The organism is Sphingobium jiangsuense, assembly GCF_014196495.1.
Lineage (GTDB): Bacteria > Pseudomonadota > Alphaproteobacteria > Sphingomonadales > Sphingomonadaceae > Sphingobium > Sphingobium jiangsuense.
Map to the genome: position 1 here is coordinate 1 of NZ_JACIDT010000012.1, position 56,610 is coordinate 56,610.

The 56,610-nt window shown below is 66.0% G+C and carries 51 protein-coding genes, 1 tRNA gene and 1 pseudogene (1 of these 53 only partly in view); 34 read left to right on the forward strand and 19 right to left on the reverse strand.

Translation table 11 applies throughout. The annotated features are described in order from the left end of the window. A pseudogene (locus GGR43_RS15640) lies at positions 1-418 on the reverse strand (hypothetical protein); the annotation flags it as partial. Positions 419-443: 25 nt separating this feature from the next. Continuing rightward, on the reverse strand, positions 444-1,199 hold the full coding sequence (locus GGR43_RS15645; RefSeq protein WP_188072932.1) for a TrmH family RNA methyltransferase: 756 nt from the start codon (positions 1,197-1,199) through the stop codon (positions 444-446). 99 nt (positions 1,200-1,298) lie between these two features. Here GGR43_RS15645 and GGR43_RS15650 point away from each other — a divergent pair. From GGR43_RS15650 to GGR43_RS15660, 3 genes are all read left to right on the forward strand, one after another. Beyond that, positions 1,299-1,385: transfer RNA gene (locus GGR43_RS15650), tRNA-Tyr, on the forward strand. Between the two features lie 129 nt (positions 1,386-1,514). Continuing rightward, positions 1,515-1,835 (forward strand): DMT family transporter, encoded by a 321-nt coding sequence (locus GGR43_RS15655; RefSeq protein ID WP_188072933.1) that lies wholly within the window; start codon positions 1,515-1,517, stop codon positions 1,833-1,835. A 172-nt stretch (positions 1,836-2,007) separates the two neighbouring features. After that, the gene (locus tag GGR43_RS15660) at positions 2,008-3,540 is read left to right on the forward strand and encodes a methyl-accepting chemotaxis protein (protein ID WP_246343823.1); all 1,533 of its coding nucleotides are present in this window, start codon (positions 2,008-2,010) and stop codon (positions 3,538-3,540) included. A gap of 17 nt (positions 3,541-3,557) precedes the next feature. On the opposite strand, the gene GGR43_RS15665 is transcribed toward GGR43_RS15660, so the two are convergent. Together GGR43_RS15665 and GGR43_RS15670 are read right to left on the reverse strand one after the other, a co-directional pair. Further along, positions 3,558-4,148 carry a GNAT family N-acetyltransferase gene (locus tag GGR43_RS15665; RefSeq protein WP_188072934.1) on the reverse strand — a complete coding sequence of 197 codons (591 nt, stop codon included), beginning with the start codon at positions 4,146-4,148 and terminating at the stop codon, positions 3,558-3,560. A gap of 11 nt (positions 4,149-4,159) precedes the next feature. Next, positions 4,160-4,573 (reverse strand): ketosteroid isomerase-related protein, encoded by a 414-nt coding sequence (locus GGR43_RS15670; RefSeq protein WP_188072935.1) that lies wholly within the window; start codon positions 4,571-4,573, stop codon positions 4,160-4,162. Between the two features lie 181 nt (positions 4,574-4,754). Here GGR43_RS15670 and GGR43_RS15675 point away from each other — a divergent pair, with 181 nt between their 5' ends. From GGR43_RS15675 to GGR43_RS15715, 9 genes are all read left to right on the forward strand, one after another. Then, positions 4,755-6,191, forward strand: a complete 1,437-nt coding sequence (locus tag GGR43_RS15675) for a circularly permuted type 2 ATP-grasp protein (protein ID WP_425502245.1) — start codon at positions 4,755-4,757, stop codon at positions 6,189-6,191. Next, positions 6,191-7,138, forward strand: coding sequence for an alpha-E domain-containing protein (locus GGR43_RS15680; RefSeq protein ID WP_188072937.1), 948 nt, complete (start codon positions 6,191-6,193; stop codon positions 7,136-7,138). Before GGR43_RS15675 ends, GGR43_RS15680 begins: the two co-directional genes overlap by 1 nt. Positions 7,139-7,195: 57 nt before the next feature. Further along, complete coding sequence (locus tag GGR43_RS15685; RefSeq protein ID WP_188072938.1) at positions 7,196-8,005, forward strand: transglutaminase family protein; 810 nt, start codon at positions 7,196-7,198, stop codon at positions 8,003-8,005. Between the two features lie 42 nt (positions 8,006-8,047). After that, complete coding sequence (locus GGR43_RS15690; RefSeq protein WP_188072939.1) at positions 8,048-8,785, forward strand: proteasome-type protease; 738 nt, start codon at positions 8,048-8,050, stop codon at positions 8,783-8,785. 130 nt (positions 8,786-8,915) lie between these two features. Then, entirely contained in the window at positions 8,916-9,527 is a 612-nt protein-coding gene (plsY, locus tag GGR43_RS15695; protein WP_246343824.1) for a glycerol-3-phosphate 1-O-acyltransferase PlsY, read from the forward strand. 15 nt (positions 9,528-9,542) lie between these two features. Beyond that, positions 9,543-10,673 carry a DNA-processing protein DprA gene (gene dprA, locus GGR43_RS15700; RefSeq protein ID WP_188072940.1) on the forward strand — a complete coding sequence of 377 codons (1,131 nt, stop codon included), beginning with the start codon at positions 9,543-9,545 and terminating at the stop codon, positions 10,671-10,673. 109 nt (positions 10,674-10,782) lie between these two features. Further along, on the forward strand, positions 10,783-13,344 hold the full coding sequence (gene topA / locus GGR43_RS15705) for a type I DNA topoisomerase (RefSeq protein WP_188072941.1): 2,562 nt from the start codon (positions 10,783-10,785) through the stop codon (positions 13,342-13,344). Positions 13,345-13,517: 173 nt separating this feature from the next. After that, positions 13,518-14,816 (forward strand): cyclic di-GMP phosphodiesterase, encoded by a 1,299-nt coding sequence (locus tag GGR43_RS15710; RefSeq protein WP_223177481.1) that lies wholly within the window; start codon positions 13,518-13,520, stop codon positions 14,814-14,816. 266 nt (positions 14,817-15,082) lie between these two features. Further along, entirely contained in the window at positions 15,083-16,243 is a 1,161-nt protein-coding gene (locus GGR43_RS15715; RefSeq protein ID WP_188072943.1) for an acyltransferase family protein, read from the forward strand. On the opposite strand, the gene era is transcribed toward GGR43_RS15715, so the two are convergent. From era to lepB, 3 genes are read right to left on the reverse strand one after another with little or no spacing between them, the layout of a single operon-like run. Then, positions 16,179-17,096: a GTPase Era gene (era, locus tag GGR43_RS15720; RefSeq protein ID WP_188072944.1), complete on the reverse strand. Its 918-nt coding sequence runs from the start codon at positions 17,094-17,096 to the stop codon at positions 16,179-16,181. The two genes, GGR43_RS15715 and era, sit on opposite strands and share 65 nt — an antisense overlap. Then, the gene (gene rnc / locus GGR43_RS15725) at positions 17,093-17,803 is read right to left on the reverse strand and encodes a ribonuclease III (protein WP_188072945.1); all 711 of its coding nucleotides are present in this window, start codon (positions 17,801-17,803) and stop codon (positions 17,093-17,095) included. Before rnc ends, era begins: the two co-directional genes overlap by 4 nt. Then, positions 17,758-18,603 carry a signal peptidase I gene (lepB, locus tag GGR43_RS15730; RefSeq protein WP_188072946.1) on the reverse strand — a complete coding sequence of 282 codons (846 nt, stop codon included), beginning with the start codon at positions 18,601-18,603 and terminating at the stop codon, positions 17,758-17,760. Before lepB ends, rnc begins: the two co-directional genes overlap by 46 nt. A gap of 174 nt (positions 18,604-18,777) precedes the next feature. On the opposite strand from lepB, the gene pgi reads away from it, so the two are divergent. The 3 genes from pgi to GGR43_RS15745 are packed head-to-tail and all read left to right on the forward strand — an operon-like array spanning position 18,778 to position 21,941. Next, positions 18,778-20,283, forward strand: coding sequence for a glucose-6-phosphate isomerase (gene pgi, locus GGR43_RS15735; RefSeq protein ID WP_188072947.1), 1,506 nt, complete (start codon positions 18,778-18,780; stop codon positions 20,281-20,283). Between the two features lie 18 nt (positions 20,284-20,301). Continuing rightward, a complete protein-coding gene (gene gorA, locus GGR43_RS15740) occupies positions 20,302-21,648 on the forward strand; it encodes a glutathione-disulfide reductase (RefSeq protein ID WP_188072948.1) in 1,347 nt (448 codons plus the stop codon). After that, positions 21,645-21,941 (forward strand): helix-hairpin-helix domain-containing protein, encoded by a 297-nt coding sequence (locus GGR43_RS15745; RefSeq protein WP_188072949.1) that lies wholly within the window; start codon positions 21,645-21,647, stop codon positions 21,939-21,941. Before gorA ends, GGR43_RS15745 begins: the two co-directional genes overlap by 4 nt. On the opposite strand, the gene GGR43_RS15750 is transcribed toward GGR43_RS15745, so the two are convergent. Then, a complete protein-coding gene (locus GGR43_RS15750; RefSeq protein ID WP_188072950.1) occupies positions 21,938-22,720 on the reverse strand; it encodes a helix-turn-helix transcriptional regulator in 783 nt (260 codons plus the stop codon). The two genes, GGR43_RS15745 and GGR43_RS15750, sit on opposite strands and share 4 nt — an antisense overlap. A gap of 80 nt (positions 22,721-22,800) precedes the next feature. Between GGR43_RS15750 and GGR43_RS15755 the strand changes: the two genes are divergently transcribed. After that, the gene (locus GGR43_RS15755; RefSeq protein WP_188072951.1) at positions 22,801-23,559 is read left to right on the forward strand and encodes a class I SAM-dependent methyltransferase; all 759 of its coding nucleotides are present in this window, start codon (positions 22,801-22,803) and stop codon (positions 23,557-23,559) included. A gap of 3 nt (positions 23,560-23,562) precedes the next feature. Here the strand turns inward: GGR43_RS15755 and GGR43_RS15760 are convergent, their stop codons facing one another. Further along, positions 23,563-24,978 carry a helix-turn-helix domain-containing protein gene (locus GGR43_RS15760; protein WP_188072952.1) on the reverse strand — a complete coding sequence of 472 codons (1,416 nt, stop codon included), beginning with the start codon at positions 24,976-24,978 and terminating at the stop codon, positions 23,563-23,565. Positions 24,979-25,103: 125 nt separating this feature from the next. Between GGR43_RS15760 and GGR43_RS15765 the strand changes: the two genes are divergently transcribed. From GGR43_RS15765 to alr, 9 genes are all read left to right on the forward strand, one after another. Then, complete coding sequence (locus tag GGR43_RS15765; RefSeq protein WP_188072953.1) at positions 25,104-26,642, forward strand: acyl-CoA carboxylase subunit beta; 1,539 nt, start codon at positions 25,104-25,106, stop codon at positions 26,640-26,642. A gap of 10 nt (positions 26,643-26,652) precedes the next feature. After that, entirely contained in the window at positions 26,653-26,910 is a 258-nt protein-coding gene (locus GGR43_RS15770; RefSeq protein WP_188072954.1) for a hypothetical protein, read from the forward strand. Beyond that, positions 26,907-27,350, forward strand: coding sequence for a methylmalonyl-CoA epimerase (gene mce / locus GGR43_RS15775; RefSeq protein ID WP_188072955.1), 444 nt, complete (start codon positions 26,907-26,909; stop codon positions 27,348-27,350). The genes GGR43_RS15770 and mce overlap by 4 nt, the downstream gene beginning before the upstream one ends. After that, positions 27,347-28,144, forward strand: coding sequence for an enoyl-CoA hydratase-related protein (locus GGR43_RS15780; RefSeq protein WP_188072956.1), 798 nt, complete (start codon positions 27,347-27,349; stop codon positions 28,142-28,144). Before mce ends, GGR43_RS15780 begins: the two co-directional genes overlap by 4 nt. Positions 28,145-28,146: 2 nt before the next feature. Beyond that, positions 28,147-30,276 carry a methylmalonyl-CoA mutase gene (gene scpA, locus GGR43_RS15785; RefSeq protein ID WP_188073033.1) on the forward strand — a complete coding sequence of 710 codons (2,130 nt, stop codon included), beginning with the start codon at positions 28,147-28,149 and terminating at the stop codon, positions 30,274-30,276. Next, the gene (bioB, locus tag GGR43_RS15790) at positions 30,273-31,274 is read left to right on the forward strand and encodes a biotin synthase BioB (RefSeq protein WP_188072957.1); all 1,002 of its coding nucleotides are present in this window, start codon (positions 30,273-30,275) and stop codon (positions 31,272-31,274) included. The genes scpA and bioB overlap by 4 nt, the downstream gene beginning before the upstream one ends. A gap of 161 nt (positions 31,275-31,435) precedes the next feature. Then, positions 31,436-33,421, forward strand: a complete 1,986-nt coding sequence (locus tag GGR43_RS15795) for an acetyl-CoA carboxylase biotin carboxylase subunit (RefSeq protein WP_188072958.1) — start codon at positions 31,436-31,438, stop codon at positions 33,419-33,421. Positions 33,422-33,523: 102 nt separating this feature from the next. Next, positions 33,524-33,895 carry a tRNA-binding protein gene (locus GGR43_RS15800; protein ID WP_188072959.1) on the forward strand — a complete coding sequence of 124 codons (372 nt, stop codon included), beginning with the start codon at positions 33,524-33,526 and terminating at the stop codon, positions 33,893-33,895. A gap of 223 nt (positions 33,896-34,118) precedes the next feature. After that, positions 34,119-35,168: an alanine racemase gene (gene alr, locus GGR43_RS15805; RefSeq protein WP_188073034.1), complete on the forward strand. Its 1,050-nt coding sequence runs from the start codon at positions 34,119-34,121 to the stop codon at positions 35,166-35,168. A gap of 24 nt (positions 35,169-35,192) precedes the next feature. Here the strand turns inward: alr and GGR43_RS15810 are convergent, their stop codons facing one another. The 3 genes from GGR43_RS15810 to GGR43_RS15820 form a co-directional block, all read right to left on the reverse strand. Further along, positions 35,193-35,522 carry an SMR family transporter gene (locus GGR43_RS15810; RefSeq protein ID WP_188072960.1) on the reverse strand — a complete coding sequence of 110 codons (330 nt, stop codon included), beginning with the start codon at positions 35,520-35,522 and terminating at the stop codon, positions 35,193-35,195. Positions 35,523-35,786: 264 nt separating this feature from the next. Then, complete coding sequence (locus GGR43_RS15815; RefSeq protein WP_188072961.1) at positions 35,787-36,959, reverse strand: acetyl-CoA C-acetyltransferase; 1,173 nt, start codon at positions 36,957-36,959, stop codon at positions 35,787-35,789. A 53-nt stretch (positions 36,960-37,012) separates the two neighbouring features. Beyond that, complete coding sequence (locus GGR43_RS15820; RefSeq protein ID WP_246343825.1) at positions 37,013-37,981, reverse strand: alpha/beta fold hydrolase; 969 nt, start codon at positions 37,979-37,981, stop codon at positions 37,013-37,015. A 127-nt stretch (positions 37,982-38,108) separates the two neighbouring features. Between GGR43_RS15820 and phaR the strand changes: the two genes are divergently transcribed. Continuing rightward, positions 38,109-38,666 carry a polyhydroxyalkanoate synthesis repressor PhaR gene (phaR, locus tag GGR43_RS15825; protein WP_188072963.1) on the forward strand — a complete coding sequence of 186 codons (558 nt, stop codon included), beginning with the start codon at positions 38,109-38,111 and terminating at the stop codon, positions 38,664-38,666. 342 nt (positions 38,667-39,008) lie between these two features. On the opposite strand, the gene GGR43_RS15830 is transcribed toward phaR, so the two are convergent. Beyond that, positions 39,009-39,761: a class I SAM-dependent methyltransferase gene (locus GGR43_RS15830; RefSeq protein ID WP_188072964.1), complete on the reverse strand. Its 753-nt coding sequence runs from the start codon at positions 39,759-39,761 to the stop codon at positions 39,009-39,011. Between the two features lie 104 nt (positions 39,762-39,865). Here GGR43_RS15830 and GGR43_RS15835 point away from each other — a divergent pair, with 104 nt between their 5' ends. Genes GGR43_RS15835 through GGR43_RS15845 form a run of 3 tightly spaced genes read left to right on the forward strand, consistent with a single transcriptional unit; the run spans position 39,866 to position 45,118 of the window. Further along, the gene (locus tag GGR43_RS15835; protein WP_188072965.1) at positions 39,866-41,389 is read left to right on the forward strand and encodes an aminoacyl--tRNA ligase-related protein; all 1,524 of its coding nucleotides are present in this window, start codon (positions 39,866-39,868) and stop codon (positions 41,387-41,389) included. Continuing rightward, positions 41,386-42,654: an MgtC/SapB family protein gene (locus GGR43_RS15840; RefSeq protein ID WP_188072966.1), complete on the forward strand. Its 1,269-nt coding sequence runs from the start codon at positions 41,386-41,388 to the stop codon at positions 42,652-42,654. Before GGR43_RS15835 ends, GGR43_RS15840 begins: the two co-directional genes overlap by 4 nt. Positions 42,655-42,706: 52 nt before the next feature. Next, positions 42,707-45,118: a ribonuclease R family protein gene (locus tag GGR43_RS15845; protein ID WP_188072967.1), complete on the forward strand. Its 2,412-nt coding sequence runs from the start codon at positions 42,707-42,709 to the stop codon at positions 45,116-45,118. A 321-nt stretch (positions 45,119-45,439) separates the two neighbouring features. On the opposite strand, the gene GGR43_RS15850 is transcribed toward GGR43_RS15845, so the two are convergent. Further along, complete coding sequence (locus GGR43_RS15850; protein ID WP_188072968.1) at positions 45,440-45,895, reverse strand: universal stress protein; 456 nt, start codon at positions 45,893-45,895, stop codon at positions 45,440-45,442. A gap of 139 nt (positions 45,896-46,034) precedes the next feature. Between GGR43_RS15850 and GGR43_RS15855 the strand changes: the two genes are divergently transcribed. The 3 genes from GGR43_RS15855 to lpdA are packed head-to-tail and all read left to right on the forward strand — an operon-like array spanning position 46,035 to position 49,182. Continuing rightward, positions 46,035-47,339 (forward strand): pyruvate dehydrogenase complex dihydrolipoamide acetyltransferase, encoded by a 1,305-nt coding sequence (locus GGR43_RS15855; protein WP_188072969.1) that lies wholly within the window; start codon positions 46,035-46,037, stop codon positions 47,337-47,339. After that, positions 47,339-47,746, forward strand: a complete 408-nt coding sequence (locus GGR43_RS15860; protein ID WP_188072970.1) for an acyl-CoA thioesterase — start codon at positions 47,339-47,341, stop codon at positions 47,744-47,746. Before GGR43_RS15855 ends, GGR43_RS15860 begins: the two co-directional genes overlap by 1 nt. A gap of 23 nt (positions 47,747-47,769) precedes the next feature. Next, complete coding sequence (gene lpdA, locus GGR43_RS15865) at positions 47,770-49,182, forward strand: dihydrolipoyl dehydrogenase (protein ID WP_188072971.1); 1,413 nt, start codon at positions 47,770-47,772, stop codon at positions 49,180-49,182. Positions 49,183-49,857: 675 nt separating this feature from the next. Here the strand turns inward: lpdA and GGR43_RS15870 are convergent. Continuing rightward, a complete protein-coding gene (locus GGR43_RS15870; protein ID WP_188072972.1) occupies positions 49,858-50,064 on the reverse strand; it encodes a hypothetical protein in 207 nt (68 codons plus the stop codon). A 167-nt stretch (positions 50,065-50,231) separates the two neighbouring features. Continuing rightward, positions 50,232-51,599, reverse strand: a complete 1,368-nt coding sequence (locus tag GGR43_RS15875; RefSeq protein ID WP_188072973.1) for a M20/M25/M40 family metallo-hydrolase — start codon at positions 51,597-51,599, stop codon at positions 50,232-50,234. A gap of 103 nt (positions 51,600-51,702) precedes the next feature. On the opposite strand from GGR43_RS15875, the gene ettA reads away from it, so the two are divergent. Further along, positions 51,703-53,382, forward strand: coding sequence for an energy-dependent translational throttle protein EttA (gene ettA, locus GGR43_RS15880; protein ID WP_188072974.1), 1,680 nt, complete (start codon positions 51,703-51,705; stop codon positions 53,380-53,382). A gap of 116 nt (positions 53,383-53,498) precedes the next feature. Beyond that, entirely contained in the window at positions 53,499-54,617 is a 1,119-nt protein-coding gene (locus GGR43_RS15885) for a 5-methyltetrahydropteroyltriglutamate--homocysteine S-methyltransferase (RefSeq protein ID WP_188072975.1), read from the forward strand. Positions 54,618-54,876: 259 nt separating this feature from the next. On the opposite strand, the gene GGR43_RS15890 is transcribed toward GGR43_RS15885, so the two are convergent. The 3 genes from GGR43_RS15890 to purM form a co-directional block, all read right to left on the reverse strand. Next, the gene (locus GGR43_RS15890; RefSeq protein ID WP_188072976.1) at positions 54,877-55,542 is read right to left on the reverse strand and encodes an SDR family oxidoreductase; all 666 of its coding nucleotides are present in this window, start codon (positions 55,540-55,542) and stop codon (positions 54,877-54,879) included. 79 nt (positions 55,543-55,621) lie between these two features. Continuing rightward, positions 55,622-56,587, reverse strand: coding sequence for a phosphoribosylglycinamide formyltransferase (purN, locus tag GGR43_RS15895; protein WP_188072977.1), 966 nt, complete (start codon positions 56,585-56,587; stop codon positions 55,622-55,624). Next, positions 56,580-56,610, reverse strand: partial view of a phosphoribosylformylglycinamidine cyclo-ligase gene (gene purM / locus GGR43_RS15900; protein WP_188072978.1) — the end only. Its footprint extends 1,088 nt past the window's final position; 31 of the gene's 1,119 nt are visible here — the last part of the coding sequence; its start codon lies beyond the right edge, outside the window; its stop codon occupies positions 56,580-56,582. The genes purN and purM overlap by 8 nt, the downstream gene beginning before the upstream one ends.

Consider the following 56,610-nt stretch of genomic DNA (forward strand, 5'->3'; position numbering starts at 1 on the left):
AGCGGACGGAGCGATAGCCTTCCTCCTTCGACAGGGCGTCGGCTATTTCCCGCATTTTGGTCAGCTTTTCCGCGCTTTCCGGCTTGTCCTCTCCGGCGGGGGCCGCATCGGCGGGCGGCGCTTCCCCGTCGCTCAGGGCGATTGGCCGGTAATAGGCGCTGGTCTGCCCCTCGTCGGTGGCGTCGCCGCCTTCCTCGCCATCGCCGCCTTCCTTGCCGCCGCTTTCGCCCAGTCCCTTGGACATGTCGTCCATGTCGGTGACGATGACCTCGCCCTTATAGGCGAAGGTGAAACTGCGGTCCGCCCGGATGTCGAGGGTCGAGACGAACTTGCCCGGACTCATGAGACAGGCCCCCAGCGTCAGCAGGGCGAGCGCGGCAAAGACCGCCTTCTTCATCCGTCCGCTCATATCCTTCATGATGGCGCCCCCCTTGCCGTGATTTCTATCGACCGGATGCCGCGTACAGCGCGATGGCCGCCGCGTTCGATACGTTGAGGCTTTCCATGCGCGGGCTGATCGGCAGCTTCGCGATGATGTCGCAATGGGCGATGCTGTTGTGGCGCAGTCCGTCGCCCTCGGCGCCCAGCACCAGCGCGACCTTGCCCACGCCTTCCAATGCTTCGCCGAGCGTCGCCCGCGCCTCGCCGTCGAGGCCGATTCGCCAATAGCCTGCCTCGGCGATCTCATCGAGCGCGCGGGCGAGGTTGACGACGCGCACCCACGGCATGATCTCCAGCGCGCCGCTCGCCGCGCGGGCGAGCACGCCCGATTCGGGCGGGGCGTGCCGGTCCTGCGTCACGATCGCCAGCGCATCGAACGCGGCGGCGGAGCGGAAGATGGCGCCGACATTGTGCGGATCCGTCACCTGGTCGAGCACGAGAATCGGGCGCGTCCTGCCGGGCGCGTCGTCGGCCCCTTCCTCCAGCACGTCGCCCAGCCAGACATCGGCCAGCGGCTCCACCTCCGCGACGATGCCCTGGTGCGGGGCGTCGGAGGGCACCATGCGGCCAAGATCGGCCACATCGGCATAGACGATCGGCAGAACCGGCGGCAATTCCAGCGAATTCAACGTCTCGCGCGTGCCCCAGATCTTGCGGATCACCCGATCCGGGTTGGCGAGAGCGGCCGTGACCGCGTGCCTTCCGTAAAGCCTGGGGTAGCCGCCTTTGGGTTTGCCGGTGCGATGTCCTCTTTTCATGTGCGCCTCTTTTCAGAAGAAGCATTGACAGGCAAGCCTCCTTTCGCCAATAGGCCCCCTCCAGCCGGTTGGCGACGCAAAGTCATCCGGTAAGGCGCTGGACAGGTGGCCGAGTGGTTAAAGGCAGCAGACTGTAAATCTGCCCGGGTTTCCCGTACGCTGGTTCGAATCCAGCCCTGTCCACCACCGCCCTTTCGGGTGGTTTTCGAGAGGGCGCGGCCCTCCTCCGCCAGATCCTTCCGGCATGCCGCCTCTTTCGGGTTTCCGGCCCGCATGCCCCGTTTCCGAGCCCGGCACAGGAAGAAGGAGCGCTGCATGGCGTGGCTTATCCTTGGGATCGCCGTTTTCACCGAAATCTGCTGGGCGCTCAGCCTCAAATGGGCCGCCACCGTCGGCAGCTGGCAGGCGTCGGCCGTTCCGATCGCCCTCAGCTTCGTGAACATGGCGCTGCTGGCGCTGGCGATGCGCGGGCTGCCCGCCGGGACGGCCTATGCGATCTGGACGGGGCTGGGGGCTGTCGGCGTCATCATCGGCGGCGCCATTCTGTTCGGGGACAAGGTCTCGCCGGTCCAGACAGGGTTCATGGCGCTCATCATCGTCGGGGTCGTCGGAACGAAGCTGTTCGCATCGTCCTGACAGGGGCCATCGCCTTTTCGCGATGACTTTTCAGCGCGATAGCCAAAGGCGGTTAATGGATCCTTTAGCTTTACCTGCCATTTTCCGGGGAAAGGTCGAATTGGAAGTCAGGAAGGGACCGGTCGCCTGTCGCGTCCGGCCCTGCGTGACCGGCCATAGCAGGATGAACAACATGCAGTCCGTGGGCGGCGAAACCACCAATCAACGTAAAGACAAGCCTTTCATCACCCTTTCACAGGCCAATTACCGGGCATTTCCGGGGGTCAAGCAGCTGATCGGGAAATATGCCGACCAGGCGCTCGAAAAGCTGTACGCGCAGATCGCGGCGCATGAGGATACCTCGCGCATCCTTTCCAACGACGAGCAACGCGCCCATGCCCGCTCGGCGCAGAAGAAGCATTGGGTGGAGCTGTTCTCCGGCCCGTTCGACGCGGCCACGGCCGCGCGGTCGGAACGGGTGGGCGAGGTCCATGCGCGGATCGGCCTGCCGCCCCATCTCTATATCGGCGGCTATGCGATGGTGCTGGAAGACATCATCATGAAGACGATGAGCCGCAGCGTGGTCGCCCGATTGAGCGGGAAACAGGCGGGCGCGCTGATCGGCACGCTGGTCAAGACCGCGCTCCTGGACATGGCGTCCGCGCTGTCCGCCTATTTCGCGGCGGAGGAAAGGGCGCGGCGTGAAACGATCGACATGGTCGGCGAGGCGCTGGCCAAGGTGTCGACCGGCGATCTGCGTGCGCAGCTCAGCGGCCTGCCCGAAGGCTTCAGCCGCATGACGGCGGATTTCCACGACATGCGCCGGCAGTTCAGCGACCTCATCTCTCAGCTGTCCAACGCTGCCGACAATATCGACACCGGCGTCGGCGAAATCAGCGCGGCGGCGAGCGATCTTGCCTCCCGCACCGAGCGGCAGGCGGAAATGCTGGCGCGCACCTCGGAGGTGATGCGGCAGATCACGCAGGGCGTCCAGACGACCGCCGCCAACGCCAAGCAGGTCGACGAAAGCGTGTCGGAAGCGAACCAGCAGGCGAAGCAGGGCGGCGAGATCGTCGATCACGCGGTCGCGGCCATGCACAAGATCAAGACCTCTTCCGAGGAGATCGCCCAGATCACCGAGGTGATCGAGGCGATCGCATTCCAGACCAACCTGCTCGCGCTCAACGCGGGCGTGGAGGCCGCGCGCGCGGGCGAGGCGGGCAAGGGCTTCGCCGTCGTCGCCAGCGAGGTGCGGGCACTGGCGCACCGTACCACGGAATCGGCCAAGGACATCAAGAGCCTGATCGGCAAGTCGAGCGAGGATGTGAAGCAGGGGGTCGATCTGGTCGACCGCACCGGCCAGGCGCTGGAACAGATCATCCGCAAGGTCAGCCAGGCGACGTCGCAGGCGCGGGAAATCGCCACGCTGGCGGACGAGCAGGCCAATGGCCTCAAGGACATCAGCGCCGACATAGAGCAGATGGACGTCACCACCCAGCAGAATGCGGCGATGGTCGAGGAATCCAACGCGGCGGCGCGCGCCCTTTCCGGCGAGGCGAGGCTGCTGACCCGGATCGTCGGGCGCTTCTCGCTGGAGCGGCGCGGCCTGCACCGGGTGTTGCAGGACCAGCGGGATAAGGAAGCGGCCGACGCCGCCGCCGAGGAGACGAGGCGGCATCCGCAGCCCCAGTCGCAGCCGCTGCGCCGGGTCGCCAACGGGCGCTGAGTGTCCTGCGGGTCTCGTTAAAGCGCCCGCATCCAGAATTGCATCGGATGCGGGGTTTCCCGCCGCTGGTCGATATCCTTCCAGTCGAAGGTGGTGACCAGCCCCTCCACCGCGCCATAGCCGCGCGCGCGCCAGAAGGGATGCAGGTCGCGCGCGCCTGCGGGCCGCAGCGGATGATCGGCGGGGCGGACCACCGCGCAGAAGCAGGCATGGCTGGCGCCGCCCTGCCGCGCCGCTTCCTCCCGCGCGTCGAAGAAGCCGTGGCCGATGCCCAGCCCTCGCCAGCCGGGCAGCAGCACGGATTCGCCGAAATAGAAAAGCCGGTCGATATCGAAGCCCCTGGCGACGAACGGGGCCTTGAACGCCTCCTTCTGCCCCCGCATCGGCGAGGCCGTGGCCGCGCCGACGATCGCGCCGTTCACCTCGGCCGTCACCAGCACCGCGCCGGGCTCGGCGATGAACTCCTCCAGATATTCCGCCTCGTAGCTTTCCGTCCCTTCGTAGAGATAGGGCCATTCCCGGAACACCTCGATGCGCAGGCGCGCGAGGGCGGGGAGGGCGGCGCGGCGTTCCTCCGGGTCGGTCAGGCTGCGGATGGTCGCGTTCATCGCACCTCCTTTCAGGAAACCTGCGCGATCCAGTCGGCAAGATTGTAATAGGTGGAAACCCGCGCGATGCGGCCGTCCTTCACCTCCAGAAAGGCGCCGGCGGGCAGCACATAGCTCTGGCCATGGGCGGGCGGCAGGCCTTCGTCGGCGCGCTTGTAGACGCCATGGACGGTGAACTCCGCCGCGACGCGCGTGCCGTCCGGATTGGCCATCAACACGATGTCGCGCAGCTGCTCTGAATAGGCCTCGTCCATCCGCGCCATGAACGCGCGAAAGGCCGGCTTGCCGGTCTCGCGCCCGCCCTGGTTGATGTCGTGGGCGATATCCTCGCTCAGGCAGCCGAGCATGGTCTCGACATCGCCGGCGTTGAACGCCGCATAATAGCGATCCGCAAGGGCGAGCGAGTCTTCATAAGGGTTCGGCATGATGGTCCACGGGCCTCTTGTTGTTTCGCCCGCGATAAAGGCAGATCGCCGCCTTTGTCCAGCGTGAGGATCGAGGCGGACGCGGAAACCGTCCCTGAAATCAAGGGGCCGGAAATTTATATTCGCACTTGCAGCAAAAAATGCAGAATCCATATTGCACAAAAGCTGCATATTGGTGACTATGCCTGTCATGGCGGGTGACAAGAGCTTCTTCGATGAGATGTTTGACGAGGCCGGCGTCCCCCGACATCCTTTCCGCTCCTATCACCGCTGGTTCGCCGATCAGGAGCCTGCCAAGCTGCTGAAGAAGGCGGCGGAGGCGGAGGATCTTTTCCGCAAGACCGGCATCACCTTCGCCGTCTACGGACAGGAGGACGCCGAGGAACGGCTGATCCCGTTCGACATTGTGCCGCGCATCATTTCCGCTTCCGAATGGACCCGCCTGTCGCGGGGCATCGAACAGCGGGTGCGGGCGATCAACGCCTTTCTCCACGACATCTACCACCGGCAGGAAATCGTCCGCGCGGGCCGCCTGCCCGAACATATGGTCAGCCGCAACACGGCCTTTCTCGACAGGATGATCGGGTTCACGCCGCCCGGCGGGGTGTACAGCCATATCATCGGCGTCGATCTGGTGCGCACCGGCCCGGACGAGTTCTACGCGCTGGAGGACAATGCCCGTACGCCGTCCGGCGTTTCCTACATGCTGGAAAACCGGGAAACCATGATGAGCATGTTTCCGGAGCTGTTTTCCCAGATCAAGATACGGCAGGTTTCCGACTATCCCAAGCGGCTGCGCCGCTCGCTCTCGGCCAGCGCGCCGAGGAAATGCGAAGGCGATCCCGTGCTCGCGGTGCTGACGCCCGGCAGCTTCAACAGCGCTTATTTCGAGCATGCGTTCCTGGCCGACCAGATGGGCGCGGAACTGGTCGAAGGGCATGATCTCCAGATCGTCGACGGGCGCGTCGCGATGCGCACCACCCAGGGCTATCGTCCGGTCGACGTGATCTACCGGCGGCTGGACGACGATTATCTCGACCCGTTGACCTTCCGGCCGGATTCGGTGCTGGGCGTGCCGGGGATCATGGATATCTACATGGCCGGCGGCGTCACCATCGCCAATGCGCCGGGCAGCGGGATAGCCGACGACAAGGCGATCTACAGCTATATCCCCGATATCGTGCGCTTCTACATGGGGGAGGAGCCGCTGCTCAGGAACGTGCCGACATGGCGCTGTTCGGAGCCGGACTCGCTCGCCTATGTGCTCGACAATCTTTCCGAGCTGGTGGTGAAGGAAGTCCATGGCTCCGGCGGCTACGGCATGCTGGTCGGCCCGGCGGCGAGCAAGCGGGAACTGGCGGCGTTCGCGGCGAAGCTGAAGCAGCGGCCGGAAAACTATATCGCCCAGCCGACGCTGGCGCTGTCGACCGTCCCGATCCTGACGAAAAAGGGGCTGGCGCCGCGCCATGTGGACCTGCGCCCGTTCGTGCTCGTCTCGCCCGACAGGGTGGAGATAACCCCCGGCGGGCTGACCCGCGTCGCGTTGAAGAAGGGGTCGCTGGTCGTCAATTCCAGCCAGGGCGGCGGCACCAAGGACAGCTGGGTTCTGGAGGACTGATGACGACGCTCGGCAAGACCGCTGGCGGCCTGTTCTGGATGTTCCGCTATCTGGAACGGAGCGAAAACCTCGCCCGGCTGATCGAGGCGGGCCTGCGCATCTCGCTGACGCGCGGCGGCGCGGCGGGGGAGGAGTGGCGCTCCATCATCACCACGGCGGGGCTTGGCGCCGCCTATGAGGAAACCGGCGGGGACTATGCCGCCCCGCAGGTCGTCAACTTCCTGTTGCGCGACCGGAGCCACGGCTGCTCCGTGCTGTGCATGATCGAGAATGCGCGGGACAACGGCCGGGTGGTGCGCACCGCGATCACGCGCGAGGTGTGGGAAGCGACCAACGAATGCTGCATCATGGCGCGCAGGATGCTCGCCCGCCCGGTGCGCGAGGCGGACCTGCCGGACATATTGGCGGCGATCCGGCGGCACAGCGCACTGGTGCGCGGCGCGCTGCACGGGACGATGCTGCGCAACGACATCTATAATTTCGCGCGGCTCGGCACCTTTCTGGAACGGGCGGACAACAGCGCGCGCATATTGGACGTGAAATATTATCTGCTGCTGCCCAGCATCGCCCATGTCGGGTCGCTGATGGACAACAACCAGTGGGAAACGGTGCTGCGGTCGCTGTCGGCGCTGCACAGCTTCCGCTGGCTCAACCCCGGCGATCCCAAGCCGATCGACATTGCCCGCTTCCTGATCCTCGACGGGCGCTTCCCCCGCTCGATCATCTTCTGCATCCGCAAGATGCACGAAAATCTGCACTGGCTGGAACGGGAATATGGGGACAGGCTGGTCAGCCAGGACCTGGCGCGGCAGGTGCTCGACCAGATAGAGCAGGCGTCGATCGAGCGGATATTCGAAGGCGGCCTGCACGAATTCCTGCAAACCTTCATGATCGGGAACCGGCAGCTCGCCGAGCAGATCGAACGGGATTATCGTTTCACCGGCTAGGGAAGCGGCGTCGCTTTCCGGTCATTTCGTCCAGCTCCGCGCCGATGGAGGAAAGAAATGAAGATAGCGATCCGCCACAGCACGACCTATCATTTCGACCAGCCGGTGCCCTATGCGCTGCAACGGCTGCGGCTGATGCCGAAGCATTGGGCGGGCCAGCGGATACTGTACTGGGACATGCGGGTCGAGGGTGGAAGGTGCGAGGCGGAATATGAGGACCCCCATCTCAACCATGTCGCGCTGGTCCGGGTGGAAAGCGGCGTGGAGGAGGTGCATGTCGAATGCACCGGCGAGGTGGAGACGGACCCCGCTTTCCATGGCGTCGTCGGCCCCCATCGCGGCTATGCGCCGCTCTGGCTGTTCCGCCAGCAGACGGCGCTGACCAGAGCCGGGGCGGAGGTCGGCGCGCTCGCCCAGAAGGCGAGGGGCGCGGGCGGGGACAACGATATCGCCCGCCTGCACGAGCTTTCCGCGCTGGTCCTTTCGCAGGTGCGCTACGAGGTCGGGGCGACCGATGCCGCCACCACGGCGGAGGATGCGGCGCGCAGGCAGGCGGGCGTCTGTCAGGACCATGCGCATATCTTCATTTCCGCCGCGCGCCTGCTCGGCTATCCGGCGCGCTATGTCAGCGGCTATCTCTTCATGGAGGACCGGCCGGAACAGGAGGCGGGCCATGCCTGGGCGGAAGCCTATGTCGATGCGCTCGGCTGGGTGGGCTTCGACATCTCCAACGGCATCAGCCCGGACGAGCGCTATGTCCGCGTCGCGACCGGGCGCGACTATGCGGAGGCCGCGCCGATCCGGGCGCTGTCGTTCGGCGCGCGCGATCACGACATGGTCGTGAACTTGCGGGTCGACCAGCAATAGCGCATGAGGAGCGCGTCGCATAATTACAGAGGGTAGCAGCAGATGACCTATTGCGTTGGCATGCAGATCGACGCCGGGCTGATCTTCATGTCGGATACGCGGACCAACGCCGGGGTCGACAACATCTCGACCTTTCGCAAGATGTACAGTTGGGAAACCCCCGGCGAGCGCGTCGTCACCATCATGGCCGCGGGCAATCTCGCCACCACCCAGTCGGTCATCAGCCAGTTGGGGGAACGCGACAAGCGCCCGCAGGAGGACCGCCCGTCGCTGCTCCGCGCGCGCAGCATGTTCGCGATCGCCAACATCATCGGCGAGACGCTGCGCGACACGATCCGGGGGGATGCCCTTTCGGGCGAGACGGCGGAAAGCCAGTTCGGTGCGACCTTCATCGTCGGCGGGCAGATCAGGGGCCTGCCGCCCCGCCTGTTCCTGGTCTATCCCGAAGGCAATTTCATCGAGGCGACGCCCGACACGCCCTTTTTCCAGATCGGCGAAACCAAATATGGCCGTCCCATCCTCGTGCGCGCCTACGACCCGCAGATGAGCTTCGCCGACGCCGCCAAGCTGCTGATGGTGTCGTTCGATTCGACGCTGAAGGCGAACCTGACGGTCGGCCTGCCCTTCGACATGCAGATCGTGCCGGTCGATCAATGCCGGATCGGTTTCGAAACCCGCATCCAGGCGGACGACCCCTATTTCAACGAGATTTCGAGAAGCTGGGGCAATGCGCTGAAGCAGGCGTTCCGTTCGCTTCCGCCTTATGATCTGCCCCTCTGAGCGGCCCGCCCGTCCGGCGCGCGGGACGAAATCGCTTAACCGCTTGCGCTTGATCGCGCGCCATCTATGATCGCGCGTCCGGTTGGGGGAAGATCATCCGGGAAATGATGGGCAATCCGGGAATTGATGGATGAGTTTTTGGCATACGCCCGTTTTCGTGATGGCATTGGGCTATCTGCTGGGATCGATACCGTTCGGCGTGCTGCTGACCCGCATCGGCGGCGCGGGGGACCTGCGGCGGATCGGATCGGGCAATATCGGCGCGACCAACGTGCTGCGGACCGGGCGCAAGGGGCTGGCGGCGGCGACGCTGCTGCTCGATCTGGGCAAGGGCGCGGCGGCGGTGCTGCTGGGCGCGCATCTGCTGGGCGCCGATGCGCTCGCCAATGGCGGGGCGATGGCGGGGGTGATGGCGTTCATCGGCCATTGCTATCCGGTCTGGCTGCGCTTCGCCGGGGGCAAGGGCGTGGCGACGATGATGGGCGTATGCCTGGCGCTGGCGTGGCAGATCGGCCTGATTTTCGCGATCGTCTGGGTCGGCATGATCGCCCTTACCCGCATTTCATCGGCGGGCGGGATATGCGCGGGCCTTGCCGGGCCGATCGCCTGCATCGGGCTGGGCAGGCTCGACCTGTTCGCCCCGGTGGCGTCCATGGCGCTGATCCTGCTGTGGCGGCATCGCGCCAATATCGGCCGCCTGCTGCGGGGCGAGGAGCCGTGCATCGGCGGGGCCAAGGCCTGACCGGCCCTTTCTGACATGGATCAGGAGCGTTTCGACCGGATCCGGCTCGCCCGTTCGGAAGGGATCGGCCCGGCCGGATATCGCCGGGCGCTGGACCGGTTCGGCAGCGCGGGCGAAGCGCTGCGTCTGCTGCCGGGCCTCGCCGGGCGCGCGGCGGGCAGGCCGATGCAGCCCGCCGACGAGCGCCGCATCGAGCGGGAGATCGCGCGGGCCGACGCGCTGGGCGCATCCTGGCTGATCCTCGGCGACAGCGATTATCCCGCGCTGCTGGCCGGGATTGCCGACGCGCCGCCGCTGCTGATGCTGCGCGGCGACCGGGCGCTGCTGCATGGGCCCTGCGTGGCGATGGTGGGCGCGCGCAACGCCTCGGCCGCCGCCGGACGCATCGCGCGCTGGCTGGCGCGGGATCTGGCGCTGGCCGGGCATGTCGTCGTCTCCGGCCTCGCAAGGGGCGTCGATACCGCCGCGCATCAGGGCGCGCTGACGGTGGAGCCGGCCCGCACCATCGCGGTCATCGCCAGCGGCATCGACATCGCCTATCCGCCCGAAAATGCCACGCTTCAGGAACGGATCGCGCGCGAAGGGCTGCTGGTCGCCGAGCAGCCGCCGGGCGCAGAGCCGCGCGCGCGGAACTTCCCCTTCCGCAACCGCATCATCGCGGGCCTTTCGGCAGCGACGCTGGTGGTGGAGGCCGCGCCCAAATCCGGCTCGCTCATCACCGCAAGGCTGGCGGGGGACTATGGGCGGGAGGTGCTGGCGGTGCCCGGTTCCCCGCTCGATCCGCGTGCGCATGGCTGCAACGAGCTGATCCGCGCCGGGGCGACTCTGGTCCAGTCGGCCGCCGATGTGATCGAGGCGATCTCGCCCTTCGCGATGCGGCAGCCGACCCTTCCGCTGGAGGCGGCGCCGCGACCGCGCCCGGCGGCGGCCCCATCCGCGCCCGTCCCGGCGGCGGGCGGGGAGAACGGGGCGGGCGGCAGGGACGTGCTCGGCCTGCTGGGGCCGGTTCCGGTGCCAGTGGACGAACTGATCCGCCAGTCGGGCCTCGACCCTTCGGCGGTGCAGACGATGCTGCTGGACCTGGAGCTGGCCGGGCGGCTGGAGCGGCACCCCGGCGCCCGCGTCGCGTTGCGTCCCGCATCATGAAAAGCGCATCGCCGCGCTATTGTCATCTGTTCATGTCATGGCGACTTGACGCGGACGCCCAGCATCCTACACCCTCGCGCGCACGTTAAAGGACCGGAACCGTCTATCCATGAAGCTTGTCATCGTCGAATCTCCGGCCAAGGCCAAGACCATCGAGAAATATCTGGGGAGCGGCTATCATGTGCTCGCCTCCTATGGCCATGTGCGCGACCTGCCGCCCAAGGACGGCTCGGTGAACCCCGACGAGGGCTTCGCGATGAGCTGGGAGAATTACGGCGACAAGGGCAAGCAGCTCAAGCTCATCACCGATGAAGCGAAGAAGGCGGACGCGCTGATCCTCGCCACCGACCCCGATCGCGAGGGCGAGGCGATCAGCTGGCACGTGCAGGAGGTGCTGAAGGCGAAGAAGGCGCTGCCCAGGGATGTGGAGCGCGTCACCTTCAACGCGATCACCAAGCAGGCCGTGACCGAGGCGATGGCGCATCCGCGCGAGCTGGACCACGACCTGATCGACGCCTATCGCGCCCGCCGCGCGCTCGATTATCTGGTGGGCTTCACCCTGTCGCCGGTGCTGTGGCGCAAGCTGCCCGGCGCCAAGTCGGCGGGCCGCGTCCAGTCGGTCGCGCTGCGCCTCGTCGTCGAGCGCGAGCGCGAGATCGAGACGTTCGTGGCGCAGGAATATTGGTCCGTCGCCGCCGAGATGGAGCAGGACGGACGCAGCTTCACCGCCCGTCTGGTGAAGTGGAAGGGCCAGAAGATCGACCGCCTGACCATCGGCAAGGAGGGCGACGCGCTCGCCGCCAAGGCCGATGTGGAGGCGGGGCGCTTCACCGTCGAGAGCGTCGAGACGAAGCCCGTCACGCGCAATCCTCCGCCGCCCTTCACCACCTCGACGCTGCAACAGGAGGCCGCGCGCAAGCTGGGCTTCTCGGCCAGCCATACGATGCGGATCGCGCAGGCGCTTTATGAGGACGGCGCGATCACCTATATGCGGACCGACGGCGTGCAGATGGACGGCAGCGCCATTTCCGCCGCGCGCCGGGCGATCGCGGATCGCTATGACGGCGGCTATCTGCCCGACAAGCCGCGCCAGTACCAGACCAAGGCGAAGAACGCGCAGGAGGCGCACGAGGCGATCCGCCCGACCGATTTCGGCAAGGAGCGGGCGGGTAGCGGCGATCATGCGAGGCTCTACGACCTCATCTTCAAGCGCGCGCTGGCGAGCCAGATGGCGAGCGCCCGGCTGGAGCGCACGACGGTCGAGCTGCTCGACGGCACCGGCCAGCACGGCTTGCGCGCGACCGGGCAGGTGGTGATCTTCCCCGGCTTCCTCTCGCTGTACGAGGAAGGGCGGGATGATGCGAAACAGGCCGCCGCCGATGGGGACGAGGACGACAGCAAGCTGTTGCCGCGCCTCTCGGCAGGCGACACCCCCGCGAAGAAGGCGGTGACGGCGGAGCAGCATTTCACACAGCCGCCGCCGCGCTATTCCGAGGCCAGCCTCGTCAAGCGGCTGGAGGAGCTGGGCATCGGCCGCCCGTCCACCTACGCCTCGACCATCCAGGTGCTGAAGGACCGCGATTATGTCCGCGTCGAGAAGAACCGCTTCTTCGCGGAGGAAAGCGGGCGGCTGGTGACGGCCTTCCTCGAACGCTTCTTCGATCGCTATGTCAGCTACGACTTCACGGCGGGCCTTGAAGAGGAGCTGGACGATATTTCCGGCGGGCGGGCGCAATGGCAGGAGGTGCTGGAGGCGTTCTGGCGCGACTTCAAGCCCAAGACCGCCGAAGTGATGGACAAGAAGCCGTCCGACGTGACGGCGGAGCTGGACAAGTTCCTGGAGCCGCTGCTGTTCCCGGACAAGGGCGACGGGTCCGACCCGCGCGCCTGCCCGATGTGCGCGGACGGGCGGCTGTCGCTGCGCGGTGGGCGCTTCGGCGCGTTCATCGCCTGCTCCAACTATCCAGACTGCAAGTTCACCCGCAAATTCGGCCAGCCCGGCGGCGCGGGCGAGACGGACAGCGGGCCGGAGATATTGGGGCAGGACCCGGAAACGGGCGAGGATATCGTCCGCAAGTCCGGCCGTTTCGGCCCCTATATCGAGATGGGGTCCGGCAAGGAGGCGAAGCGCGCCTCCATCCCCAAGGATCTGGGCGAGGACGGGCTGACGCTCGACTGGGCGGTGAAGCTGCTGTCGTTGCCGCGCACCATCGGTAACCATCCCGAAACCGGCCAGCCGATCGTCGCGAGCATCGGCCGCTACGGCCCCTATCTGGCGCATGACGGCAAATATGCGCGGCTGTCCTCCACCGCCGAGGTGTTTGACACCGGCATGAACGCGGCGGTGGTGAAGCTGGCCGAGGCGGCGGAAAAGGGCCCGCGCCGGGGCGGCGCCTCGCGCGAGCCGCTCAAAACGCTGGGCAAGCATCCGCGCACCGAGGCCGAGATCCGGCTGATGGAAGGGCGCTATGGTCCCTATGTCACCGACGGCACGACCAATGCGACTCTGCCCAAGACGGTCGCGCCTGATGCGCTGACTCTGGAAGAAGCCGCCCAGTTGATCGACGATCGCGCGGCGAAAGGCGGGGCAGGCAAGAAAAAAACCAAAAAAGCAGCCGCAAAAAAAGCGCCCGCCAAGTCTTCTGCCAAGGCAAAGAAAGCAAAGGAATAATTTCTTGCCGAGCACTATATTGCGCGGCGTCATTGGCCGAAAATGGGGCAAATGCGCGCTTGCGGGGTAAGATTTTGTTTAGCCGTGCTGGCATAACCATCGTCTGAACCGCCCCCGGATGCAGGCTTGCCCTTGGCTGTCTGGACCGGAGGCGGACTGGACGGCGCGGGTAGATGTTTCACAAGATTTCATGCGACCAGGTGAAGATGGGCATGTACATCAGGAGCTTCGGCGGCTCCTGGTTCGGTCATCCCTTCTGGCGCGCCCGGTTCCTCCTGACCTCCGCCGAGGATGTCGAACGCGTCCGTCTCTCCGGCGTTCCCTATGTGCTGATCGATGACGAGCGCGGATTGGGCCCCGAAGAACTGGCCCGGCCTGCGGCGTCGTCCCTGCCGCAAGGCGGCGTCCGCGCCGCTTTCAGGGGGATGGAAACGGAAAGGCCGATGGTGTCGGCGGCGCGGCGCATCGCCCGTCCGCGCGCGTCGGGCGCGATGGGGCCGGGGCAGAACCAGCGCGAGGCCGGCGAGCAGAAAGCCGCCGCCGCGCTCGTCAACCGCTCGAAAAAGGTGGTGAAGGCGCTGTTCGAGGGCGCCCGCATGGGCCGTCCGGTCAAGGTAGCCGACGCTCTGCCGGTCGTCGACGAGGTCACGGCGGCGGTGCTGCGCAACCGCCGGGCGCTGCTGAAGGTGATCCGCCTCAAGACCAAGGACGAATATACCTATTTCCACTCGGTCGCGGTGTGCACGCTCATGCTCAACATGGCGTTCCATCTCGGCATGGATGAGGATGTGGCGAAGGATTTCGGCCTTGCCGGGCTGCTGCACGATCTGGGCAAGATGGGCGTGCCCGAGGAAATCCTCAACAAGCCCGCGAGCCTCAGCGACGAGGAGATGGCGGTGATGCGCGGGCACCCCGGCCATGGCTATCAACTGCTGGCGGATATCGCCGAAATGCCCGCGGTGGTCCTCGATGCGGTGTACCAGCATCATGAGAGGATCGATGGCACGGGCTATCCGGTCGGCCTGAAAGGCGACGAAATCGGGCTGGCGGGGCGGCTGTGCGCGATCTGCGACATCTATGACGCGCTGACCTCGCAGCGCCCCTACAAGGCCGCCAGTTCCCCCGCCGAGGCGATCGCGACGATGTGGGGGTGGCAGGGGCATCTCGACCGCAAGCTGCTCTTTTCCTTCATGCAGAGCATCGGCGTTTTCCCCGCAGGCGCGCTGGCCCGCCTGCGCAGCAACCGGCTGGGCATCGTGCTGGATGCCGGAAAGCGCAACGCCAGGCCGCGCGTGCTGGCCTTCTATTGCGCGCGCGAGCTGGAGTTTCTGGAACCGGATATCGCGATCATCGACGACAGCCTCGCGGCCGATCAGGTCGTTTCCCTCGAAAACCCGCTGCACTGGGCGTTCGAGGACTGGGCTGGGCTGTCGGAAAAGCTGATGAAAGGTGCGAAAAGGCAGGCAGCCTGAGCCTCCGGCCTCTCCGGGCGGGTGGCGGCGGGGTGGCGCCTCCTTCTTCCTTCTGATAGGGCGGCGTCCGGTATAACAGGCCGGATGCGACGGGCCGTGGCGTCAGGACAGCGGGCGGAATGCCCGTTGCGGAACGCCGGGGCAGACAGGAGGGTTTATCTTCCGTGTCGCAAACCGGATCGGGACAGGCCGGAAAAACAGGCCCGGATGAAGAGAGAGTGACGGAAAAGCAGGCAACCCCCACCCCCCGCGAGCATCATTGGGATATGTTGAGGGCGGCCCTGATGCTGCTGGGCATCCCCTTCCACGTGTTCATGTCCTACCGCGCCGGTCAGGTCTGGATCGTCCAGTCCGGGGAAGGCGCGGCGGCCTATACCTACGCGGCGGAGTTCATCCACCTGTTCCGCATGCCTGCTTTCTTCGTGGTCGCGGGCTATTTCGCCGCTCTGCTGCTCGCCCGGCGCGAGGCCGGGGCCTGGCTGAAGGGGCGCATGACGCGTCTCGCCATTCCGTTCGTTACCTGCCTGCTGCTGCTCAATCCGGTGATGAACCTCTTTTGCGAACTGTCGGTCTATCCCCCGGCGCAGGCATGGCGCAGCTTCCTGTACAACAGCGCCACGTCGGGCGGCTATTGGGTGCGGCACCTCTGGTTCATCATCGTGCTGCTCTATTTCTGCGCCATTGCCGCGCTTTGCGTGAAGGCGCGCCCTTCGTGGAAAGCCGCCGTCCTGCCCGCGCGGATCGACCGGCGGCTGGCGCGTCGCCTGCTGCCGGTGCTGGTCGCGGTCGCGCTGGCGACAGGGCTGTGGGAGGCGGTCGCGGTGGAGGCTTTCTACATGGCGGGCCTCGCGACGAACCTGCCGCAGCAGATCCTCCGGCTGGACGAGGTAATCCAATATGCGCCGTGGTTCCTGATGGGCGTGGTGCTGGCGCGGGCACCGATGATGCGGGAGGAGCTCTACCGCTTTTCCGCGCCGATGGCGGCGATCGCGGCGCTGGCGACCGGCGCGAGCCTGATCCTGATGGGCCATCTGGGGCCGATGCAGGGGCGCTTCCTCGCCACCATCGCCGCGCTGTTCCTGACCCAATGCGCGATCGCCGCCTGCAAGCAACTGGCCGACCGCCCGCACCGGCCGGTCATGCGGCTGGTCGATGCCTCCTTCGCCATCTACCTGTTCCACATGCCGGTGATCATCGGGCTGGTGCTGGCGGGCAAATATCTCGCCATGCCGCTGGGGCTGAAGGCCGGGCTGGTGCTGGCGGCGGCGTTCGCGTTGTCCTGGGGCGCCTGGGCGGTCGTCAGCCGCTCGCGGGTCCTGCTGTTCCTGTTCGACGGCCGGACGCAGGTTCGCGGGGCGGGGGCTATTCCACCCAGTCCAGTCCTATATCCCTATAGACGTTGCGATCCTCGTCCCAGCCTTCCTTGACCTTCACATGCAGGTAGAGGTGCACCGGGCAGCCCAATAGCGCGGCAAGCTCCGCGCGGGAGCGGGAGCCGATTTCCTTCAGCCGCTGGCCGCCCTTGCCCAGCACGATCGCGCGCTGGCTGGGCCGGGCGACGAGGATCTGCTGGTGGATTTCCACCGATCCGTCCTCGCGCTCCTTATATTGCTCTGTCTCGACCGCCGCCGCATAGGGCAGCTCGGCGTGGAGCTGGTGATAGATCTGCTCGCGCGTGATCTCGGCCGAGAGCATGCGGTCGGTCGCGCTCGACACCTGATCGGCGGGGAAATGCCACGGCCCCTGCGGCATCATCGCGGCCAGTGCCGCCTTCATTTCGGCAATGCCGTCGCCGGTCGCGGCGCTGACGAAGAAGGTTTCCTGAAACGCGACCTTCTCGTGCAGCCGCTGGGTGTGCTGGAGCAGCTTGCCCTTGTCGGCGATATCGACCTTGTTGAGGATGAGGATCTTCGGCTCGCGCCGGTCGGCCAGCCCCTCGACGATGCGGTCGACCTTGGCGCCGAGGCCGGTCTTGCTGTCGATGACCAGCGCGATCAGGTCCGCATCCTGCACGCCGCCCCATGCCGCCTGCACCATCGCGCGGTCGAGCCTGCGCTGTGGCGCGAAGATGCCCGGCGTGTCGACCAGCACGATCTGCGCGTCCCCTGCCAGCGCGACGCCGAGCACGCGGGTGCGCGTCGTCTGCGCCTTGGGGCTGGTGATCGCGACCTTCTGGCCGACCAGCGCGTTGACCAGCGTGGACTTGCCCGCATTGGGCGCGCCCAGCACGGCGACCACGCCGCAGCGCTGCCGGTCGAGAGGGGGTTCTGTCGTCGTCATCTCAATTGTTCCATCAGGGCGCGGGCGGCGGCGGTTTCGGCTTCCTGCTTGGAAGCGCCGGTGGCGCTCGCCTCGCCGACATTGTGAATATGCACGCGCACGGTGAAGCGCGGATTATGCGGCGGGCCGCTGCGGTCGATCAACTGATATTCGGGCGTGCGCCGCTTGTGCGCGGCCGCCCATTCCTGCAACGCCGACTTGGGGTGCTTGGGCGCCTGATCGATGCCGTCCACCCGGCCCGCCCACAGGCGGCGGATGAACGCCCGCGCTTCCTCTATCCCGCCGTCGAGATAGAGCGCGCCGATCAGCGCCTCCATCATGTCGCCGAGCACATTGGCGCTGTCGGTCGCGCCGTCGTCGCGGGCCTGCTTGCCGAGGATCATGTGCGGCTGGATGCCGATGCCGCGCGCGATTTCCGCGCAGACCTCGCCCGACACGATCTGGTTGAAGCGGGCGGACAGCTTGCCCTCCGGCTCGGCCGGGTACAGCTCGAACAGCCATTCGCCGATGACGAGACCCAATATCCGGTCGCCGAGAAATTCCAGCCGCTCATAATGATCTGGCGAGGCGCTGCCATGGGTCAGCGCCTGCGTGAACAGCGCCGCTTTGCGGGGCTGGCGTCCGATCAGCCCGGCGATCCACTCTTTCCGGGCGTCCTCGCTCAAAAGCCTTCCCCGATGCGGTTGAAGCGCGCCGCGCTCACCCATGTCCAGGGCAGCAGCCAGTTGGCGCTGCCGTCGGTCGAAAAGACGGTGAAGAGCGCCTTGCCGACGAGGTTCTGTTCCGGGACGAGGCCGATGCCGCCGCCGACCTCGGCCGGGAAGCGGCTGTCGGCGCTGCGGTCGCGATTGTCGCCCATCAGGAACAGCCGCCCTTCGGGCACGACCACCGGATCGCGATTGTCGGCCGGGCCGTCGCCCACCACGTCGAGCACATTATAGCTTTTCCCGCCGGGCAGGGTTTCGCGATATTGCGGATAGCGGCAATAGCGCCCGCCGTCGCGCTCTTCCTCGAATTCCGGGCGGAAGCACGGGCTCATGCCGCCTTCCTTGCGGGTGGCGTCGATCATGTTCTGCGTGACGGGGATCACCAGATCCGCGATCTTCTGCCGCTGGACCGGCTTGCCGTTCAGGATGACCTGGCCGTCGCGAATTTCGATGATGTCGCCGGGCAGGCCGATCACCCGCTTGATATAATCCTGGCTCTGGGCCGGCGGCGCCTTGAACACGGCGACGTCGCCGCGCTGCGGCGTGCTGGCGAAGACGCGGCCGGGGATCAGCGGCAGGCTGAACGGCAGCGAATAGCGCGAATAGCCATAGGGCCATTTGGCGACGATCAGATAATCGCCGATCAGCAGCCGGGGCTGCATCGATTCCGACGGAATGTTGAACGGCGCGACGATGAAGCTGCGCAGCACGAACACGAACAGCGCCAGCTTCACCAGAAAGGTCAGAAATTCGCGTGTTTCGGATTTTTCGCCGGCAGCCGCCTTGGGATTTTCAGCCACGCCTCGTTCTTCAGCCACAATGGACCCCTGAAATTGACCGCACTTCTCCCGCGCTTTGCGTCGGCGCGGTGTTCACGTCAAGCAAATGCGTGTATTTCCGGCACGATTCGGATGGATCGGCGGCCGCTCGGCTCCATGCCGGTCCCCAACCGGAGCCCAACTGGAGCCTATGCCATGACCGATATTTCGTGGAATGCCGTGCGCGCGGTCGCCGAACCGGACCTTCGGACCATCTTCGAAAGCGACCCGGACAGGCTCGACCGGCTGGCCTTCAAGGTCGGCTCGCTGCGGTTCGACTGGTCCAAGACGCATATGACCCCGGCGCTGATGGCTGCTTTCGCCGACCTCGCGCAGGCGTCGGATTTCACGGCGCGGCGCGATGCGCTGTTTTCCGGCGCCAGCGTCAATGTGACGGAGGACCGTGCCGCCGAGCACAGCGCGGAGCGGGGCGAGGGCGCGCCGGACAGCGTGGCGCGGGCCAAGGCGCTGCATAACCGCATGCGCGCGCTGATCGACGCGATCGAGGCGGGCGCGCTGGGGCCGATTCGGCATATCGTGCATGTCGGCATCGGCGGGTCGGCGCTCGGCCCGGACCTGCTGATCGATGCGCTGGGCCGCGATGCGGGCCGCTATGACGTCGCCATTGTCTCCAACGTCGATGGCTGCGCGCTGGAAGAGGCGATCCGCGATTTCGACCCGCAGGCGACGCTGCTCGCCATTGCGTCCAAGACCTTCACCACCACCGAAACGATGCTGAACGCCCGCAGCGCGATCAACTGGATGGTCGAGGGCGGGGTGGACGATCCCTATGGCCGCGTCGTCGCGCTGACCGCCGCGCCCGACAAGGCGGTGGAATGGGGCGTCGATGAAACGCGCATCCTGCCCTTCAGCGAGACGGTGGGCGGGCGCTATTCGCTCTGGTCGTCCATCGGATTCCCGGCCGCGCTGGGGCTGGGCTGGGACGCGTTCGAAAGCCTGCTGGAGGGCGCGGCCGAGATGGACCGCCATTTCCGCCTCGCGCCCGTCGAGAAGAATGCGCCGCTGATCGCCGCCTTCGTCGACCGATATTATGCCGGGGTGAAGGGCTGTCAGACCCGCGCGCTCTTCGCCTATGACGAGCGGCTGCGCCTGCTGCCCTCCTATCTCCAGCAACTGGAGATGGAGAGCAACGGCAAGTCGGTGAAGCTGGACGGATCGCCCGTCGACGGACCGACCGCGCCGATCACCTGGGGCGGCGTCGGCACCGATGCGCAGCATGCGGTGTTCCAGCTGCTGCATCAGGGCACGCATCTCGTCCCGGTGGAGTTCGTCGCCTCGATCGAGCCGGGCGACCTGCTCGACCCGGCGCATCATCGCGCACTGCTCACCAATTGCTTCGCGCAGGGGGCCGCGCTGATGCGCGGGCGCGAGAACCCGGCCGATCCCGCGCGCGCCTATCCCGGTGGGCGGCCTTCCACGACGATCCTGATGGACGATGTGGGCCCGCATGCGCTCGGCGCGCTGATCGCCTTTTACGAGCATCGCACCTTCGCCAACGCGGTGCTGATGGGGATCAACCCGTTCGACCAGTTCGGCGTCGAACTGGGCAAGGAAATCGCCCGGTCGATAGAAAAGGATGGCCCTTCCGGCTTCGATCCTTCAACAAGCGCGCTGATCGATCTGGCCATGAATGACGAATAAGACGGGGGACGAGGACGCATGAGTGAGTTTGATTTCGACCTGTTCGTGATCGGCGCGGGATCGGGTGGCGTGCGCGCGTCCCGCATCGCGGCCTCCCATGGCGCGCGCGTCGCGGTGGCGGAGGAATATCGCGTCGGCGGCACCTGCGTCATTCGCGGTTGCGTGCCCAAGAAGATGCTGGTCTACGGCGCCCATTTCGCGGAGGATCTGCACGCCGCCGCCCGCTTCGGCTGGACGCTGGAGGGCGTGCGCTTCGACTGGAAGACGCTGCGCGACAATGTGCTGGCCGATGTGGATCGGCTGAACGGCCTCTACCAGCAGACGCTCGACGGCAACAAGGTGACAACCTTCCACGAGCGCGCGCGGATCAGCGGCCCGCATGAGGTGACGCTGGCCAGCGGGCGCAAGGTGAGCGCGGGCACGATCCTGATCGCGACCGGCTCCTGGCCCATGGTGCCTGAGGTCGAGGGCGCGGAGCATGGCATCACCTCCAACGAGGTGTTCCACCTCGAAAGCCTGCCCAAAAGGGTGGCGATCGCGGGCGGTGGCTATATCGCCAACGAGTTTGCGGGCATCTTCAACGCGCTGGGCTGCGACGTCACCATCGTCAACCGCTCCGACCGGATATTGCGCGGCTATGACGACCAGATCGTCGACCGGCTTAAGCAGCTGAGCGAGGCCAAGGGCATCACTTTCCGCCTCGATGCGCCGTTCGAGCGGATCGAGAAGGCCGCCGACGGCACCATAACCATCCATGTGAAGAACGGCGAGCCGATCGAGTGCGACCTGCTGGTCTTCGCCGTCGGCCGCAAGCCGATGAGCTTCGACCTGGGGCTGGAGGAGGTCGGCGTCGCGCTGAGCGACAAGGGCGCGGTGATCGTGGACGAGCATAGCCGTACCAACATCCCCTCCATCCATGCGGTGGGCGACGTGACCGACCGGGTGCAGCTGACCCCGGTGGCGATCCGCGAGGGCCATGCCTTTGCCGACACGGTGTTCGGCGGCACGCCGCGCACGGTCGATTATGGCTGCATCCCGTCCGCCGTGTTCAGCAATCCGCCGCTCGCGGGCGTGGGGCTGACCGAGGAGGAGGCGCGCAGGAGGCTGGGCGAGGTGAAGGTCTACACCTCCGATTTCCGGCCGATGAAGAATGCGCTGACCGGCAACCCGGAGCGCAGCCTCTACAAGATGATCTGCGATGGCGCGACCGGCCGGGTGGTCGGCGTGCACATGATCAGCCCGGAGGCGCCGGAAATCCTTCAGGTGGTGGCGGTCGCGGTGAAGGCGGGCCTGACCAAGCAGCAGTTCGACGACACGGTCGCGCTCCACCCCAGCATGGCCGAGGAACTGGTGCTGCTGAAATGACCGCTGCCCCGGCTTTCGATGGGGCGGCCTTCGACGCCGAGGCGCGGGCGCTGCTGCTCGGCGTCAAGGGGGTGGGGCCGACGGTGATCGCCCGGTTCGAGCAACTGGGCATCGCCACGCTGGCCGACCTCGCCGCGCAGGAGGAAGAGGATATCCGCGCCCGCATCGCGCTGCTGCTCGGCGGGAGCTGCTGGCGCAACAGCCCGCAGGCGAAGGCGTCGGTCGCCGCCGCCATTGCCGCCGCCAGAGCGTTTTCAAGTCATGACGGCTCGGAAAACGCGGACAAGGCCTAGGCGGGCGGCAGGGGCTGCAACGCCACCAGCTTGAAATCCGACCGGTCGGACGCCTGCACCGTATGCTGCTCGAAGCGCAGCGCGCCGTCCTGCGGATGCAGGAAGAGGCGCAGCCCGCCCTCGCGATCAAGCACGTCCTGCCTCTCCCACGCCTGCCGGAAAGCCTCGCTGTGCGCGGTCAGCCAGTCGATCACCGATCGCGCGCGCGGGTCGGTGAGGTGGCGGCCATAATCGGCGCGGAACTCCGCCAGAAGGCGGCAGGCGCGGCTTTCCCAGTCGGGAAGGAGCCGCCTGGCCTCCGGCGCGGTGAATACGTAGCGCAGCAGGTTGGGCCGCCCGCCCTCTTCATCGAACAGGCCGACGAACAGCCGCCGGGCGGCGGCATTGGCGGCGCATACGGTCCAGCCGGGGTCCAGCCCATAGGCGGGCCAGCCGAGCGCGGCGACCAGCGCGGCGATGGAGGCGGGCGCTTCCCCGCCGTCCGGCGCCGTGGGATTGTCCGGGTCGTGGCGCTCGGCCAGTTCGAACAGATAGGCACGCTCGGCCGGGGTGAGACACAGCGCGCGGGCGAGGCGGGAGAGGGTGTCGGCCGAAGCGCGCACGTCGCGGCCCTGCTCGATCCACGCGCACCATGTGACGCCGATCCCGGCGCGCGCGGCCAGTTCCTCGCGCCGCAATCCCGGCGTGCGGCGCCTGCGGCCCGGCTCGTCCGGGCGCAGCCCCTCGCGCCGGGCGCGGACGAAGGCGCCCAATAAGCGTCGTTGTTCTTCCGTTGGCATGATAAGTCTTATAACAGGATAAACTTGTCCATTGTAACAGGGTAAAATCCGGGTGACAGGGGACGGGAAAGGAAAAGATCATGACCCAATCCCATGATTCCATTGTCCGCGGCCAGTTCGGGCCGAGGGCCGCCGCCTATGTGGAAAGCGCGGTGCACGCGGGCGGCGCCGACCTTGAGCATATTGCCGCGCGAACGCGGGAACTGGCGCCGCGCCATGCGCTCGATCTGGGGGCGGGCGGCGGGCATGTGAGCTATCATATGGCGCCCCATGCCGGGCAGGTGACGGCCTGCGACCTGTCGGAGGAGATGGTCGGCGCGGTGCTGGCGCAGGCGGCGGCGAAGGGGCTGGGCAATGTCGCGGGGCAGGTGGCGCGGGCCGAGGCGCTGCCGTTCGCGGACGGCCATTTCGATTTCCTCGCCTGCCGCTTTTCCGCCCATCACTGGCAGGATTTCGAAGCGGGCCTGCGCGAGGCGCGGCGGGTGCTGGCGCCCGGCGGCCATGCGATCTTCATCGACGTGGTCGCGCCGGAGGAGGCGCGGGCGGACATGCATTTGCAGGCGGTGGAACTGCTGCGCGATACCTCCCATGTGCGCGACTACCGGCAAAGCGAATGGATCGCCGCGCTGGGCCGGGCGGGCTTCGTCAGCGAGCAATCCCGGTGCTGGCGGCTGCGGATGGACTTCCCCGTCTGGACGGCGCGGATGCGCACGCCGGACGATCATGTCGCGGCGATCCGCTCGCTCCAGCGGCAGGCCCCGGCCGAGGTCGCCCGGCATTTCGGGATGGAGGAGGACGGGTCCTTCCATATCGACGTGGCGATGATCGAGGCGCGCTGACCGTCACTCGATCGAGTAAGGCACCACGTCGCGATTGTCGGGGTCGACGCGGATCGGGCGGTCGGTCGGCGGGAAGGCGCGCTGGTCGCATTCGCGGCGCGGGCACAGGCGGCAGGTGACGCCGATGGGCGTGGCCGCCGCCTCGTCGCGCAGTTGCAGCCCGTCGGCATAGATGAAGTTCGCCGCATGCTCGATCTCGCAGCCCAGTGCGACCGCATAGCGGCGCGGCGCGCGGGTGAAGCTGCCCGAGGGCTTCACCAGCCCCTTGGCCATCGACACATAGCGTACCCCGTCCGGCGTTTCGCCCAGTTGTGTCAGGATGCGGTCGGGGATCGCCACCGCCTCATGCACCACCCAGAGCGGGCAGGCGCCGCCGAAGCGCGCGAATTGCAGGCGGGTGGCGCTGTGGCGCTTGGTGATGTTGCCCGCCATGTCCACGCGGCAGAAGAAGAAGGGGATGCCGCGCGCGCCGGGGCGTTGCAGCGTCGAGAGGCGATGGCAGGCCTGCTCGAACGACACGCCGAAGCGGCGCGCCAGCCGGTCGATGTCGTGCCGCACCGCGCGCGCGGCGGCGCGGAAGCGGGCATAGGGCATCATCAGCGCGCCCGCGGCGTAATTGGCGAGGCCGACCGCCAGCAACTTGTCCGCCCCCGCCGGGGAAAGCCCCGCCTGCGCGACGATGGCGTCGATCAGCGGGCGGGCGTGCAGGCCCATCAGCTGATGCGCGAGCAGGAAGGTGCGGCTTTCGGGCGGCACCGCGGCGTCGATATGGAGGATGTTGCGATCCCGGTCGTAGCGGCGCAGATGATGGGCCGGGTTTTCCTCGACCACCACCTGCGTGCCGTGCCGGTCGCGCAGCGCGGCGACGAGGTCGGCCTCCTCCAGCCGGTCGCGCGGGCAGATGCCGGCGCGCAGCGCCTCCGCCTCGCAATCCAGCTCGTGGATATAGTTGCCGGTGTCGTGGAACCAGTCGCGCACCATCTCCCACGGCATGCGCGCATGGGCGGCCATGTCGTTGGCGATCGCTTCCTCGACCATGTTGAGCCGCTCATGCGTCTGGCGGAAGGCGCGGTGCAGGTCGACATAGCGCGCGGCGAATTCGGGATAATGGAGGTGCAGCTTCTCGATCCGCTCCGGCTCCAGCGCCGGCCCCGCGACATCGGGCTGGGCCAGCGCATGGACGAAGGCGCCGAGCAGCTGCTCGTCCTCGCGCGTGTCGAACGCGGCCCAGTCGACCGGATAGGCCTGCGCCAGCGCGGCCTTGACCTTGGCGGTCAGCGGGCGGTCGTCATTTTCCAGTTGCGAAAGATAGGAAACGGAAATGCCGAGGATTTTCGCCATCCCCGCCTGATCCATCCGCTGGTCGAGCCGCAACTGGCGCAGCCTGCCGCCGACGAAAAGCCTGTTTCCCCTTGCCATCGCCTCCCTCTAATTTGCAAAATCGCGATTTGCAATTCCGCAAATTCACATTTGCTCTTTCCTACAGGGGCTGAAAAGGGGGATGGAAGAGGTCCGGGCGAAGAGGCGCCGCGGAGGGAGAGACTATGACCAAAATGGCGATCATCGAGCGGCTGGAACAAAAGCGCGAGGCGGCGCGGCTCGGCGGCGGGCAGAAGCGCATCGACGCCCAGCATGCCAAGGGGCGGCTGACGGCGCGGGAACGGCTCGATGTGTTGCTGGACGCGGGCAGCTTCGAGGAACTCGACATGTATGTCGAGCATAACTGCACCGATTTCGGCATGGAGCAGAGCCATATTCCGGGCGACGGCGTCGTCACCGGATCGGGCACGATCAACGGCCGCCTCGTCTTCGTGTTCAGCCAGGATTTCACCGTGTTCGGCGGCTCGCTTTCCGAGCGCCACGCGCAGAAGATCTGCAAGATCATGGACATGGCGATGAAGGTCGGCGCGCCGGTGATCGGCCTCAACGACAGCGGCGGCGCGCGTATTCAGGAAGGCGTCGCCTCGCTGGGCGGCTATGCCGAGGTGTTCCAGCGCAACGTGCTGGCGTCCGGCGTGGTGCCGCAGATCAGCCTCATCATGGGGCCGTGCGCGGGCGGCGCGGTCTATTCCCCGGCGATGACCGACTTCATCATGATGGTGAAGGATTCGAGCTATATGTTCGTGACCGGCCCGGACGTGGTCAAGACGGTGACGAACGAGGTGGTGACGCAGGAGGAGCTGGGCGGCGCGGTGACGCATACGACCAAATCCGGCGTGGCCGACGTGGCGTTCGAGAATGATATCGAGGCGCTGCTGGCCGCACGCGATCTGGTCGACCTGCTGCCCGCGAGCAATCGCGAAGGCGTGCCGGAACGGCCCTCGGCCGACCCGTGGGACCGGGTCGAGGACAGCCTCGACACGCTGATCCCGGCCAATGCGAACCAGCCCTACGACATGCACGAGCTGATCCGCAAGACGGTGGACGAGGGCGATTTCTTCGAGTTGCAGCCTGCCCATGCCGGGAACATCATCACCGGTTTCGGACGGATCGAGGGGCGCACCGTGGGCATCGTCGCCAACCAGCCGATGGTGCTGGCGGGCTGCCTCGACATCAACGCTTCCAAGAAAGCCGGGCGCTTCGTCCGCTTCTGCGATGCGTTCGAGATTCCGATCGTCACTTTCGTCGACGTGCCGGGCTTCCTGCCGGGCGTCGGGCAGGAGCATAGCGGCATCATCAAGCATGGCGCGAAGCTGCTGTTCGCCTATGCCGAGGCGACCGTGCCGAAGATCACCGTCATCACGCGCAAGGCCTATGGCGGCGCCTATGACGTCATGGCCTCCAAGCATCTGCGCGGCGATTTGAACTATGCGTGGCCGACCGCGGAGATCGCGGTGATGGGCGCGAAGGGCGCGGTGGAGATCATCTTCCGTTCCGACATCGGCGACCCGGACAAGATCGCCGAGCGCACCAAGGAATATGAGGATCGCTTCGCCAATCCGTTCGTGGCCGCGTCGAAGGGCTTCATCGACGAGGTGATCGCGCCCCATTCGACCCGCCGCCGGATCGCGCTCGGCCTGCGCAAGCTGCGCAACAAGGCGCTCGAAAATCCGTGGAAGAAGCACGATAATATTCCGTTGTAAGGAGGTTTCCTTGGCCAAGACTGCTCAAATAAAAAATCTGACTGTTGATCTCCCATTGAAGAACAATGGTGTTGAGATTCAGATTGATGGAGACGGAAAGCAGTTTGGAGATATATATATTTCTAAAACCGGCATCGTTTGGTGTGAGGGAAAGGTGCATCGGACGAATGGTGTAAAATTTTCGTTTGATGAATTGAATTTACTTGCGCAATATAAAGATGAAGTAATCAAAGCGGCAAAGAAGGCAAAGAAAGACGCCGAGATATGAAACTCGGCCGCCTGAACCATGTCGGGGTCGCCACCCCGTCGATCGACGCATCCGTCGCCTATTATCGCGATGTGATGGGCGCGACGCATATCCATGAGCCGTTCGACCTGCCCGCGCAGGGGGTGAAGGTGTGCTTCGTCGATACGCCGGGCGAGAACGGCACCAACGGCACGCAGATCGAACTGATCGAGCCGCTGGGCGAGGACAGCCCGATCCACGGCTTCCTGGCGAAGAACCCGTTCGGCGGGCAGCATCACATGTGTTATGAGGTGCCCGATATCCATGCGGCGCGGGAAGAGTTTCTCGCCATGGGCAAGCGGGTGCTGGGCGAGCCGCGCATCGGTGCGCACGGGACGCTGATCTTTTTCGTCCACCCCAAGGACATGAACGGCATCCTCACCGAAATCATGGAAACGCCGAAGGAAGGCGCCGGACATTGAGCGACGATCAGAATCCTTGGCAGACCATCAGGCTCGACATCGCGGACAAGGTCGCGACGCTAACGCTCAATCGGCCCGACCGGCTGAACGCGCTGACGCCCGCGCTGTTCGGGGAAGCCACCGCCGCCATCGACGCGGCGCTGGCCGCGGGCGTGCGGGCGCTGGTGCTGACCGGCGAGGGGCGGGCCTTCTGCTCCGGCGCCGATCTCGTGCTTGAGGGCGAGGATGCGCTGCCCGATGATCTGGGCGTGCTGCTCGATCAGCATTACAATCCGTTCGTGCGGAAGATCGCTGGCCTCGACATTCCGGTGGTGACGGCGATCAACGGCCCGGCCGTGGGCGCGGGGCTGGGGCTGGCGCTGCTGGGCGACATCACCGTCGCGGCGCGCTCTGCCTATCTGCTGCTGGCGTTCGTCAATATCGGGCTGGTGCCCGATGCCGGGGCGACCTGGCTGGTCGCGCAGGCGGTCGGCCGGGCCCGCGCGCTCGAAATGGCGCTGCTCGGCGAGAAGATGGGCGCGGAAGAGGCGCGCGCCGCGGGCCTCGTCACCCGCGTGGTGGAGGATGGCGAGACGCTCGCGCAGACGCAGGCGATCGCCGCGCGCCTTGCCAACGGGCCGACGATCGCCATCGGCATGATCCGCAAGCAGGTTGCCGCCGCGCTGACGCAGCGGCTGGACGAAACCCTCGCGACCGAGCGTGCGAACCAGAGCCGCGCCGGTCTTACCGCAGATTTCAAGGAAGCGGTGGCGGCCTTTGCCGAAAAGCGCCAGCCGCTGTTCAAGGGTGCATGACGATGGCCGATCTCGAAGATTGGAAGCAGCTGGCGGACAAGGAAGTCAAGGGCAAGTCCCTCGACTGGCACACGCCCGAAGGCATTATCGTAAAGCCGCTCTATACGGCCGAGGATGTGACGGTCGATCCGGGCCTGCCGGGCTTCGCGCCGTTCACCCGTGGCGTCAAGGCCAGCATGTATGCGGGCCGGCCGTGGACGATCCGCCAATATGCGGGTTTTTCGACCGCCGAGGAATCCAACGCCTTCTATCGCCGCAACCTTGCGGCGGGGCAGAAGGGCCTGTCGGTCGCCTTCGACCTTGCGACGCACCGGGGCTATGACAGCGACCATCCGCGCGTCGTCGGCGATGTCGGCAAGGCGGGCGTGGCGATCGACAGCGTCGAGGACATGAAGATCCTCTTCGACCAGATTCCGCTCGACGAAATGTCCGTCTCCATGACGATGAACGGCGCGGTCATTCCCTGCCTCGCCTTCTACATCATCGCGGCGGAAGAGCAGGGCGTTTCGCAGGACAAGCTTTCCGGGACCATCCAGAACGACATCCTCAAGGAGTTCATGGTCCGCAACACCTATATCTATCCGCCCGAACCCTCGATGCGGATCATCTCGGACATCTTCGCCTATACGGCGGACCATATGCCGAAGTTCAACAGCATCTCCATCTCCGGCTATCATATGCAGGAGGCCGGTGCGACGCAGGTGCAGGAACTGGCCTTCACCATCGCCGACGGCATGGAATATGTGAAATATGGCGTCGCGTCGGGCCTCGATATCGACAAGTTCGCGGGGCGGCTGAGCTTTTTCTTCGCCATCGGCATGAACTTCTTCATGGAGATCGCTAAGCTGCGCGCGGCCCGCGCGCTCTGGTATCGGGCGATGACGCAGCTGGGCGCGAAGTCCGAGCGCTCCAAGATGCTGCGCACCCATTGCCAGACGTCCGGCGTGTCGCTGACCGAGCAGGACCCGTATAACAACGTCATCCGCACGACGATCGAGGCGATGGCGGCGATGCTGGGCGGCACCCAGTCGCTGCACACCAATGCGCTGGACGAGGCGATCGCGCTGCCGACCGATTTCTCGGCCCGTATCGCCCGCAACACGCAGATCGTCATCCAGGAAGAGACGGGCATGTGCAATGTCGTCGATCCGCTGGGCGGCAGCTATTATATCGAGGCGCTGACGCAGGAACTGGTCGACAAGGCGTGGGAGATCATCGAGCGCGTCGAGGCCGAGGGCGGCATGGCCAAGGCCGTGGGCGCGGGCTGGCCCAAGGCGATGATCGAGGAGGCCGCCGCCGCGCGTCAGGCCCGCGTCGATCGCGGCGAGGACGTGATCGTCGGCGTCAACAAATATCGTCTGGCGAACGAGGACCTGCTCGAAACGCTGGAGGTAGACAACACCAAGGTGCGCGAGGCGCAGATCGCGCGCATCAACCAGGTCAAGGCCAACAGGAACGAGGAAGCCTGCCAGGCGGCGCTCAAGGCGCTGACCGAAGGGGCGAAGGGCAAGGGCAATCTGCTCGCGCTGGCGGTGGACGCCGCGCGGCAGCGGGCGACGCTGGGCGAAATCTCCGCCGCCATGGAGGTCGTGTTCGATCGCTATGGCACGGTGCCGACACCGGTCAAGGGTGTCTACGCTGCCCCCTATGAGGGGGACAGCCGTTGGCAACAGGTGCTCGACGGAGTGCAGGCCGTCGAGCACCGCCTCGGCCGCAAGCCGCGCCTGCTGGTCGCCAAGATGGGGCAGGACGGGCATGATCGCGGCGCCAATGTCGTCGCTTCGGCGTTCAGCGACATGGGCTTCGAGGTGGTGTCCGGCCCGTTGTTCCAGACGCCGGAGGAAACGCTCGCCCTGGCGCTGGAGAAGAAGGTCGACGTGGTTGGCGCGTCCAGCCTCGCGGCCGGGCACAAGACGCTGATCCCGGAGCTGATCCGCCTGCTGAAGGCGGAAGGGCGGGCCGATATCAAGGTGATCGCGGGCGGGGTCATCCCCCCGCAGGACTATGAATATCTGCGTGACGCAGGCGTTCAGGGCATTTATGGGCCGGGGACGAATGTGGTCGAATGCGCGGCCGATGTGCTGCGTCTGCTCGGCCACAACATGCCCCCACTGGAAGAGGCCGCAGAATGACCTTCGAACCCCGCACCGACTGGACCCGCGACGAGATAACGGCACTGTTCGACCTGCCGTTCATGGACCTGCTGTACGAGGCCCAGACGGTGCACCGCGCCAATCACCCGCGCAACGAGGTGCAGCTGTCGACCTTGCTGTCGATCAAGACCGGCGGCTGTCCGGAGGATTGCGGCTATTGCAGCCAGTCGGCGAGCGCGGACAGCGGCGTCAAGGCGACCAAGCTGATGGACGTGCGCGCGGTGTTGCAGGCGGCGGCGCAGGCGAAGGACGGCGGCTCCGGGCGCTTCTGCATGGGGGCGGCGTGGCGCAACCCCAAGGATCGCGACATGCCCGCCCTCATCGAGATGGTGAAGGGCGTGCGGGCGATGGGCATGGAAACCTGCATGACGCTGGGCATGCTGTCGGCCGATCAGGCGAAGCAGCTCGCGGCGGCGGGGCTCGATTACTACAACCACAATATCGACACCGCGCCGGAAAATTACGCGAACATCATCTCGACCCGTACCTTCGAGGACCGGGTGGAGACACTGGAAAATGTGCGCGATGCGGGGATAAACGTGTGCTGCGGCGGTATCGTCGGGCTGGGCGAGAAGCGGGAGGACCGCATCGGCTTCATCCACGCGCTGGCCAGCATGCCGCACCCGGAAAGCGTGCCGATCAACGCGCTGGTGCCGGTCAGGGGCACGGTGCTGGGCGACATGCTCGCCGACACGCCGCTCGCCAGGATCGACGAGATCGAGTTCGTGCGCACCGTGGCGGTGGCGCGCATCACCATGCCGCATTCGATGGTACGCCTGTCGGCGGGCCGCGAGAGCATGAGCGAGAGCTGTCAGGCGCTGTGCTTCATGGCGGGCGCGAACAGCATCTTCACCGGCGACCGCCTGCTGACCGCGCCCAATGCGGGCGACGACAGCGACGCGGCGCTGCTGGGCAAGCTCGGCATCGCGGCGATGCAGGCCGCGCCGCACGGGCATCTGGAGGAAGCGGCCGAATGAATGGAAACCGCATCATCGCCGCCGCTGGATAAATATCAACCTCTCCGTTCGCCCCGAGCGTGTCGACGGGCTGCACTTCTCTTCGAGAAGAAGGACGGGGCTTCTACAGGCTCAGCCCGAACGGGGTGAGGAATTTGAATAGGACTGGGGCAGGAAGTAGAATGGCAATCACCAAAATCCTGATCGCGAACCGTGGCGAGATTGCGTGCCGCGTGATCCGTACCGCGCGGAAAATGGGCATCGCGACCGTCGCTGTCTATTCGGATGCCGACGCGCGCAGCCCCCATGTGCTGATGGCGGACGAGGCGGTGCATCTCGGCCCGCCGCCCGCCGCGCAATCCTATCTGCTCGCGGACAAGATCATCGAGGCATGCAAGGCAACCGGCGCCGATGCGGTGCACCCCGGCTACGGCTTCCTGTCGGAGCGCGAGAGCTTCCGCAAGGCGCTGGACGAGGCGGGCATCATCTTCATCGGCCCCCCCGCCAACGCGATCGCCGCGATGGGCGACAAGATCGAATCCAAGAAACTCGCCAAGGAAGCGGGGGTCAATGTCGTCCCCGGCTATGTCGGCGTGATCGAGGATACCGAGCATGCGGTGCGCATCTCCAACGAGATCGGCTATCCGGTGATGATGAAGGCGTCGGCCGGCGGCGGCGGCAAGGGCATGCGCCTCGCCTATAGCGAGCAGGACGTGCGCGAGGGCTTCGAGGCGACCAAGCGCGAGGGGCTGGCGAGCTTCGGCGACGACCGCGTGTTCATCGAGAAGTTCATCGAAAGCCCGCGCCATATCGAAATCCAGATATTGGGCGACCAGCACGGCAACATCGTCTACCTCAACGAGCGCGAATGCTCGATCCAGCGCCGTCACCAGAAGGTGGTGGAGGAAGCGCCGTCGCCCTTCGTCTCGCCGGAAATGCGCCGCAAGATGGGCGAGCAGTGCGTCGCGCTGGCCCGCGCGGTGGGCTATTTCAGCGCGGGCACAGTCGAACTGATCGTGTCGGGCACGGACACCACCGGCGACGGCTTCTACTTCCTTGAGATGAATACCCGGCTTCAGGTGGAGCATCCGGTGACGGAAGAGATCACCGGCCTCGATCTGGTCGAGCAGATGATCCGCGTCGCCAATGGCGAGAAGCTGTCCTTCGGCCAGGCGGATGTGAAGATCAACGGCTGGTCGATCGAGAACCGCGTCTATGCGGAAGACCCCTATCGCGGCTTCCTGCCCTCGACGGGCCGTCTGGTGCGCTACAACCCGCCGGAGGAAGGCGAGGGCGTGCGCGTCGATGATGGCGTGATCGAAGGCGGCGAGGTGTCGATGTTCTACGACCCGATGATCGCCAAGCTCGTCACCTGGGGCGAGACGCGCGAGCAGGCGATCGACCGGCAGATCGAGGCGCTGGACCGCTTCGAGATCGAGGGGCCGGGGCATAATATCGATTTCCTGTCCGCGATCATGCAGCATGAGCGCTTCCGCGCGGGCAACCTCTCCACCGGCTTCATCGCCGAGGAATATCCCGAAGGCTTTGGCGGTGCCCCCGCCTCGCCGGAACTGCTGCGCAGCCTTGCCGCCGTCGCCGCCTTCGCGGGCACGGCAATGGCCGACCGGGCGCGCCGCATCGACGGCCAACTGGGCGACCGGCTGAAGCCCCCGGCGGACTGGGTGGTGCGGATCGCCGATGTCGATCATGCGGTGTCGATCCGCCTCGACGAGGTGATCGTCGACGGGCAGCCGCTCGACCTCAGCCTCGAATATACGCCGGGCGACCGGATCATCGATGCGGCGGTGGATGGTGAGCCGCTGTCGGTGCGCATCGCGCCGGTGCCGACCGGCTTCCGCCTGACCTGCCGGGGCGCAAGCCATTTCGCCCGCGTGCTGCCCGCCAGCATCGCGCCCTATGCCGCGCACATGATCGAGAAGATCCCGCCGGATCTCTCCCGCTTCCTGATCTGCCCGATGCCGGGCCTGCTGGTCGCGCTCAATGTGCAGGAAGGCGACAAGGTCGAGATCGGCCAGCCGCTCGCGGTCATCGAGGCGATGAAGATGGAGAATATCCTGCGCGCGCAGAAGGCGGGCGTGGTGAAGAAGGTGAGCGCCGCCGCCGGGGACAGCCTGCCGGTCGACAGCATCATATTGGAACTGGAATAACGGCTTCCCTCTGTTTCCGGTCCATCGGACGGGCGTGTCTGGAAAGGCGCGCCCGTTTGGGTGTAAGGTGCGCGACAAGGATCTGCTTTCGAAGAGGATTTCATGCACCTGCATCATGCGCCGGACTCTCCGATCGCGGCGGAGATTGGCTTTGACGATTTCCTGAAGGTCGATATCCGCGTCGGCACCATCGTCTCGGCCGAGCCCTTCCCGGAGGCGCGCAAGCCCGCGATCAAGCTGGTCATCGATTTCGGCCCGGTCATCGGCCGCCGCAAGAGCAGCGCGCAGATCGCCACCCATTATATGCCGGACCGGCTCGTCGGGCGGCAGGTGGCGGCGGTGGTCAATTTTCCGCCGCGCCAGATCGGCAAGTTCCTCTCCGAAGTGCTGACGCTCGGCTTCGGGGACGAGGAGGGCGAGGTGGTGCTTTTCTCCCCCGACATGCGCGTTCCCGATGGTGCGCGTCTGTTCTGACGCCCGTTCTGACGACTGCGACGAACCGCCTTTTTTCGGCATCGTAAATAGTATTCAAACTATTTTGCGGGATAGGACGCAGGGCCGGAGCGGGCTATTGCCGCCCTGACCGGTAATGTCTATGCGCTGTTAACCATGCATGCGCAACTGTCCGCCGGTAAGGGAAAAGGCCGCCCGAATGCACCAAGTCGTTGACCCGGACCTGATGGGAATTCCGCCGCTGATGAACCTGAACTATCAATCGCCCCTGCGGCTGAGGCTGGATCGCGCGGCGCTGCTGTCCAATTATCGCTGGCTCGGCGAGCGGTGCGGGCAGGCGGCCTGCGGCGCGGCGATCAAGGCCAATGGCTACGGCCTGGGCGCGCGCGAGGTGATGGCGCATCTGGCCGGCGCGGGGTGCCGCGATTTCTTCGTCGCCACCTGGGCGGAGGCGCTGGACGTGCAGGACGGGCTGGGCGAGGCTGTCGGCCTCAGCGTGCTGCACGGCGTGCGGCCGGAGGATATGCGGATCGCGCTCGCCTCGCCCGCGCGGCCGGTGCTGAACAGCGCGGAGCAGATCGCGCGCTGGAAGGAAGCGGGCGGCGGCCCCTGCGACGTGATGATCGACACCGGCATGAACCGGCTGGGCCTGTCGCTGAGCGACCTCGATTTCTCGCTGCTGGACGGGCTGGAGATCGACACGCTGATGAGCCACCTCGTCGCGGCGGAGGAAGAGCATTATCTCAACGATGTGCAGCTGATGCTGTTCGGCGACATCGCCAGGCGGGTGACGGCGAAGCGCTACAGCCTCGCCAACAGCGCGGGCATCTGCCGCGGGGAGAAGTTCCTGTTCGACCTCGCGCGGCCGGGACTGGCGCTTTATGGCGGCATCGCCCATCCCGAATGCGAGGGGAATATCCGCCCGGTGGCGACGCCGCAGGCCGAGATCCTCCAGCGGCGCACCGTGCGCGGCGGGGAGTCGGTGGGCTATGGCGCGACCTTCGTGGCCGACCGGACGATGGAGACGGCGACGATCAACCTCGGCTATGCGGATGGCTATGCGCGCATCCTGTCGGGGGCCGGGACGGCGCTGAAGGACGAGGCGCGCCTGCCGGTGATCGGCCGGGTGTCGATGGACCTCGTGACCATCGACGTGACCGAGCGGCCCGATCTGAAGGAAGGCGACTGGGTCGATATCGATTACGACCTGTCCTTCACCGCGCTGTTGACCGGCCTGTCGCAATATGAGCTGCTGACCGGGCTGGGCCAGCGCTTCGACCGCTACTGGGTGTGAGGAAGCGGGCGGCGCCGCGCGTCGTCAATGCGCCGATATCTTCGAGAAGAGCTGCATCACCGCCACCCCGGCGATGATCAGCGCTATGCCGATGATCGCGGGCAGGTCGAGCCGTTGCCCGTGCAGCAGCCATGCGATGAGCGCGATCAGCACGATGCCGACGCCGGACCAGATCGCATAGGCGACGCCGGTGGGAATGTCCCGCAGCGTGAGCGAGAGGCAATAGAAGGCGATGCAATAGCCCGTCACCGTCACCAGCGAAGGGGCAAGGCGCGTGAAGCCGTCCGACGCCTTCATCGAGGAGGTGGCGATGACCTCGGCGGTGATGGCGAGGATGAGGTAGAGATAGGGCATGGGGATGGCATAGCGGGTGCGGGCGGGGCTGTCAGCTATTCGTCGCCCCGGCGTGGGCTGGCGCGAAGGCCATGGTGCGCGCGGTCTCCTGAGATGCCAGCCTGCGCTGGCATGACGGGGAGAGGGATGGCGGTGTTGGGTGGTTAGCAACCATTCCTCCCCGTACCGGGGAGGATCAGCCGAACCCCATCATCGATCCACAACGAAAAGGCCCGCCTTCCTCACCGGAAAGCGGGCCTTGTCCCTTACCTCATGCCGCCGCTATCAGCGCTCGATGCACATGGCGATGCCCATGCCGCCGCCGATGCAGAGCGTGGCGAGGCCCTTTTTCGCGTCGCGCTTGCCCATTTCGTAGAGCAGGGTGGTGAGGATGCGCGCGCCCGATGCGCCGATCGGGTGGCCGATGGCGATCGCGCCGCCGTTGACGTTCACCTTGTCCATGTCGAAGGCGAGTTCGTTCGCCACCGCCAGCGCCTGCGCGGCGAAGGCCTCGTTCGCCTCGATCAGGTCGAGGTCGCCGATCGACCAGCCGGCCTTTTCCAGCGCCGCGCGGGTCGCGGGGACCGGGCCGATGCCCATGATCGACGGATCGACGCCGCGCGTCGCCCAGGAGGCCATGCGGCCCAGCACGGTCGCGCCGCGCTTCGCCGCCTCGTCCGCGCTCATCAGCACCAGCGCCGCCGCGCCGTCGTTGATGCCGCTGGCATTGCCGGCGGTGACGCTGCCGTCCTTCTTGAACGCGGGCTTGAGGGCCGTCATCGCGTCGAGCGTCGCACCGGCGCGGATATATTCGTCCTGATCGACGATGGTCTTGCCCTTGCGCGTCCTGATCGTGACCGGCGCGATCTCGTCCTGGAAGCGCCCGGCGGCGCGCGCGGCCTCCGCCTTGTTCTGGCTGGCGACGGCGAAGGCGTCCTGCGCGTCGCGGGTGATCTGGTATTTCTCGGCCAGATTTTCGGCGGTGATGCCCATGTGATAGGCGTTGAACGCGTCGGTCAGGCCGTCATGCACCATGGTGTCGACCAGGCTGGCATTGCCCATCTTGATGCCGCCGCGCAGATTCTGCGCATGGGGCGAGAGCGACATATTCTCCTGCCCGCCCGCGATGACGATCGTGGAATCGCCATTGGCGATCGCCTGCGCGGCCAGCGCGACCGAGCGCAAGCCCGATCCGCAGACCTGATTGATGGTGAGCGCGGTGCGGTCCGCCGGGATGCCCGCCTTGATCGCGGCCTGGCGCGCGGGGTTCTGGCCCTGCGCGGCGGTCAGCACCTGGCCCAGGATCACCTCGTCCACCTCTTCGGCGGAAAGGCCGCTCTGCGCCAGCGCGGCCTCGATGGCGATCCGGCCCAGCTCATGCGCGGGCGTGGCCGCGTAGGAACCGAGGAAGCTGCCGACGGCGGTGCGCTTTGCGGCGGTGATGACGATGTCGCTCATGCTATGCTCCTGAACAGGACGGGGTTTCGAAAAAGATTTTGTGCGCTGTAGCATTATTGACCGGGATCGGACAACCAATCCGACAGAAATTGCCATATTTGTTCCGGTGCTTTGCGGCTGACAACCATGCCTACATGGCCCAGCGGGCTGTCCCGCCGGGTGCTTAGCGGCGGTGCAGCATCGGCGGGCACGATCCGGTCGGTGGTGGAGCGGATGGCGAGCGTGGGGCAGCGCAGGCTTTCGGGCCTCACCTCCCGCCCGGCGACGGTCCATCGGCCCTCGCCGGTCGCATTGCCGCCATAAAGCTGCTCGAACAGGTCGCGGCCCGCCGCATAGCTGAGCGGCGCGCCCTCATTGGCCCAGTCCTCGACCGCGAGAAAGGCGCGCTCCGCCTCGCTTCCCGGCTCCATATCCGCGAAGGCCGCAAATTTGCGGACGGTGCGGACGGGATCGAGCGACCAGAAGCCGTTTTGCAGCACCTCCATCGGCACATAGCCCAGCCGCTCGCACAGCGGCTGCGACTGCCGCCAGAGGTCGGCGATGCGCTGGCGTTCCCCGGCCGGGTAGCGATCGAAATGCCATGGCGCGGCGATGGTGGCGACCGAGACCGGATCGACCATCGCCGCCGCGCCCAGCACCAGCGTGCCGCCGAGGCAATAGCCGACGAGGCTGGCCGGGCGGCCGATCGAGCGGATCAGCGGTACGAGGCGATGCTCGACATGCCCGGCAAGGTCGAGCGCGGCGTCCTCCGGCGCGGGCTCGCCCCAGTCGACCAGCCACGGGTCGAACCCGGCCCCGGCCAGATGCCGCGCCAGCGACATGCCGTCGGACAGGTCGAGGATCATGTGCGAGTTGACCAGCGAGGGCACCAGCACCACCGCCTGCCGCTCCGCGCCGCCTTCCTCCCCCAGATGCAGCAACCGGCCGCTGCCTTGCGTCGCATGGACACTGTGCGGCCGCACAAGGGAAGGCCGCTCCACCTGCTGATAGCGCCGCAACCCGCGCAGCGCCGACTGTCTCAAAACGGGATCATTCTCGGTTTCCCGCCACAAATGGGCAAGAAATAGCGGCAAAGGGCGCGGCCCGTGTTGCAGCGCAGGAAGATTTGATGTTATCCCTGTCATGGGACAGTCAGGAGCGGGTGTGGACATGGCTCATAAGAAAAATGCGAACGACTCATCGCCGATCATTATCAAGAAATATGCTAACCGGCGTCTCTATAACACGGAAACGTCCAGCTACATCACGCTGGAATTGCTGTCGCAGATGACGCGCGAGGGGCGGGAGTTCGTCGTCGTCGATGCCAAGACGGACGAGGACATCACCCATAATGTGCTGACCCAGATCATCATGGAGGAAGAGCAGCGCGGCGGGCAGACCATGTTGCCCGTTACGTTCCTGCGCCAGCTCATCTCCATGTACGGGGATTCGATGCAGTCGATGGTGCCGCAATATCTGGAAGCGTCGATGGAGGCGTTCCGCAAGAACCAGCAGCAGTTCCAGGAAGCGATGCAGGGCGCGTTCACCAGCGGCCCGTTCGCCGAGCTGGCCAAGCGCAACATGCAGATGCTGGAGGCCGCGACCAGCGCCTTCACTCCCGGCGGCGCGGCGCAGGGCAGCGCGAAGGACAATGAGAAGGACGACGAGATCGCCCAGTTGAAGGCGCAACTCGCCGCGCTCAACGCGAAGATCGACAAGCTGGGGTGAAGTTTCCGGCATTGCGACAATGAGGAAGGCCGCCGGGTGGGCGGCCTTTTTCTTTTTTTTGGGGGGGGGGGGGGATGGACGGGCCTCTCTCCACCGTCACCCCAGCGCAGGCTGGGGTCTCAGGCCATGTCGCGCAACGCCTCCTGAGATGCCAGCCTGCGCTGGCATGACGGGAAAGAGGGTGAGGGATATATCAACATTCGTTCGCCCTGAGCTTGTCGAAGGGCTGTTCTTCACTTCTTGCCCAAAGAGAAAGGGCAGGGCTTCGACAAGCTCAGCCCGAACGGTTTCTGATGTCTGATTATAGGGCGCATTTCGCCGCCCATCCATCCGCACGTCACTTCACTCCATAACCCCCAGCCGCATCGCGATCGGCCAGCGGATCGTGCGTTGGCGGGCCGGGTCGCCCCAGAGGCGCAGCATGTCGCGGGAGAAAGCCTCCAGCATTTCCTCCTGCCCGGCCTCGCGGGCGCGGCGCACCGCCGACCAGGTCGAGATATAGCCGAGGAAATCGGGTGCGGACCAGGATCGCGCGATCTCCATGTCCGGCGCGGGCAGTTCGCGGAAAGGGAAGGGGATGTCGGCATAGCCGCTGTCGACCAGATGGCGCTCCGGCGGCCAATAAGGGCCGATCTCGTCCGCGTAGAAGCGCTGGAAGCGGTCGTTCAGCTCCGGCTCCAGCCGCGCCACGCCATAGCTGATGAGCGCGATCGCCGCGCCGGGCACGCCCACGCGCCGTGCCTCCGCGTAGAAGCAGGGCAGGTCGAACCAGTGGGCGGCCTGCGCGGCGGTGATGAGGCCGGCGCTGCCGTCCGCGCAGCCGAGCCGCTCGGCGGGCGCGACCTCGTAGCGGATGCGATCATGGGGCAAGGCGTTGGCGATCTGGTCGGTGCTGGGATCGAGGCCGATGACCGCGTCGAAATGGCGCGCGAGCAGGGCGGTGAACTGCCCGTTGCCGCAGCCGACGTCGATCGCCAGCCGCCTGTCTGGCGCGACCCCGGCGAGGAAGCGCGCCAGCTCTTCGGGATAATCGGGGCGATAGCGGGCATAATCCCGCCCGCCCAGATCGAACCAGTTCGGGGACGGATTGCTCATATCGGTGCCTTTGCCGTTGGTGCGGGCCGGGGATACTCGACTCGGACACCGCTCTTGCTTATGGGGCTGGAACATTTCAACCCATCGCCCGACAGGACCTTATCATGAAGCACGCGCTTCCCGTTACCCGTGAGCAGGATTTCGCCGCCTGGTATCAGGCGGTCATCAGCGAGGCCGACCTCGCCGAGGAATCGGGCGTGCGCGGGTGCATGGTGATCCGTCCTTGGGGCTATGGCATATGGGAACGCATCCAGAAGCTGATGGACGCGCGGATCAAGGATGCGGGCGTCGACAATTGCTATTTCCCGCTGTTCATCCCGCTCTCCTTCTTCGAGAAGGAGGCCGACCATGTCGACGGCTTCGCCAAGGAGATGGCGGTCGTCACCCATCATCGCCTCAAGGGCATCGACGGCAAGCTGGTGCCGGACCCCGATTCGAAGCTGGAGGAGCCGCTGGTCGTGCGCCCGACCTCCGAAACGGTGATCGGTCAGGCGATGAGCCGCTGGGTGCAGAGCTGGCGCGACCTGCCGCTGCTGGTCAACCAGTGGGCCAATGTGGTGCGCTGGGAAATGCGCACCCGCATGTTCCTGCGCACCAGCGAGTTCCTCTGGCAGGAAGGGCACACCGCCCATGCCGACGAGGCAGACGCCCGGCGCGAGACGATGCGCGCGCTCGAAATGTATCGCGATTTCGCGGAGAGCGAGTTGGCGATGCCGGTGGTGACCGGCGAGAAGCCGGAGAATGAGCGCTTCCCCGGCGCCGTCGCGACCTTCTCCATCGAGGCGATGATGCAGGACGGCAAGGCGCTTCAGGCGGGCACGTCCCATTATCTCGGCACCGGCTTTGCCGACGCGGCGGGCATCAAATATCAGGACAAGGAGGGCGGCCAGCAGCTCTGCCACACGACGAGCTGGGGCACCTCGACGCGCATGATCGGCGGCGTCATCATGGTGCATGGCGACGATGACGGGCTGCGCTGCCCGCCGCAGATCGCGCCGCATCAGGTGGTGATCGTGCCGATGCTGCGCGACGCGCCGGAGGACGACGCGATCATCGCCTATTGCGAGGAACTGGCGGCCGCGGTGAAGGCGCTCGACGCGTTTCGCGAGCCGGTGCGCGTGCTGTTCGACAAGCGGCCGGGCAAGGCGGCGAACAAGCGCTGGGCGTGGGTGAAGAAGGGCGCGCCGATCATCGTCGAGGTCGGCGGGCGCGACGTCGCGGGCGGTAATGTGTCGGTGCTGCGCCGCGACCGCCTCTATAATGAGGGCGGCAAGCTGGCGAGCGCGATCCTGCCCAAGGGGGATTTCATCGCCGCTGCCGCCGCGACCCTTACCGAAATCCAGGCCAGCCTCTTCGCCGAGGCGAAGGCGCGGCTCGATGCGAACATCCGCCGCGACGTGAGCGATATCGGCGCGCTCGCCGCCGCGTTCGAAGGGAAGAATCCCGGCTGGGTCGAGGTCGAATGGGCCAGGCCCACCGGCGCCGCGCTCGACAAGGTGATCGAGTGGCTGAAGGAGCACAAGCTGACGCTGCGCAACGCGCCCCTCGATGCAGCCCCGGCGAGCGGCGTCTGCATCTTCACCGGCGGGCAGGCGGTGGAGCGCGTGATCGTCGGGCGGAGCTATTGACGCCCGCGCTCGCCCTGTTGCTGGCGACCGGCATCGGCCTGCTGATCGGGCTGGAGCGCGGCTGGCGGCACAGGGACGAGCGCGCGGGCGGGCGGATAGCGGGCATCCGCACCTTCGCCCTGCTGGGGCTGGGCGGCGGGCTTTCCGGGCTTGCCGCAACCGCGCTGTCGCCCTGGTTCGGGGTGGTGGGCGTCGCGGGCCTTTCCATCGTCATCATCCTCGCCCATCGCGCCAGGCTCGACGAGCCGGACGACTATGTCTCCGCCACCAGCGCGGTCGCCGGGCTGCTGACGGTGTCGCTCGGCCTGATCGTGGCGATCGGTTACCCGAAGGAGGGGATCATCGCCGGGGGAACCGCCGCGCTGATCCTGTCGATGCGGGAGGAACTGCACAACTGGCTGCGCTCGCTCAGCGAGAAGGACATCAAGGCCGCCGCGCAATATGGCGCGATCACGCTGGTGGTGTTGCCGCTGCTGCCCGACCGGGCGATGGGGCCTTATGAGGCGTTCAACCCGCGCATGCTCTGGCTGGTCGTCGCCTTCGTGACGGGCCTGTCCTTCGCGGGCTATTGGGCGTCGCGCCGGTTCGGGCAGGCGCGCGGGCTGATCGTCGCCTCGGCCATCGGCGCGACCTACAGCTCGACGGCGGTGACGCTGGACCTCGCCCGCCGGTTGCGCGGGGCGGGCGAGGGCGGCGCGGGCGAGGAAAAGGCGACGCTGCGCGCCGGGATCGCGGCCGCCACCGCGCTGATGCCGATGCGCACGCTGATCCTCTGCGCGGTGGTCGCGCCGCAGGCGCTGGGCAGCTTCGCGCTGCGGGTCGGCCCGGCGGTGGCGGCCGCGACGCTCTATGCGCTCGCCGTCGCGATCCGCGCGAGCAAGGACGGCGACGGTGAGGGGCCGAAGACCGCGCGCAATCCGTTCGATTTCTGGCCCGCCGTCGGCTTTGCGGCAATGGTCGCGGCGATCATCCTCTTCTCGCGCTGGGTCATCGACCGCTATGGCGATATGGGCGCTACCTTCGTGATCGGCTTTACCGGCCTTTACGACGTGGACGCCGCGATCATCGCCGCGGGCAGCCTGCCGCAGCAGGAATTCGGGCAGGAGCGGCTGGGCCTCATCCTCACCCTGCCGGTGCTGGCCAATAATGCGATGAAGCTGGTGCTGGTGCTGGGCCTCGCCGGGCTGCGCGCGGGGCTGGCGGCCGCCGTGCCGTTGCTGCTGGTGACGGCGATGATCGGCGGGGCGTTGCTGATTTCGCTTTGAAGTCCACGCGCTTTCGCTGGCGTTGCCGGGCGTGAGGGAGTAGCGAGGGCTTATGCCCAAGCGCCCTTCCTCCCCGCCCGGCCTGCCGACGCGGCAGCAGATCATGGAATTCATCGAAACCAGCGGCCAGCCCGCCGGCAAGCGGGAGATCGCCAAGGCTTTCGGGCTGCGCGGGCCGGAGAAGATCCTGCTCAAGGCGCTGCTGAAGGACATGGCGGACGAGGGGCTGATCGATATCGGCCCCGGCCGCGCCTTCCACAAGATGGGCGGCGTGCCCCGCGTCACCGTGCTGCGCATCGTCGAGGTGGACGGCGACCAGCCCGTCGCCGTGCCGGAGCGCTGGGAGGCCGAGGGCATCCCCCCGCCGCGCCTGCGGGTGATCGAGCGGGGCCGCAAATCGGGCGCGCTCGGCATCGGCGACCGCATCCTCGCCCGCACCGAGGATGCCGGGCGCGGCCTCGTCGCCCATCCGATGAAGAAGCTGTCGAAGAGCGAGGAGCAGCTTCTGGGCATCGTGCAACCGGGTGAGAATGACCGCTTCTGGCTTAGCCCGGTGGACAAGCGCATCCGCCACCAGACGCTGATCTCCGACATCGGCGAGGCGAAGCCCGGCGACCTGGTGCTGTGCGAGGCGCATGGCCGCCCGCCCAAGGTGAGCGCGCGCGTCGTGATGGTGCTGGGCGATCCGTTCGCGCCCAAGAGCTTCAGCCTGATCGCCATCCATAAATATGGCATTCCGCACGTCTTTTCCGAAACGGTGGAGGAGGAGGCGCGCACCGTTTCCGCGCTGCCGCTGCACGGTGAGAAGCGCGAGGATCTGCGCCATCTGCCGATCATCGCGATCGATCCGGTCGATGCGCGGGATTTCGACGATGCGGTGTGGGCCGCGCCCGATGACGACCCGGCGAACAAGGGCGGCTTCCGCGCGATCGTCGCCATCGCCGACGTGTCCTATTATGTCCGCCCCGGCAGCGCGCTCGACCGCGAGGCGCGCAAGCGCGGCAACAGCGTCTATTTCCCCGACCTCGTCGTGCCGATGCTGCCCCATGCGCTCTCGTCGGACAAATGCTCGCTGCGCGCCGATGAGGATCGCGCGGCGATGGCCTGCCACATGGTCTTCGATGCCAAGGGCAAGATGAAGGCGTTCCGCTTTTCCCGCGCGATCATCCGCGTGGCGGCGAACATCCCCTATGAGGAGGCGCAGGCCGCCATCGACGCGGCGGAGGCCGGGCAGGCGGTGGAAGAAGTGCCGCACGAAAGCTTCGTCAGCAAGGAGATGGCGCGCCACGACCGGCTGCGCGCGGCTGACGGCACCGATCTGGTCGAGGCGGCGCTCAAGCCGCTCTGGGCCTGCTGGCGCGTGCTGGCAAAGGCGCGCGATGCGCGGGCGCCGCTGGAACTGGACCTGCCGGAGCGGCGCGTGGTGCTGGACGATGCGGGCCGCATCATGAGCGTCGCGGTGCGGGAGCGGCTGGACGCCCATCGCCTGATCGAGGATTATATGATCGCCGCCAATGTCGCGGCGGCCAAGGCGCTCGAAACCAAGCAGGCGCCGGTGATGTACCGCGTGCACGAGCCGCCCTCGCGTGAGAAGCTGGTGGCGCTGAAGGACTATCTGGCGACCTACGACATTCCGCTCGCGCTGGGTCAGGTGGTGACGCCCGCCCTGTTCAACCGGCTGATTGCGAAGCTGGAGGGGCATGAATCGCGCGCGGTGATCATGGAGCAGATCCTCCGCAGCCAGACGCAGGCCTATTATTCGCCGCAAAATGCCGGGCATTTCGGGCTGGCGCTGGGCAGCTACGCGCATTTCACCTCGCCGATCCGCCGCTATTCGGACCTGCTGGTGCATCGCGCGCTGGTCGGCGCGTTCGATCTGGAACTGCCCGCGCCGCCCAAATCGACCGGCCTGCCTTTCTCGACCGCGCTGTCTCAGGAAGATTACAAGCATATGGCGCGCGTCGGCGACCTCATCAGCCAATATGAGCGGCGCGCGATGGAGGCCGAGCGCGAGACGGTGGACCGCTATGTCGCGGCCTATCTGTCCGAGCATGTCGGGCAGGTGCTGCTGACGCGCATCACCAGCGTGCAGAGCTTCGGCTTCTTCGCGAGCGTCGATGGGCTGGGCGGCGACGGGCTGATGCCGGTATCGATGCTGGGAGCGGAACGCTTCCGCTATGACGAGGCCGAGCGCGCGCTGGAAGGCGAGCAGAGCGGCGACCGCTATGTGCAGGGCCAGATGATCGAGCTGCGGCTGGCGGAGGCGGACCCGGCCTCGGGCGCGCTGCGGTTTGAGTTGCCGGAGGGCGGGAGTTATTCGCCGATGCGCGGGCGTGGACCGGGCAGGGGGCCGGGGCGCGGGGCGGGCGATGCGCCCAAGGGCCGACCTCGTCCGATCCAGCGGCGCGGGCGTCCGGCCAATGTCCGCCATATCGGCAGCGCGCGGGGAAAGCATAAGAGGTGAGGTGCGTGTGGGGGTGGTGGGCGGGCCTTTGCGCCTACCGTCACCCTCCCGCCCATAGCGTCACCCCAGCGCAGGCTGGCGTCTCCGGCCATGTCGCGCGCCGCCTCCCGAGATGCCAGCCTGCGCTGGCATGGCGGAGGTTAAATGATTGATTTATAACTGGTTATGCGACGTAATCTAATCGTCATGTGAACTTGTTTCAGCATCCATCAAGCCTCGCAGGCCGATGGTCAATCCGGCGAAATGGACCCTGAACCAAGTTTCAGGGTGACGGTAAGGGCGAGGTCCGTTCCCAGGCGGGCCACAGCCCACAATGCCCCCTCAACTCAACCGCTCGATTTCCTCATTGCTCAGCGAGCCGGGGACGATCATGATCGGGCAGGGCATCTTGCCGGATTCCGCGCTGGCGAAATGGGCGATCAGCGGGCCGGGCGCGCCGCCCACCGCCGCGCCCAGCACCAGCGCGGCGATGCTGTCGTCTTCCTCCAATATCTCGCGGATGATCGGGATGGGCTTGCCGGTCTTGACCGTGATGATCGGGCGGATGCCGGATTCCTGCATCAAGGTGCCCGCCAGCCCCATCGCGAGCGCCTCGGCGCGCTGGCGGGCTTCTTCCTCCATCGTCGCCTGAACGCCGCTCCATTGCACGAACTCGGCGGGCGGGATGGGGGCGACGATGCGAACCCCGCCCCCGGTCTTGGCGGCGCGGCGGGCGGCAAAGAACAGGGCCTTCTCCGCCTCCGGACTTTCGTCCAATATAACCATATAGGTTCGCATTTACTGATTACCCCTGCAAAAATGTGCCAATTTTGCATTTTTTTGCCGTTTTCGGCGGTGCGGCCCTTGACCGACCCGCCGATTAGGACAAAGCTCCCGCTTCCTGTTTAAACCGCTCGAAAGAAGGGCGCCAGACCCCATGGCTATAGAAATCAAAATGCCGGCTCTCTCTCCCACGATGGAGGAAGGCACGCTGGCCAAGTGGCTCGTGAAGCCGGGCGACACCGTTGCATCCGGCGACCTGCTGGCCGAGATCGAGACAGACAAGGCGACGATGGAATTCGAAGCCGTCGACGAAGGCACGATCGCGGAGATTCTGGTGCCCGAAGGGACCGAGGGCGTGAAGGTCGGCACGGTGATCTGCGTGATGGCCGAGGAGGGCGAGGACGCCTCTTCCGCAAAGGCTTCCGTCAAGGCTGCGCCCCCCGCTGCCGCCGCTCCCGCTCCGGCGGTGGAGGTGAAGCCCGCCGAGGCGCCCGCGCCTGCCGCATCCGCTCCGGCTCCGGCGCCTGCCGCTGCCCCGGCTCCCGCGCCGCTCGCCGTTTCCGGCGATCGCGTGAAGGCGACGCCGATCGCGCGCCGCATCGCCGCCGCCAAGGGCATCGATCTTGCGAGCGTCAAGGGCACCGGTCCCAATGGCCGCATCGTCAAGGCGGATATCGAAAATCTCGGCGCTGCGCCTGCCGCTGCCGCAGCCGCTCCGGCCCCTGCCGCAGCTTCGGCGCCCGCCCCGGTCGCGGCGCAGGATTTCGGCATTCCGCATGTCGCCGAAAAGCTCAGCAACATGCGCAAGACCATCGCCCGCCGCCTGACCGAGAGCAAGCAGCAGGTGCCGCATATCTACCTGACCGTCGATATCCGCCTCGACGCGTTGCTCAAGCTGCGGACGGAGCTGAACGCCTCGCTGGAATCGCGCGGCGTGAAGCTCTCGGTCAACGATATGCTCATCAAGGCGCTGGCCATTTCGCTGATGCAGGTGCCGGAATGCAATGTGCAGTTCGCCGGCGACCAGTTGCTGAAGTTCAGCCGCGCCGACATCTCGGTCGCGGTGTCGATCCCGTCCGGCCTCATCACGCCGATCGTCAAGGGCGCCGACAGCAAGAGCGTCGCGGCGATCTCCACCGAGATGAAGGATCTGGGCGCGCGCGCCAGGGAAGGCAAGCTGAAGCCGGAGGAATATCAGGGCGGTACCGCCAGCATCTCCAACATGGGCATGATGGGCATCAAGCAGTTCGAGGCCGTCATCAACCCGCCGCAGGCGATGATCATGGCGATCGGCGCGGGCGAGAAGCGGCCCTATGTGGTCGATGACGCGTTGCAGATCGCGACCGTCATGTCCGCGACCGGCAGCTTCGACCATCGCGCCATCGACGGCGCGGACGGCGCGAAGCTGATGGCCGCCTTCCGCGAACTGGTCGAAAATCCGCTGGGCATGCTGGCCTGATGGGCAAGGCGGAGGAGCGGCCGCCGGAAGGCAGCCCGGCGGTGCGGGTCATCGCCATGCCCGCCGACACCAATCCTTATGGCGACATATTCGGCGGCTGGCTGATGAGCCTGATGGATTCCGCAGCTGGATCGATCGCCGCGCGTCATTCAAAAGGGCGTGCGGTGACGATCGCGGTCGAGGGAATGACCTTCCTGCGCCCGGTGGTTGTGGGGGATGAGGTTTCCGTTTATGCGACGCTTGAATCTGTCGGGCATACGTCGATGAAGATCGCGGTGGAAGCATGGCGGCGCACCCGCCATGACGAGCGGTCCTATCGCGTGACGCGTGCGGTTTTCACTTTCGTGGCGATCGGGGAGGATCGTCAGCCTCGTGCCGTTCCGCCGGTTCCGGCGCCAGTGGCGTGACATAATTAGAAGCGAGTTTGATCATGGCTGAAACTTATGATGTCATCGTTCTGGGTTCGGGTCCGGGCGGCTATGTCGCCGCGATCCGGTCGGCCCAGCTGGGTCTGAAAACCGCGATCGTGGAGCGGGAAAATCTGGGCGGCATCTGCCTCAACTGGGGCTGCATCCCGACCAAAGCGCTGCTGCGTTCGGCCGAGATTTTCCATTACATGAACCATGCGAAGGATTATGGCCTCGCCGCCGAGAAGATCACCGCCGATCTCGACGCGGTGGTGAAGCGCTCGCGCGGGGTGGCGAAGCAGCTCAATCAGGGCGTCACGCACCTGATGAAGAAGAACAAGATCACCGTCCATATGGGCGAGGGCAAGCTGGTCGCGAAAGGCAAGCTCGCCGTCACCAAAGACGGCAAGACCGAAGAGCTGAGCGCGAAGCACATCATCGTCGCGACCGGCGCGCGGGCCCGCGACCTGCCTTTCGCGCCCGCGGACGGCAAGCGCATCTGGACCTATCGCCATGCGATGACGCCGCCGGAAATGCCGAAGAAGCTGCTGGTCATCGGCTCCGGCGCGATCGGCATCGAGTTCGCCAGCTTCTACAACGACATGGGCGCCGAGGTGACGGTCGTCGAGATGATGGACCGGATCGTGCCGGTCGAGGATGCGGACGTTTCCGCCTTCCTCGAAAAGGCGCTGGCGAAGCAGGGCATGAAGATCATGACCGGCGCGGGCGTCGAGAGCTTGAAGGCGAGCGCGACCGGCGTGTCGGCCAGCATCAAGGGCAAGGACGGCAAGGTCGTCAACGGCGAGTACAGCCATTGCATCGTCGCCATCGGCATCGCGCCCAACAGCGAGAATATCGGGCTGGAGGCGCTGGGCGTCGAGCAGGTGAAGGGCCATATCAAGACCGATGGTCTGTGCCGCACCAATGTCGAGGGGCTGTGGGCGATCGGCGACATCACCGCGCCGCCGTGGCTCGCGCACAAGGCCAGCCATGAGGGCGTGATCGCCGCGGAGGCCATCGCGCAGGCGCTGGGCAACAAGGATGTGCATCCGCATGAAATGGATGTGCGCAATATTCCCGGCTGCACCTATTGCCACCCGCAGATCGCCTCTGTCGGCCTGACCGAGGCCAAGGCGAAGGAAGCGGGCTATAGCGTCAAGGTCGGCACCTTCCCGTTCATCGGCAACGGCAAGGCGATCGCGCTGGGCGAGGCGGAGGGCTTCGTCAAGACGGTGTTCGACGCCAAGACCGGCGAACTGTTGGGCGCGCATATGGTCGGCGCCGAGGTGACGGAGATGATCCAGGGCTATGTCGTCGGCAAGACGCTCGAAACCACCGAGGTCGAACTGATGCAGACGGTGTTCCCGCACCCGACCATCTCCGAGGCGATGCACGAAAGCGTGCTCGCCGCCTATGGCCGGGCGCTGCATATCTGATATCGCTACGAGAGGCGGGCTTTTGCGGAAAGGCCCGCCGGGTTTTGCAGAGGCTGGCTCTGGCGGACGGCGCCGGGGCTGGCCTTTTTTGATGGTGCTTGTCCCTTACAAACATAGGCATTGAAACCGGGGCGTTGGCATGGCGTGAGAGGCAGGGCTGAAGCAAATAAGTTCACGCAGAGACGCAGAGAGGGGGAGGACGAGCCGCAGGCTCTTTGCGCCTATTTCGCCTCGGCTGGCATGAAAGAATGCTTCGCGATTATTCTCTCCGCGTCTCCGCGTGGTTATATTTGCTTGGCTGGCGAGCTCTTGGTCGAAAGCAGCCGTTCACCCCAAGCCTGTTTGCAAAGGATATAATCGCTCTTTTTGCAGGGCCTTTTTGTGCAGCTTGTCCCAGCGATGGGGCGCTTGCGTGCAATCGCGATTGGCGACCGCTATCCTCGCTTTTCTTCCGTCATGCCAGCGCAGGCTGGCATCGTTCTCGCGAGTGTGGAGCCAGGCATCCTGAGATGCCAGCCTGCGCTGGCATGACGAGAACGGGACGATGCAATGGCATGCCTTCATCGGCCCGTCATCTTGGCGCCGCGAAATAGAATGGTCATTTCACGCATAGAAAAAGGGATGGGGAGCCGAGGCCGCCCATCCCTTCTCAAATCTTCGCGCTGAAGGCGAAAATTACTGCGCGTTGGTCGCGTTCGCGGCGTTCTCGACGACGTTCGCGGCGTTCTCGACGACGTTCGCGGCGTTCTCAACGGCATTCGCGGCGTTGTCGACAACGTTTTCGACGGCAGCGGCGTTGTTGGCTTCTGCAGCAGGCTTCTCACCGCAAGCGGCCAGAGCCAGCAGGCCAGCCGAAGCGAAAACAACAGCGATCTTCTTCATCTTGTTAGGCTCCCAATAGCATGTCTCACGCATCAAACTTCTTTAAGAAGTTGTGTACGCGCGAGGGCTTCGAAATAACGGCTCAGTTCAACAAATCAACATATTTTTGGCACCGCAGGCCGAAGCGAGTCGGTCGGAGGTGAGTTGTCTACTACAACAGTTTGCATTCAGTGCAAGATTTCTTTCGCATTTGCGGCGATGGAAAGCACGGCGGTCCAGGCCGCGACATTCTGCGCCAGCTGGGCCGGATCGATCTTGTCCAGAGTGTCGTCCGCGCTGTGGTGCAGGTCGAAATAGCGGGTGCCGTCCTGTTGCAGGTCGATGACGGAAATGCCTGCATTTACCAGAGGTTCGATGTCGGCGCCGCCCCTGGCGGGCAGGGCGCTGCTGACGATGCCGAGGTCCGCGAGCGCGCTCGCGATCCTGTCCCTGACCGGGCGGGCGGCGGCGGGCAGGCGGTAATGGGCGCGCCACACCCGGTCGGCGCCGAAGTCGGATTCCATCACCAGCACATGCTTTTCATGGCCATGGGCGGCGAAATAGGCCTGTCCGCCATAGGCGCCCACTTCCTCGGCACCGGCCCATAAAATCCGAATCGTCCGGCGCGGCCGTCCCGCGTCCATGATTCGCTTCGCCGCCGCCGCGACGATGGCGATGCCCGCCGCATCGTCTATGGCGCCGGTGCCGAGGTCCCAGCTGTCCAGATGCCCGGCGACCAGGATGATCCCCGCGCCGGGGTCGCTGCCCGGCACCTCGGCGATGACGTTGCCCGATTCCTGCTCGCCGGGGAAGCGTGGCGTCAGCAGCAGGCGGAGCCGCACCGGCCTGCCGCGCTTGAGCATCCGTTCCAGATTCTCCGCGTCGGGAATGGAAAGCGCCGCCGCCGGAATGGGCGCCACGCCCGGCTCGAAACGGGTGGAGCCGGTGTGCGGCAGGCGGTGGCTGTCGGTGCCGATCGAGCGGATGACGATGCCGGCGGCGCCCTTCGCGGCCGCGATCGACGGGCCGATTCGGCGAACCTGCCCATAGGGGGCATAGCCCGACCCGTCCTGACTGGCCTTCATCGCATGGCTGACGAAGGCGATCTTGCCCTTGAGGCTTCCCTGCGGCGCGGCCTCCAGATCGGCGAGGGTGCGGAAATAGGCTATCTCGGCTTTCAGCCCGTCGGGTCCGGTCGAGCCGCTGTTGCCCAGCGCGGTGACGGCCAGCGGCTGGTCGAACGGGACGACGACGCGGGCTTCCTCCCGCCCGCGCTCCCATGAGGGCATCCGGTAGGTTTCGATGCGGACATTGGCAAAGCCCAGCGACCGGAGCTTCGCCACCGCCCAGTCGCGCGCCTGCGCTTCCTTCGGCGTGGCGGCGAGGCGGGGGCCGATCTCGGTCGTCAGCCCCTCGACGATGTCCCATGCGATCTCGTCCTTCAGCGCCGCGTCGCGCAGCGCGGCCGCATCCGGCGCGGCGAGCAACGCGGACGGGCAGAGGAAGGCGGCGGCAAGGGCGAGCGCGGTGGAACGGAAGAAGGTCGGTTTCTGCATGGATTGGGACGTAACCGGCATTTGGGGATTTGCCAATGCGCCGTCCGTCCGCTAACCGGGGCGCATAGTCTTCAAAGCCTGTTTTTTCGGAGCTCGATATCCCATGGCCGCGCAATATGCCTATGTCATGAAGGGCATGACCAAGTCCTTCCCCGGCGCCCAGAAGCCGGTGCTCAACAACATCAACCTGCAATTCTACTTCGGCGCCAAGATCGGCATCGTCGGCCCCAACGGCGCGGGCAAATCCACGCTGATGAAGATCATGGCCGGCATCGACACCGATTTCACCGGAGAGGCCTGGCCGGGCGAGAACATCACGGTCGGCTATCTGCCGCAGGAGCCGGAGCTGGACCCGACCAAGACGGTGCTGGAAAATGTGAAGGACGGCGCGCGGGACATCGCGGACAAGCTCGATCGCTTCAACGAAATCTCGATGATCATGGCGGACCCGCCGGAAGACGTGGATTTCGACGCGCTGATGACCGAGATGGGCGAGTTGCAGGAGCAGATCGACGCGGTCGACGGCTGGACGCTCGACAACCAGCTCGAAATCGCGATGGAGGCGCTGCGCTGCCCGCCGTCCGACTGGCCGGTGGACAAGCTGTCGGGCGGCGAGAAGCGCCGCATCGCGCTGACCCGCCTGCTGATCCAGAAACCGTCGATCCTGCTGCTGGACGAACCGACCAACCATCTCGACGCCGAAAGCGTCGAGTGGCTGGAAAACCACCTGAAGGATTATCCGGGCGCGGTGCTGATGATCACCCACGACCGCTATTTCCTCGACAATGTGGTGGGCTGGATCCTCGAACTCGATCGCGGCAAATATTTCCCCTATGAGGGCAATTACTCGACCTATCTGGAGAAGAAGGCCAAGCGCCTCGAACAGGAAGAGCGTGAGGAATCCGGCCGCCAGAAGGCGATCAAAGAAGAGCTGGAGTGGATCCGGCAGGGGCCGAAGGGCCGCCAGACCAAATCGAAGGCGCGTATCGCCAAGTTCGACCAACTGGTCGCCGCGCAGGAAAACCGCAGCCCCGGCAAGGCGCAGATCGTCATTCAGGTGCCCGAGCGTCTGGGCGGCAAGGTCATCGAGGCGAAGAATATCTCCAAGGCCTATGGCGACAAGCTGCTGTTCGAGGACCTGTCCTTCACCCTGCCGCCCGGCGGCATCGTCGGCGTGATCGGGCCGAACGGCGCGGGCAAATCGACGCTGTTCAAGATTCTCACCGGCAAGGAACAACCGGACAGCGGCACGGTCGAGATCGGCAGCACGGTGCGTCTGGGCTATGTCGACCAGAGCCGCGACCATCTCGACCCGTCGAAGAATGTCTGGGAAGAGATTTCCGACGGCCTCGATTATATGAAGGTCAACGGGTTCGACATGTCGACCCGCGCCTATGTCGGCGCGTTCAACTTCAAGGGGCAGGACCAGCAGAAGAATGTCGGCAAGCTGTCCGGCGGCGAGCGCAATCGCGTCCATATGGCGAAGATGCTCAAGACCGGCGGCAATGTGCTGTTGCTCGACGAACCGACCAACGACCTCGACGTCGAAACGCTGGGCGCGCTGGAAGAGGCGATCGAGAATTTCGCGGGTTGCGCCGTGGTCATCAGCCACGACCGCTTCTTCCTCGACCGTCTGGCGACGCACATCCTCGCCTTCGAGGGGAACAGCCATGTCGAATGGTTCGAGGGCAATTTCGAGGCCTATGAGGAGGACAAGCGCCGCCGCCTCGGCGATGCGGCGGACCGGCCGACCAGCCTTGCCTACAAGAAGCTGACCCGCTGACGGCACGGCCCCGCAGAGGGCGGCCGGACAAGTCTTGAGAGAGAGATGGCTGGGGCATGGGGAGCGGCGATCGCTGCTCCCCTTTCCACAGGACAAGCCAAGTCAGGATCATCGTTATGACCAGTTTCACGCCGCCCTACAGGGCCGATCATGTCGGGTCGCTGCTGCGCCCCGCCGCCGTGACCAGGGCCCGCAAGCAGTTCTTCGAGGAGAAGTCGATTTCCCGCGAGGAACTGACCGCCATCGAGGATGAGGCGATCATCGACGCGGTGAAGATGCAGGAGGAGGTCGGCCTCAGGGTCGTGACCGATGGCGAGATCCGCCGGTCCTTCTGGCATTATGACTTCATCGGCGACCTGACCGGCTATGAATTGCAGCGGCGGCAGGAGGCGGGCGCGCAGTTCCACGGGACGACCATCCCCTCGGTGTTCCCGACCATCGTCGGCAAGCTCGACTTTCCCGACGACCATCCGATGCTGGAGCATTTCCGCTTTCTGGCGAAGCACACCAATGTCACGCCGAAAATCTCCATTCCGGGGCCGAGCTGCTGCCATTTCCGTACGCTCCAGAAGGACGTGCTGGTGCCGGAGTACAAGGACCTCGACATATTGTTCGCGGATCTGGCCGCCGCCTACAGGAAGGCGGTGCGGGCGTTCTACGACGCGGGCTGCCGCTATCTCCAGATGGACGACATCTTCTTCGCCTATCTTTGCGACCCCAAGCATCGCGCGCAGAAGGTGGAGGAGGGCGTCGATCCCGACTGGCTGATTTCCGCCTATGCGAAGATGATGCACGACGCGATCGCCGACCGGCCGGACGACATGCTGATCGGCATGCACATGTGCCGGGGCAATTTCCGCAACCATTGGGCGGCCGAGGGCGCCTATGATCTGGTGGCGGACACCATCTTCAACGCGACCGACGTCGACCTGTTCTTCATGGAATATGACACCGAGCGCGCCGGAGGCGTGGAGCCGCTGCGCTTCCTGAAGAAGGGCAAGCAGCGCATCTATCCGGGCTTCATCACCACCAAGTCGGCGGAACTGGAATCGATTGACGATCTGAAGCGCCAGATCGGGGAAGCGGCGAAATATGTCGATATCGACCAGCTCGGCATCGCGCCCCAATGCGGCTTCGCCTCGACCGAGGAAGGCAATGCGATCACGCCGGACGAGCAGAAGGCCAAGCTGGAACTGGTCGTTAAGACCGCCGAGGCGATCTGGGGCGAAGCCTGAGGCTCTTTGCCGTCGATTGAAGAAAAGCGCCGCGCCGTCGATGGACGGGCGGCGTTTTTTGCGATTATGGGCTTTGCAGACAGGTTTCGGGTGATGCCCGTTTTCGGCTAAAACCAGACATAGCCTCTACCGTCCCCTGAACTTGCTTCAGGGTCCATTTCGCCGGATTGACCATCGGTCTGTGGGGCTTGGTCCCGCGCTCTCGAAAACGATTTCAGCCTGCGCTGGCATGACGGAAGGGAGAGCGGCGGGGCGCTATTCACCACGGCAAGAACCCGCCGTCATAATTCCAGAAATGCCCGGTCGTCGCCAGCGAGAGGCCGTCGATAACCTCCTTCAGCCCGCGCGCGCTTTCCTCCGGCGCCAGGTCGGCCGAAGGGCCGCCCATGTCGGTCCGTACCCAGCCGGGATGCAGCGCGGCGATCGCGATGCCGTCCGCTGCCAGATTGGTGGCAAGGCATTGCGCGACCTTGTTGACCGCCGCCTTCGACGCGCGATAGGCGACCATGTCCGGCTCCGTCGAGGCGAGCGAGCCCATGCGGCTGCTGACGATTGCGACTTTCGCATTCCCCGCCTGCCGCAGATTGGGCAGCAGCGCCTGCGTTACGCGCAAGGGGCCGAGCGTGTTGATGTTGAGCGTGTCGAGAAAACCGGCGAAATCGGTGTCGCGCGCCGATTGCCGCTCCGGCCCGCTGACGCCCGCATTGTTGATGAGGATATCGACGTTGCGCCCGTTCAGCGACCCGGCAAAGGCCGCGACCGACGCGTCGTCGCCGACATCGAGCGCCAGCGCCTCGCCCGGCGCATCGGCCGCCGCTTCGGGCCTGCGAACCCCGATCACCACCTCATGCCCCGCATCCGCGTAGAGCCGCGCCAAATGCAGCCCGATGCCGCGATTGCCGCCCGTAATCACCACCGTCGCCATATCTCTTCTCCATCCGGCTGCATCGATCCAGCCCGTCAGATAGGGTGCGCGGGCCGGGGGAGCAAGTCGCCGGGCGGTTTCAGAACTGGTCTGCGATATCCATCAGCCGGGTCAGCCGTTTGGGCGCCACCGCGCGCCAACTGCGTTCCAGCCATCCGCCCACATGCGCCCAGTCGGTGCCGGGCCGGTCGAGCCGCAGCGCGATCCAGCCCGCCGCGCCATAATAGGCCGGACGGTAATAGAGATCCGGCTGCTGCTCGATCAGCGCCGCCATCTCGTCGGGGCCGCTGGTCTTTACCAGCAGCGCGACGGCATCCTCGCCATGATGGCGCACCGAGACATAGGCGAAATATTTGCCGGATTTCTCGCCGCCCACGCGCCAGCCGGGCGAGCCGTGGGAGGGGCGAAAATCGACCTCCGGCAGCCTCGCGGCCAGCTCGCCGACCTGACCGACGATCCACTCCGGGTCGCGCTCGCGGCTCACATAATCGGCGAGCGTGCGGGAATAGAGCTGATGCTCGGCGATCAGCACGCGGGCGGCGAGGCTGTCGGCATCGTCGCCGGGCAAGATCGCGACCGGCGTCTGGCCGAGGACCGGGCCGTCGTCCAGCTCCGCCGTCACGATATGGACCGAGCAGCCGCCATGGCTGTCGCCCGCCTCGATCGCCCGCTCATGGGTGTGGAGGCCCTTATATCTGGGTAGCAGCGAGGGATGGATATTGAGCATCCGCCCGGCCCAGCCCTCGACGAATTCGGGCGAGAGCAGGCGCATATAGCCGGCGAGCGCGATATAATCCGCCCCGGCCTTGCGGATTTCCGCATCGATAATGCGGTCGAACTCGGCGCGCTTCATGCCCTTGTGGCTGTGCCCGAAGGTCGCGATGCCCTCGGCGGCGGCGAGCTTCAGCCCGGCGGCGTCGGGGTCGTTGGCGGCGACCAGCACGATTTCATAGGGGCAGCTTTCCGCCTTGGCCGCATAGAGCAGGGCGGCCATGTTGGAGCCGCGCCCGGAGATGAGGACGGCGACGCGTACCTTCTCAGGCATTATGCACGGCTTCCCACGCCTCG

Coding starts and splice junctions, on each gene's coding strand:
- GGR43_RS15645 (WP_188072932.1), bottom strand. CDS start 1,199: ATGAAAAGAGGACATCGCACCGGCAAACCCAAAGGCGGCTACCCCAGG.
- GGR43_RS15655 (WP_188072933.1), top strand. CDS start 1,515: ATGGCGTGGCTTATCCTTGGGATCGCCGTTTTCACCGAAATCTGCTGG.
- GGR43_RS15660 (WP_246343823.1), top strand. CDS start 2,008: ATGCAGTCCGTGGGCGGCGAAACCACCAATCAACGTAAAGACAAGCCT.
- GGR43_RS15665 (WP_188072934.1), bottom strand. CDS start 4,148: ATGAACGCGACCATCCGCAGCCTGACCGACCCGGAGGAACGCCGCGCC.
- GGR43_RS15670 (WP_188072935.1), bottom strand. CDS start 4,573: ATGCCGAACCCTTATGAAGACTCGCTCGCCCTTGCGGATCGCTATTAT.
- GGR43_RS15675 (WP_425502245.1), top strand. CDS start 4,755: ATGCCTGTCATGGCGGGTGACAAGAGCTTCTTCGATGAGATGTTTGAC.
- GGR43_RS15680 (WP_188072937.1), top strand. CDS start 6,191: ATGACGACGCTCGGCAAGACCGCTGGCGGCCTGTTCTGGATGTTCCGC.
- GGR43_RS15685 (WP_188072938.1), top strand. CDS start 7,196: ATGAAGATAGCGATCCGCCACAGCACGACCTATCATTTCGACCAGCCG.
- GGR43_RS15690 (WP_188072939.1), top strand. CDS start 8,048: ATGACCTATTGCGTTGGCATGCAGATCGACGCCGGGCTGATCTTCATG.
- plsY (WP_246343824.1), top strand. CDS start 8,916: ATGAGTTTTTGGCATACGCCCGTTTTCGTGATGGCATTGGGCTATCTG.
- dprA (WP_188072940.1), top strand. CDS start 9,543: ATGGATCAGGAGCGTTTCGACCGGATCCGGCTCGCCCGTTCGGAAGGG.
- topA (WP_188072941.1), top strand. CDS start 10,783: ATGAAGCTTGTCATCGTCGAATCTCCGGCCAAGGCCAAGACCATCGAG.
- GGR43_RS15710 (WP_223177481.1), top strand. CDS start 13,518: ATGTTTCACAAGATTTCATGCGACCAGGTGAAGATGGGCATGTACATC.
- GGR43_RS15715 (WP_188072943.1), top strand. CDS start 15,083: ATGTTGAGGGCGGCCCTGATGCTGCTGGGCATCCCCTTCCACGTGTTC.
- era (WP_188072944.1), bottom strand. CDS start 17,096: ATGACGACGACAGAACCCCCTCTCGACCGGCAGCGCTGCGGCGTGGTC.
- rnc (WP_188072945.1), bottom strand. CDS start 17,803: ATGGGTGAGCGCGGCGCGCTTCAACCGCATCGGGGAAGGCTTTTGAGC.
- pgi (WP_188072947.1), top strand. CDS start 18,778: ATGACCGATATTTCGTGGAATGCCGTGCGCGCGGTCGCCGAACCGGAC.
- gorA (WP_188072948.1), top strand. CDS start 20,302: ATGAGTGAGTTTGATTTCGACCTGTTCGTGATCGGCGCGGGATCGGGT.
- GGR43_RS15745 (WP_188072949.1), top strand. CDS start 21,645: ATGACCGCTGCCCCGGCTTTCGATGGGGCGGCCTTCGACGCCGAGGCG.
- GGR43_RS15750 (WP_188072950.1), bottom strand. CDS start 22,720: ATGCCAACGGAAGAACAACGACGCTTATTGGGCGCCTTCGTCCGCGCC.
- GGR43_RS15755 (WP_188072951.1), top strand. CDS start 22,801: ATGACCCAATCCCATGATTCCATTGTCCGCGGCCAGTTCGGGCCGAGG.
- GGR43_RS15760 (WP_188072952.1), bottom strand. CDS start 24,978: ATGGCAAGGGGAAACAGGCTTTTCGTCGGCGGCAGGCTGCGCCAGTTG.
- GGR43_RS15765 (WP_188072953.1), top strand. CDS start 25,104: ATGACCAAAATGGCGATCATCGAGCGGCTGGAACAAAAGCGCGAGGCG.
- mce (WP_188072955.1), top strand. CDS start 26,907: ATGAAACTCGGCCGCCTGAACCATGTCGGGGTCGCCACCCCGTCGATC.
- scpA (WP_188073033.1), top strand. CDS start 28,147: ATGGCCGATCTCGAAGATTGGAAGCAGCTGGCGGACAAGGAAGTCAAG.
- bioB (WP_188072957.1), top strand. CDS start 30,273: ATGACCTTCGAACCCCGCACCGACTGGACCCGCGACGAGATAACGGCA.
- GGR43_RS15795 (WP_188072958.1), top strand. CDS start 31,436: ATGGCAATCACCAAAATCCTGATCGCGAACCGTGGCGAGATTGCGTGC.
- GGR43_RS15800 (WP_188072959.1), top strand. CDS start 33,524: ATGCACCTGCATCATGCGCCGGACTCTCCGATCGCGGCGGAGATTGGC.
- alr (WP_188073034.1), top strand. CDS start 34,119: ATGAACCTGAACTATCAATCGCCCCTGCGGCTGAGGCTGGATCGCGCG.
- GGR43_RS15810 (WP_188072960.1), bottom strand. CDS start 35,522: ATGCCCTATCTCTACCTCATCCTCGCCATCACCGCCGAGGTCATCGCC.
- GGR43_RS15815 (WP_188072961.1), bottom strand. CDS start 36,959: ATGAGCGACATCGTCATCACCGCCGCAAAGCGCACCGCCGTCGGCAGC.
- phaR (WP_188072963.1), top strand. CDS start 38,109: ATGGCTCATAAGAAAAATGCGAACGACTCATCGCCGATCATTATCAAG.
- GGR43_RS15830 (WP_188072964.1), bottom strand. CDS start 39,761: ATGAGCAATCCGTCCCCGAACTGGTTCGATCTGGGCGGGCGGGATTAT.
- GGR43_RS15835 (WP_188072965.1), top strand. CDS start 39,866: ATGAAGCACGCGCTTCCCGTTACCCGTGAGCAGGATTTCGCCGCCTGG.
- GGR43_RS15845 (WP_188072967.1), top strand. CDS start 42,707: ATGCCCAAGCGCCCTTCCTCCCCGCCCGGCCTGCCGACGCGGCAGCAG.
- GGR43_RS15850 (WP_188072968.1), bottom strand. CDS start 45,895: ATGCGAACCTATATGGTTATATTGGACGAAAGTCCGGAGGCGGAGAAG.
- GGR43_RS15855 (WP_188072969.1), top strand. CDS start 46,035: ATGGCTATAGAAATCAAAATGCCGGCTCTCTCTCCCACGATGGAGGAA.
- GGR43_RS15860 (WP_188072970.1), top strand. CDS start 47,339: ATGGGCAAGGCGGAGGAGCGGCCGCCGGAAGGCAGCCCGGCGGTGCGG.
- lpdA (WP_188072971.1), top strand. CDS start 47,770: ATGGCTGAAACTTATGATGTCATCGTTCTGGGTTCGGGTCCGGGCGGC.
- GGR43_RS15870 (WP_188072972.1), bottom strand. CDS start 50,064: ATGAAGAAGATCGCTGTTGTTTTCGCTTCGGCTGGCCTGCTGGCTCTG.
- GGR43_RS15875 (WP_188072973.1), bottom strand. CDS start 51,599: ATGCAGAAACCGACCTTCTTCCGTTCCACCGCGCTCGCCCTTGCCGCC.
- ettA (WP_188072974.1), top strand. CDS start 51,703: ATGGCCGCGCAATATGCCTATGTCATGAAGGGCATGACCAAGTCCTTC.
- GGR43_RS15885 (WP_188072975.1), top strand. CDS start 53,499: ATGACCAGTTTCACGCCGCCCTACAGGGCCGATCATGTCGGGTCGCTG.
- GGR43_RS15890 (WP_188072976.1), bottom strand. CDS start 55,542: ATGGCGACGGTGGTGATTACGGGCGGCAATCGCGGCATCGGGCTGCAT.
- purN (WP_188072977.1), bottom strand. CDS start 56,587: ATGCCTGAGAAGGTACGCGTCGCCGTCCTCATCTCCGGGCGCGGCTCC.